The organism is Geodermatophilus sp. CPCC 206100 (genome assembly GCF_048569675.1).
Taxonomy (GTDB): domain Bacteria; phylum Actinomycetota; class Actinomycetes; order Mycobacteriales; family Geodermatophilaceae; genus Geodermatophilus.
The window spans coordinates 1-55,360 of sequence record NZ_JAQISV010000021.1; the positions used below are offsets into that span (position 1 = coordinate 1).

Here is a 55,360-nt window from a genome sequence, read left to right on the forward strand (position 1 = left end):
CGGCCGGGCGGGCGGCGCGGCGCGAACGCGCCGGAGCCGCGGGGCGCGGCGCGCTCACCGGCGCGCCGGCCCCCGGGGGCGGGCGGTCTCGTGGCGGTGGCCATGCTCAGTCCCCGCTGTCGGCCGGGTCCTCGGGGGACCCCGCGGGCGCCGGCTCGCCGCGGAGGGTGACGCTGCCGTCCTCACCGATGACCAGGTAGCCGGCGGCGCCCGCGGGCACCAGGCCGGCCTCCGCGGCGTCCTCGGCCAGTTGCGCCGGGGTGCCGCCGGAGACCACCTGCTGCTCGAGGCGCTGCACCTCCTGGGCGCGGTCGGCGTTGGCCGCGCGCAGCTGGGTGGCCTTGAGCGAGTTCACCGCGATGGCGGTGTTGAGGAAGAGCAGGCCGAGCGTCGTGGCGACCAGCAGGCCCACCACGAGCAGGACGAAGGGGGCGCGCCGGCCGGCCTCCGCGGGCGCGGTGCGGCGCGCTCTCCCCGGCGTCGCGGCGGTGGCCGGGCGCGGCACGGGGCCGGTGGGGGTGGCCCGCGCAGCCGGTCGCGCGCGCAGCCCACCGGTGCGGACGGGCGCGGTGTGCGCGCGGAGCGGCCGGGCCGGGGCCGGCGTCGTCCCGGGAGCGCTCGCCCCCGCCGTGCCGGCGGCCGTCGCCTTGCCGGGCGCCGCCTTGCCCGGTGCTGCCTTGCCCGTGGTGGTCGCCGTGCCGGGTGCGGCCTTGCCCGTGGTGGTCCCCTTGCCGGGTGCTGCCGCCTTCCCGGTGGGCGCGGCCCGGCCGGCCGGCACCGCGCGGGGCGCGGGCCGCGGGCGCGGCGGGACGGAGCGGTCCTCGGGGGCGGGCCCGGGAGCCCGGGCGGTGGCGCTCACGCGGCCTCCTCGCTGTTGCTCGTCGACCACGTCCGCGGCGCCGCCGTGTCCGTGGCCGACCTCGCGCGCTCGGTCACGCTGCCCGCCGGATGCGCTCGGCGGCCCGGACGCGGGCGGAGGCCGCCCGCGGGTTGGCCGCGACCTCGGCGTCCGACGGGGCCTCGCCCCCGCGGGTCAGCAGCCGCAGCGTCGGACCCAGCTCGGGCAGGGGCACGGGGAGCTCCGGCGGGGTGCGGTCGGTGGCCCCGGCGGCGAGGGTCTGCTTCACGATCCGGTCCTCGAGGGAGTGGAAGGTGATGACGGCGAGGCGCCCCCCGACGGCGAGGGCGTCGATCGCGGCGGGCAGCGCCCGCTCGAGGACGCCGAGCTCGTCGTTGACCTCGATGCGCAGGGCCTGGAACGTGCGCTTGGCGGGGTGTCCCCCGGTGCGCCGGGTGGCCGCCGGGATGGCGGAGCGGACCAGCTCGGCCAGCCGCCCGGTCCGGGTGAACGGCTCGCTGGCCCGTTCCCGCTCGATGGCGCGGGCGATGCGGTCGGCGAACCGCTCCTCCCCGTAGCTGCGCAGGACCCGCGCCAGCTGGGCGGCGGGATAGCTGTTGACGACGTCGGCCGCGGTGCGCGGGGCGGCGGGATCCATCCGCATGTCCAGGGGGGCGTCCGCGGCGTAGCTGAAGCCGCGGTCGGGCCGGTCCAGCTGCAGCGAGGAGACGCCGAGGTCGAACAGCACCGCCTGCACCTCCGCGATCCCCAGCCGGTCGAGGACGTCGGGCAGCTCGTCGAAGACGGCGGGGACCAGGGTGGCCCGGTCGGCGCAGCCGGCCGCCGCGATCCGGCGGGCCGCCTCCGCGCGGGCCTCGGGGTCGCGGTCCAGCCCGACCAGCCGGAGGTCCGGGTGGGCGTGCAGCAGCGCGAGGGCGTGCCCGGCGAGGCCGAGGGTGGCGTCGACCAGGACCGCGCCGGCGGGAGCGCAGGCGGGGCCGAGCAGCTCGGTGACGCGCTCGAGCAGGACCGGCACGTGCACCGCGGGCCGCGACGGGCCCGGGGCAGCGGCAGATCCGGTGCTGCTCATCGTCGACTGCTCCTCGGACGGGTCGGTGGCCGCGCGGGGGGTCGCGGGCCGTGGCGCCCGTCCATGGTGGCGCGGGACGGCGGTCGGCGGGTGGAGGGCAGCGGGCGTTTCGCGCGCCGGTGGGGCGCGGTGGGGAGAGTGGGGCGCAGTGGGGGCCGCGGACCCTCTCCGCGCCCCGCGGGGCCCGCCTGGCGCCGGGGAAGTGCGTCAGGTGGTGCCCCGCGGGGGCGGGCAGGCGCGCCGGTCGGCGGCGGGCCTGGAGGGCGTGCGGCGCCTCCGTGCGGTGGACCGAGTCGCGGGGAAGGCGACTCGGGCCGGTCCGGTCGAGCCGCGGGGAAGTCGGCTCGGTCGGGGAGGGCCCGGAGGGGTCGGAGGAGCGGCGGGCGGATCAGGAGAGGGTGGGCATCCCCTCGCTCTCCATGTCGGCGTACGCGGCCTCCTGCTCCGCCACGTAGGCGTCCCAGGTGGCGGCGTCCCAGATCTCGAAGCGGGTGTCGACGCCGACGACGACGACGTCGCGGTCCAGGCCCGCGTACTCGCGCAGGTTGGCGGGGATCGTGATGCGACCGGTCTTGTCCGGCTCCACCTCGACCATCGACCCGAAGCTCATGCGGGCGCGCATGCGGGCGGCGGAGGTGTCGGACGGCGCCATGGCGGCGGCCGCGGCGCTCTGCTCGGCGACGCGGGCCATCGTGAGGCCGTAGATGCAGCGCTCCTGACCCTTCTTGATCACCATGCCGGCGGCCACCTGCTCCCGGAAGCGGACGGGGAGTGCGAGCCGGCCCTTCTCGTCGAGACGCAGGGGGTAGCTGCCGACGAACACCGGATCACCTCCCCCATCGGTCCTCCTCGTACTCCGGGGCGCCCCCGGGACGGGCCGTGCCTCCCCACCGGGCCACACAGTAACCCACTGGGCCCCACCGGACACCACTCGACACCATGTCGTAACCGGGTCTCCCCACCCCCGCACCCGCAGGTCAGCGCGTCGTCCGAGGGGCGGGTGGGCCGGGTGGGGCGGGGTGGGGCGGCGCCCCACCCGACACCCCCCGCAGCCGGTCGTCGCGCACGGTGCCGGGGCCCGCGGGGGGCCGGCGGGGCGGCCGGAAGTTGGGCTGTGCACCCGATGCCGTTCCGCGCGACCCCCCTTCCGTCGTCCCGCGCACGTACCGTGATGTGGTGACCGAGGTGACACGCACCGCCGACGGCACGGGATCCTCGGTCGACGTCGCGGCCGAGGGTGCCCGCATCGCGGCGAACATGGCCCGGGTCGTCCACGGCAAGCCCGACGTCGTCCACCTGGCACTGGTCGTGCTGCTGGCCGAGGGGCACCTGCTCGTGGAGGACGTCCCGGGGGTCGGCAAGACCACGCTGGCCAAGGCGCTGGCCGCCTCGATCGACGCGAACGTGCGCCGGATCCAGTTCACGCCCGACCTGCTCCCCAGCGACGTGACCGGCGTGGCGATCTACGACCAGGAGACCCGGGCGTTCGAGTTCAAGCCCGGCGCGGTCTTCGCCAACATCGTGGTCGCCGACGAGATCAACCGGGCCTCGCCGAAGACCCAGTCGGCGTTGCTGGAGTGCATGGAGGAGCGGCAGGTCACCGTGGACGGCGTCAGCTACGAGCTGGCCCGCCCCTTCCTCGTGATGGCCACCCAGAACCCGATCGAGATGGAGGGCACCTACCCCCTCCCCGAGGCCCAGCGCGACCGCTTCACCGCCCGGGTCTCGATGGGCTACCCCGACCGCGAGGCGGAGCTGGCCATGCTCGACGACATGGTCACCACCGACCCGCTGGCCTCCCTGACGCCGGTGGCCGACGCCGCCGGGGTGCGGGCGCTGGTGGCCGCCGTGGGCCGGCTGCACGTGTCGGAGGCGGTGCGGCGCTACGTCGTCGCGCTCGTCGAGGCCACCCGCCGCTCGCCCGACCTGCGGCTGGGCGCCTCGCCGCGCGCCGGCCTGCAGCTGCTGCGCACCGCCCGGGCCGCCGCCGCGCTCGCCGGTCGCGACCACGTCCTGCCCGACGACGTCCAGACCGTCGCCGTCCCGGTGCTGGCCCACCGGCTGCTGCCCACCGCGGACGCCGCGGCGGCCCGCCGCAGCGGCGAGCAGGTGGTCACCGAGCTGCTGGCCACCGTCCCGGTGCCCCGCGGACGCTGACCGTGCGCGGACCGGTCGCGACGGCCCTGGGCACCCTCACCCTGCGCGGCCGCTGCCTGGTCGCCGCGGGTCTCACCCTCCTGGTCCTGGGCGTCCTCCTGGGCGAGCGCCCGCTGGTGCAGATCGCCGTGTTCGTCCTGGCCCTGCCGCTGCTGTCGGCAGCGGCGGTCGCCCGGCGCCGCTTCCGGGTGGCGTCGCGGCGCACGGTGACCCCGTCCCGCGTGCCGCGGGGGGCGCACGCCGACGTGCGGCTGGAGGTCACCAACGCCGGCCGGGGCACCGGCGGGCTGTGGCTGCTCGCCGAGTCCGTGCCGGCCGAGGTGGGGCCCTCCCCCGAGTTCGTCGTCGAGCGACTGCCGGCCGGGGAGACGGCGGCGTTGACCTACCGCGTGCACGGCACCCGCCGCGGCCGGTACCGGCTGGGCCCCCTCCGGCTGCGGCTGGTGGACCCCTTCGGCCTGGTGCTGCGCAGCATCGCCGGCACCGACAGCGCCCCCCTGGTCGTGGTGCCGCGGGTGGTGCCACTCGGTGCCGGCGGGCCGGCCGGCGGGCACGGCGGCGGGGGCTCCGGCGCGCGGCGGTCGATCGCGGTGCACGGCGAGGACGACGTCAGCACCCGCGCCTACCGGCACGGCGACGACCTGCGGAAGGTGCACTGGCGCGCGACGGCGCGGACCGGGGAGCTCATGGTCCGGCTGGAGGAGCGCCCGTGGCGGGCCCAGGGCACGCTGCTGCTCGACACCCGCGCCCGGGCGCACCTGCTCGCCCGCGGGCACGCCGCCGACGTCCGGGCCGCCGACGCCGGCGAGGACGCCCCGCCGGCCGACAGCCTGGAGTGGCTCATCGAGGCGGCCGCGAGCATCGGCAGCGAGCTGATCGGCCGGGGCGCCACCCTCCGCGTGGTCACCGACGCCCGCGAGCTCTCCCCCTCCGGGCACGCCGACGGCCTCACCCGCGGCGAGCTGCTCGACCGGCTGGCCGGCGTCTCGCCGTCCCGGCTGACCGGCCTGGGGCCGGGCATCGAGCTGCTCACCCGGCTCGCCGGGGACGGGGCGGTCGTCGCGCTGCTCGGCTCGATCGGGCCGGACGAGGCCGCCGAGCTGGTGCGCGCCCGGTCCGGGCCCACCACCGACCTCGCCGTACTCGCCGACGTCGGCAGCTGGGGGGACGCCGGCCGCGGCCGGGGGGCGGGCGGCGCCGCCCGGTCAGAGCTCGCCCCCCAGGAGGGGGCCGCGGCCGTCCTGCTGCGGGCCGGGGGGTGGCAGGTGGTCGTGGCCGGCGCCGACCAGTCGGTGGCGGCGGTGTGGGCCCACCTCGGCCGCGCCGGCGCCGCGCCGGTCCCGCTGCGGGAGGTGCCGGCGTGAACGAGACCTCGGCCCGGGAGCTCGTCCAGGACGCCGGGACGACGCTGGCCGCCGCCGCGGCGACCGCCCTGGGGGCCTGGGCCCTCGTGCCCGTCTTCACCGACCGGTCCTGGGTCCCCCCGGCGCTGGCCGCCGTCGCGGTGGTCGCCGCCGCCGGGCTGGTCCTGCGCGGCGCGGCGTCGGAGCTGTGGTCGGCGCTGGCCGGGGACCGGCCGGTGCCCGGGCTGTGGGTCGCGCTCGGCGTGCCCCTGGTGCCGCTCGGCCAGCTGGCCGCGCTCGGCTGCCTGCTCACCGCGCTGTTCTCTCCGGGCTCGGCGATCGGCGGCTGGATCCCCACCCCGGACAGCGTCGCCGACCTCGGCCAGGTCTTCGCCGACGGCTCCGTGGAGCTGCGCGAGCAGGCGACGCCGGCGCTGCCCCTCACCGGGCTGCTCGCGCTCACCACCCTGCTCGTCGGCCTGGTCGCCGTCGTGGTCGACCTCGTCGCCGTCGGCGGGCGGCAGCCGGCGCTGGCCGGCCTCGGGCTGCTGGTCCTGTTCTGCGTCCCGGTCAGCACGGTGACCGGGACGATCGGCGCGCTGCCGGTGGCCGCGCCCGCCGCGGGGCTGGCGGTGCTGCTGTGGGCCGACCAGCACCGGCGGCTGGGCTGGCGGCCGCAGGAGGGTCGCCGCCCGATCCTGGGCACCGGGACCCTGACCGCCCTCCGCACGGGGGCCGTGGCCGTGGCGCTGGGGCTGGTGGTGGGCACCCTGGTCCCGACCCTGACCGAGGGCTCGTTCGCCGGCGGCATCGGTGGGGACGGCGGCTCGACCGGCACGGCCCTCGACCCCGCTGCGGCGCTGCAGGGCCAGCTCACCCTGGACGAGCCGATCGACCTCCTGCAGGTCAACGCCTCCGTCGACGACCCCGGCTACCTGCGGGTGGTCGCGCTCGAGGTCTACGACGCCGAGGAGGGCTGGTCGATCGGCAACCTCGACGGCGAGACGTCGGTGGGCGAGGACAGCGAGCTCGCACCCCTCCCCGGACGGCGGGACGGCCGGCCGGTGGACGCCCTGATCACCGCCCTCGGGCACGAGGACCGCTACCTCCCCCTCCTGTACTCCCCGCAGGCCGTCTCGGTCGCCGACCCGGGCCAGTGGCGGTTCGACCCGGGGACGGGGACCGTCTTCGGCCGGGACGTCACCACCACGGGCCGGTCCTGGACGGTGTCGGCGGTGGAGCCGCGGCCCAGCGAGGCGGAGCTGGCGCAGGTCCAGCCGCTGCCGCCGGACGAGCCCCTCGTCCAGCGCTACACCGCCCTCCCGCCCCTGGCCCCGAGCGTCGTCGACCTCGTGACCACGCTGACCGCCGGGCAGGAGGCCCCGTACGACCGGGTGCGGGCCGTCTACGAGCACTTCACCAACCCCGACAACGGCTACCGCTACTCCCTCTCCACCGCCCCCGGCACCAGCGGCGACGACCTCGCCGACTTCCTGCGGCTGCGGCAGGGCTACTGCGAGCAGTACGCCGGGGCGATGGCGGCGCTGGTGCGGGCGGCCGGCGTCCCGGCGCGGGTGGTCCTCGGGTACACCCCGGGCACGGTGCAGCCCGACGGCAGCCGGCTGGTCACCAGCAACGACGCGCACGCCTGGGTGGAGGCCTACTTCGACGACGTGGGGTGGGTGCCCTTCGACCCGACCCCCATCGACGTCGACCGCGCCGTCGAGCTGCCGTGGGCGCCGCGGGCCCCCGACCAGGAGGTCGACCCCAGGACCGACACCCCGGCCACCGCGGTGCCCGGACCGGTGGTCCCCGCTCCGCAGCTGGAGCCGGTGCCGTCGGGTACCCCGGTGCCGCAGGCGGCGCCCGAGTCGGCCGGCTGGGTGCGGCCGGTGCTGCTCGGGGCCGCCGGCCTGCTGGCCGTGGCAGCGCTCGGCGCGGTGCCCGCCGGGCTGCGGGCGCTGCAGCGGCGCCGCCGGCTGGCCACCGGGAGCCCGGCCGCGCTGTGGGACGAGCTCTCGGCGACCGCGCTCGACCTCGGGCTGGAGGGCGATCCGGCCCGGACGCCCCGGCAGGTGGCGGCCCGGCTGGCCGAGGCGGCCGGTGGCGGGGCGCACCGGGCGGGGAGCCCGGGGATGACCGACGCCGTCGCGCAGCTGGCCCGGGCCGAGGAGGCGGCGAGCTACGCCCGCCCCGGCAGCGCACCGGCCGCCGGGCCGGAACTGCGTGCGGCCCTGGCGACCGCCCGGCGCGGGCTGCTCGCGGGTGCCTCCCGGTCGGCGCGGGTGCGGGCGCTGCTGTGGCCGCCGTCGCTGTTCGCCGCGGCCCGGGCGGCGGTCACCGGGCGGACGCGGCTGCGGCTGAGCCGGCGGACGCCGCTACGGGGCTGAGCGGGCGCCGCTGCGCGGCTGAGCCGCCGGCGGGTCAGCCGACCTGCCGGCGCAGCACCCGCTCGGTCAGCTCGGGCAGCGGCACGGTGAGCGGGGCGCCGTCCCCGGGGTGCAGCCGCGCGTCGGGGACCCCGGCGGCCATCCACTGCGGGATCGCGTCGAGCAGCGCGTCGAGGTCGAGGAACACCGGGCCCTCGCCGGGGTCGGCACCCTCGGCCGACCCGGCGGCGGCGTCGTCGGCCGAGGTCCACAGCGGAACGACGTCCCGGCCGTCCGGGCCGCTCCACGGGACGATGTCGTCGGCTTCGCCCCAGGCCCACAACCCGCGCTGGGCCGCGAGGGCGGCGTCCACCTGGTCGGGCACGGCGGCCTCCTCGGATCGGGCCCCGGACGCACGGCAGCCGCCGCCCACGGAGGACGGCGGCTGCCGGGAGGAACGGGGCTACTGGTCGTAGCGGCGGCGGAAACGCTCTTCGAGCCGGTTCTTCAGCGGCTGGCGACGGGGCTTGCCGCCGCGGCCGCCGCGCCGGGGAGCGGCACCGGCGGGACCGGCCGAGCCGGCCTCGACCGCGCCGGTGGCGGACCGGTAGTTGAGGACGGCGAGGGCCAGGCCGCCGAAGGCGACGAGGAAGCCGAGGACCCCCAGCGGAACCGACGGGGCCACCGCGCCGCCGACGAGGACGGCCATGCCGACCAGGACCAGGAGAGCGCCGAGCTGCAGCCGGCGGCGCGCCTTGATCCTGCGGTCACCGCTGCGGACCGACGAGGCGAACTTGGGATCGTCATCGACGAGGGCGCGCTCGATCTGCTCCAGCAGTCGCTGTTCGTGCTCGGAGAGCGGCACGTCGACCTCCAATGGGCCAAAGCCAGAACCCGTCGGCGGTGCCCGCCGACGGTGACATCGAGGATACGAGCCCTGGGCGGGGCGCGAAAGGCGAGCCGTCCCCGACCCGCCGTGATCACCCTCGCGGGTGGGTCACAGTCTCCCGGGAGGGACGAACGAGCCGCCTCCGGGGTTCCCTCCGGCCTCCCGGACGGGGTGCGGCCCGCGGTGCAGCAGGGTCGCCGGGCGGACGGCGCCGGCACCGAACCGGCGGGCGGCCCGGTCGGCGGCCAGCTCCGCGTCACGGCGGCCGTGCTCCCGGGCGCCGAGCTCCAGCTGGCGGGGCGCCGAGCCGGCGCGGACCAGCCGCTCGGCACGCACCCCGACGAGCCGGATCCGCGCGCGGTCCAGGCCCAGGGCGTCGAACAGCGCCCGGGCGGTGTCGTAGAGCTCCTGACCGACGTCGGTGGGGGCCTCGAGGGTGCGCGACCGGGTGATCGTGGCGAAGTCGGCGAAGCGCACCTTGATGGTCACCGTGCGGGCCAGCCAGCTCCCCGAGCGCAGCCGGCCCGCCGTCCGCTCGGACAGCCGCAGCAGCTCGCGGTGGATGACCGCCGGGTCGTCGACGTCGGTGCCGAAGGTCTCCTCGTGCCCGGTCGACTTCTCCGGCTCGTCGGGGACCACCCGCCGCGGGTCGCGGCCCCACGCCAGCTCGTGCAGGTGGCTGCCGGCCGCCTGGCCCACCGCCCGCTGCAGGGTGCGGACCGGTACGTGGGCGAGGTCGCCGACGGTGCGCAGCCCGAGCCGCAGCAGCACCTCCTCGGTCTTGGCGCCCACCCCCCACAGCGCGCCGACCGGCAGCGGGTGCAGGAAGTCCATGACCTCGGCGGGGCGGACGACGAGCATCCCGTCGGGCTTGGCGCGGGTGGAGGCGAGCTTGGCCACGAACTTGGTGCCGGCCACGCCCACCGAGCAGGTGATGCCCTGCTCGTCGTAGACGCGGGCGCGCAGGTACTCCCCGATCTCGGCGGCGTTCCCCAGCCGGCGTCCGGCGCCGGAGACGTCGAGGAAGGCCTCGTCCGTGCTCAGCGGCTCGACCAGGGGGGTGATCGAGCGGAACAGCGCCATGATCGCGCGGGAGACCTCGGCGTAGAGCGCCACGTCCCCCGGCAGCACGGTCGCCGTGGGACACAGGCGCAGCGCCCGGGACGTCGGCATCGCCGCGTGCACGCCGTAGCGGCGGGCCTCGTAGGTGGCCGAGGTGACCACCCCCCGGTTGCCGGCCCCGCCGACGATCACCGGCGTGCCGGCCAGCTCCGGGCGGCGGCGCACCTCGACGCTGGCGAAGAACGCGTCCATGTCGACGTGCAGCACGGTGCACCCGGCGGCTCGGGCGGACTGGCTCATGACCCCTTCCCGCGTCGAACAGGTGTTCGACGACGGGTGGACGGTAACGCCCCGGCACCCCTCCGGGCACCTCGGCGCGGTGCCGTGACCGACCTGTTGCAGACCGCTCGTCACCGCTGGTCGGGCGGGGTGTGTGGGGGCAGGATGAGCGAGGTACAGCACCCCCGGAGGGCCGCCACCCGGTGGCCCGCGACCGATCTGATCGGAGATCCATGGCGCTCGACGACGATGACATGACCACGCCCGGCGTGGGCGACGGCGGCGCGGACGGCGGTGCCGACAGCGGCGCGGACGGCGGCGCGGACGGCGGTGCCGATGGCGGTGCCGACGGCGGCGCGGGCCACGGCCCGGCCGACGGAGGGGCCGCCGGCGGCGGTTCCGACGGGGGCGCGGACGGCGGTGCCGACAGCGGCGCGGACGGCGGCGCGGACGGTGGCGCCGATGGCGGTGCCGACGGTGGCGCGGACGGCGGCGCGGACGGTTCGGCCTGACCCCCACCCCGCAGGGCCGGCCGGGCTCCCGGCCGGCCCTGCGTCGGTGCACCGCCCTGGACCCGCAGGTCTTCGCGCAGGAGTACTGGTCGCGGCGGCCGCTGCTCACCCGCGCCGAGGACACCGGGAACTCCTTCGCCGACCTGCTCGACCTCGCCGCGGTCGACGAGCTGCTGTCCCGCCGGGGGCTGCGGACCCCCTTCCTGCGCCTCGCGAAGGACGGCGCCGTCGTCGACGCGAAGCGGTTCACCGGCTCCGGTGGCGCGGGCGCCGAGATCGCCGACCAGGTCTCCTCCGACGCGGTGCTGCGGCTGTTCGCCGAGGGCGGCACGGTCGTGCTCCAGGGGCTGCACCGGCTGTGGCCGCCGCTCATCGAGTTCGCCGACCAGCTGGCCGCCGACCTCGGCCACCCGACGCAGGTCAACGCCTACGTCACCCCGCCGTCCTCCCGCGGGTTCTCCGCGCACTACGACGTCCACGACGTGTTCGTGCTGCAGGTGGCCGGCGAGAAGCACTGGCGGATCCACGAACCGGTGCTCCGCGACCCGCTGCGCACCCAGCCCTGGGACGGCCGGGCCGCCGCGGTGGCCGCGGCCGCCGAGGGCGAGCCGGTGATCGACGCGGTCCTGCGGCCCGGCGACGCCCTCTACCTGCCCCGGGGCTACCTGCACGCCGCCACCGCGCTCGGTGAGATCAGCGCACACCTGACCGTCGGCGTGCACGCGGTGACCCGGTGGGCCGCCGCGGAGTCCGCGCTCGACCTGGTCCGCACGCTCGCCGCCGAGGACCCCGAGCTGCGCCGCTCGCTGCCGCTGGGGGTGGACCTCGCCGACCCGTCCGCCGTGGCCGGCGACGTGACCGCGGTCGTCGCGGCGCTCCAGGGCTGGCTGGACCGGGTCGACCCGGCCGAGGTCGCCGACCGGCTGCGCGCGCGCACCTGGGCCCAGGTGCGGCCGGAGCCGGTGGCGCCGCTGGCCCAGGCCACCGCCGCCGCGGCGCTGTCCCCCGACACCGTGCTGCGGGTCCGCGGGCGGCTGCGCTGCCAGCTGCGCGAGCCGGTCGACGGGCGCGTGACCCTGGTGGCCGGCCGCCGGTCGCTGGAGCTGCCCGAGGGCACCCGCCCGGCGCTGGCCGGGCTGCTGGCCGCCGGGGAGCTGAAGGTGGCCGACCTGCCCGGCCTGGACGCCGCGGACCAGCTCACCCTCGCCCGGCGCCTGGTGACCGAGTCGATCGCGGTGGTGCCCGACGCCGTCGTCCCGGACGCGTCCGCGGGGCACGATGGGGGGCGTGCGCGCCGCCCCGGGACCGGATCGTGAGCCGGCCGGGCCTCCGGGCGTGAGCGACCCGGCGGACTTCTGCCGACCCGCGGAGGCACCCGGCCGGCCGGTCGGCCGCATCGACGAGGACCGCTGCTCGGTGCGCGCCCTCCGCCGCGGGGACTCCGCCGTCGCCACTGCCTCGCCCGCCCAGCGCTGGCTGCTCATCGAACAGCCCGGGCCGTGGGGCGTTGAGGCGCTGACCCAGTCGCGGTTCGACCCCGACGCGGCGACCGCGCTGTCCCACCGGGCCCGGGGGGAGAACGTCCGCGTGCTCCTGGTGCGCCGTCCCGGCGACCGGCTGACCGACGGCCCCCGGCGGTGGGCCTACGCCGACGGCCGGCCCGGGCGCGAGGGCCTGTGGTGGTCGGTGCGCGACCGGGACGCCGACCTGGTCGAGGCGCCCTGGGACGGCTCGGTCGGCGAGCCCGCGCCGGGCCCCACCTACCTGGTCTGTGCGCACGGCGGGCACGACGCCTGCTGCGCGCTGCGCGGCCGCCCCCTGGCCCGGGTCATGCCGTCCGCGCAGGTGTGGGAGTGCAGCCACCTGGGCGGCGACCGGTTCGCCGCGAACGTCCTGGTACTGCCGCACGGCTTCTACTACGGGCAGGTGCCCGCCGACGGCGCCGAGCTGGTAGCCGCGCACGCCGCCGGACGGGTGGCGCTGCCGTGGCTGCGCGGCCGGGCGGGGTGCCCGCCGCCGGTGCAGGCCGCCCAGCACCACGCCCGCGGCGAGCTGTCGCTGCTCGGCGTCGACGACCTGCCGCCGCGCGGGGTGCGGCGGCTGACCCCGGCCGGCGCGGAGGTCGAGCGGTGGGTGGTCACCCTCGCCGGCCCGCACGGCGACGTGGTGACCGAGGTCGAGAGCCGGCCCTCGGACGGAGCGGCCCGGCTGACCTGCCGGGCGACCCACGAGGCGCACACGCGCACCTGGCACGTGCGGCTGGTCACCGCGGTCTAGCGCGCGCCGGCGTCCAGCGCCCGCCCGCGGGCGGTCAGCAGCGGGATCGCCAGCTCGGTCGGGGTCAGCGACCCGTGGTAGCCGACCAGCCGGCTGGGGCCGGGCTCCTGCACGGTGGCGGTGAGCGCCCAGGTGCCGCGGGCCAGGGCGACGACGTCGCCGATGCGGTCGGCCAGCCCGTCGTCCACCGCGCCGAAGACCCCGGTGGCGATCGCGTCGTCGCGGGAGGCCACCCACGCCCGGTCGCCGAGGACCTCCCGCCAGCGGGCGACCAGGTCGCCGGCGGCACCGGGGACGGCGTGTACGTACCGCGCCCGGGGCTCGCCGGCCAGCAGCCGGACGCCGTCGAGGAGGTCGGGCTCGGCGTCGAGGTCGATCCGGGTGCCGGCGGGGACGTCGAGCATGCCGTGGTCGGCGGTGACCAGCAGGGCGGCGTCCTCGGGCAGCCCGTCGACCACCTGCTCGACCAGCCGGTCCACCTGCACCAGCTGGGCCCGCCAGCTGGCGGAGTCGACCCCGCGGACGTGCCCGGTGAGGTCCAGCTCGGCGGTGTAGCCGTAGACCAGCGTCCGGGGTGCGCTGGCCAGCGACTGCAGGAGCACGGCGGCGAGGTCACCGGGCCCGACCGTCCCGGCGTACCGGGCGCCGCGGTAGGCGGCGTCGGTGAGCCCGGAGCCGGCGAAGGCGTAGGGCGCGACGACGCTCACCGCCACCCCCGCCGCGGCGGCCTGGCCGAAGACGCTGGGGCGGGCCTGCCACAGCTGCGGGTCGGGGTCGTCGGACCACTGGATGTGGTTGAGGGTGCGCTCCTCCCCCGGCACGGCGGTGACGAAGCCGAGCACGCCGTGGCTGCCCGGCGGCAGGCCGGTGCCCAGGGTGGTGAGGCTGACCGGGGTCGTGCTGGGGCAGGGGGCGGAGAGGTCGCCGGCGGGGGCAGCCAGCGCGGCGAGGGTGGGCGCGAGGTGGGCGTGCGCGCGGACGAGGTCGGCGCCCAGCCCGTCCACCAGCAGGACGGCGATCCGGCGGGCGCCGCCGAGGGCCGCGGTGAGCCCGAGCGGGTCGGCGGGCAGGTCGCCGCGCTCCACCCGGACACCGAGGGAGGTGGCGGCGCCGGGCAGGACGTCGGCCAGGGTCGAGGCACCGTAGGCGGGGCGCTGCAGGTCCGCCGGGAGGATCACGGGCGGGTGGCGAGCACGTGCAGTCCGGCGGCGACGTCCCGGTAGGGCGAGCTGCCGGCCAGCGCCAGCTCCAGCCGGCGGACGGCGTCGGGATCGGCTCCGGAGGCCACGTCGAGCAGGTCCGCGACGACGGACAACCCGCGCCAGCTGCCCGGCCGCAGGCCCGCCGCCTCGACGAGGGCGAGCAGGTCGCCAGGGGCGAACCGGCGGCGGGCGGGCCGGGCGGCGCCCGGCTGCCTCCCCACCCGCCCCGCGGGGTCGCGGTCCTCGAGCAGCGCCAGGGCCTCGACCGGGTGCCCGCCGACGGCGCGGGCGAGGACCGCTCCGGCCCGGTTGGCGACGGCGATGCTGGCGGTGCCACCCGGCCGCAGGGCCCGGGCGATCTCGCCGAGCGTGGTCGCCGGGTCGTCGACGACCTCGAGCACCGAGTGGCACAGGGCCAGGTCGTAGCTGCCCTCGGCGCCGTCGCCCGCGGGGACCACCTGGTGCAGCTGGTCGCCGTCGCCCTGGACGCCGCGGACCCGCGGCCCCACCCCGGCGGTCTCCGCCCGCCGGCGGAGCGTGGCCAGGGCGTCGGCACTGGGGTCGACGACGGTCACCTCGTGGCCGAGGCGGGCCAGCGGGACGGCGAAGTTGCCGCTGCCGCCGCCGACGTCGAGTACGCGCAGCGGACCGCTCGCGGCGACGACCGGGTCGAGGGCGGCCCAGACGGCGGCCGCGCGGGCGGGCACCGGGTCCGCGGCGGACGGGGCGGGGACAGACGGCGGCACCCGTCGGAGCCTAGTGGCGGTGGCCGGAGCGCACCGGGCACCGGAGCGGTCCGGCCGGTCGGCCCGGCCCCGGCGGGACCCCGCCGGGGCCTCGTCCCCTGCTCCGGCCTGGAGCCGGCGACGGACGGTGGCCCCGTCCCGAGGCTCGCCGCGAGCGGTGAGGAGGACGGTGCCCTCCGTCAGGCGGGGACGCTGTCGGCGGCCCGCCGGATGGTGGCCAGGTCGATCCGGCGCATCTGCATCATGGCGTCGGTGGCGCGCTTCGCCCGGCCGGGGTCGGGGTCGTTCAGGAGCGTCATCAGCTCGATCGGGGTCACCTGCCACGAGACGCCGAAGCGGTCCTTGAGCCAGCCGCACTGGCCCTCCTCGCCGCCGCCCTCGGTCAGCCGGTCCCAGTAGTGGTCGATCTCCTCCTGGTCGGCGCACATGATCTGGAAGGAGATCGCCTCGCTGAAGGTGTACTGGGGACCGCCGTTGAGGGCGAGGTACTGCTGGCCGTCGAGGGTGAAGCTGGCCGTCAGCACGGTGCCCTCGGGCATGAAGGAGTCGGGGCCGTAGCGGACCACCTCGTCGATCGAGGAGTTCGGGAAGATCGAGGTGTAGTGCTGGGCGGCCTGCTCGGCCTGGCCGTCGAACCACAGGCAGGGGATCTGCTTCGGCATCGCCGTCTCCTCCGGTCGGTCGCCGGGCGGACACCGGCGTCGAGGGGTGGACCGCCGCCCGGCCCGGAACTCATCGCTCCCTCAGTGGCCGGAACTGCCGGGGCTGGAGTGCCACAGCTTGCGCGGCGCGGACGCGGCCCGGCGCGCGGCGGTGGCGGCGTCGTCCCCGGCCGGCTTGATGTCGGCGTAGGGCGACATCCGGAACCCGGTCGGGTGCACCAGCACCGGCTTGACCACCACCGGCCGGGAGCCGTGGGACGCCGCGGCCCCGCTGATCGCCGCCTCGGTGTACTCCCCCGGCCGGGCCATCTGCTCGGCGACCGCGGCCACCCCGCCGGTCTCCCACGCCTCGTGCAGCGCCGGCAGCTCCCACGCCCCGGTGGCCCGCAGCGAGACCCCGCGCGGCCCGGTGCGGCGCAGCACCCCGCGGATGACCAGCAGCCACGAGTGGAACACCGTCGCGGCGTAGGGCCCCTGCGCGTCCTCGAAGAAGGTGGAGTCGGTGCACCCGGTGCCGTCGTCGAGGGTCACGAACACCACCCGCCGGCCGGAGCGGATCGGCGGTGTCTGGGTCGCCACCTTGACCCCCGCGACCAGCACCTCGGCCCCGCTGCGGCTGCTCAGCAGCTCACCGGCCGGCACCGCGCCGATGGCGGCGAGGAACGGCCGGTAGAAGTCGACGACGTGCCGGCTGGCGTCCAGGCCGAGCACCTCCAGCTCGGCGCGGACCAGCTCGGCGTCGGTGAACTCGGGCAGGCCACTGCCCTCGGCCCAGCTGGGCCCGGTCTCCTCCGGATCCTCCCCGGGCAGCTCCAGGCCCATGAGGTCGAGGCTGAGCTGGCCGTCGGAGCTCGCCTTCGCCCCGCTGCGCCGCCACCGGTCCAACTCGCCGATCTCCAGCAGGAGGTCACGCCGGGTGACCTGGCGGCGGCTGCGGGTGGGCCGGCCGGCCTCCCGGTCGCGCACCCCGAAGCCGTAGAGGGAGTCGAAGCCCCCGGCGAGCACCAGCCGCTCCACCACCGGCCGGGACACCGACGTCCGGTGCCAGAAGTCGGTCAGCGACCGGTAGGGCTGCCCGGCGACGACCCGGGCCACCTCCTCCTCCGAGATGCCCTTGACGTCGCCCAGCGACAGCCGGATGCCGTAGCGGGACGGGTCGGGCATCGCGACCGGCATCCACTCCGGCCGCCGCCACCCGCTCTCCGCGGTCTCCGCGGACGCCTCGCCGGGGTCGGGCAGCCGCTCGAGGCGGTAGACGCCGGTCGAGGCGTTGACGTCCAGGCCGAGCACCCGGACGCCGAAGTTCCGGGCGTCGTCGAGGATCAGCCGCTTCGGGTACATGCCGGGGTCGTGGGTGAGCACGCCGGCGAGGAAGGCCGCGGGGTGGTGCGTCTTGAGCCACGCCGACTGGTAGGTGGGCAGCGCGAACGCCGCGGCGTGGGCCTTGCAGAAGCCGAACGAGCCGAAGGCGACCAGCACCTCCCACACCTGCTCGGCCACCTCCGGTGGATAGCCTCCGGCCAGCGCCCGCGGCACGAACCAGGCGCGGACCTCCGGGTGGGCGTCCTTCTCCCCCAGCGCCCGGCGCACCTCGTCGGCCTCGGCCAGGGTGCAGCCGGTCATCCGGGACACGATCTGCAGCACCTGCTCGTGGAAGACCACCACCCCGGCGGTCTCCTCCAGGCAGAACTCCAGGTCGGGGTGCGGGTAGACGGTCTCCCGCCAGCCGTTCCGGGCCATGAGGAACGGGGTGACCATGTCGCTCTTCACCGGCCCCGGCCGGAACAGCGAGATGTCGATGACGATGTCCTCGAAGGTCTGCGGCCCGAACTTGCCGACCAGCTCCCGCTGCCCCGGCGACTCGATCTGGAACATCCCCAGGGTGCGGGTGCTGCGGATCAGCTCGAACGTCGTCGGGTCGTCGCGCGGAACGGCGTCGATGTCGACGACCTCCCCGTCGACCCGGGCCACCTCGTCGAGGGCGTGCGCGATCGCCGACTGCATCCGGATGCCGAGCAGGTCGAGCTTGAGCAGCCCGAGCTCCTCGACGTCGTCCTTGTCGAACTGGCTCATCGGGTAGCCGAGGTAGCTGTTCTCCACCGGGGTGCGGTCGAGCAGCGTGGCGTCGGAGAGCAGCACCCCGCACGGGTGCAGGGCGATGTGCCGGGGCAGGCCGTCGAGCCGGGCGACGAGGTCGAACAGCAGGTCCAGGTCACCACTACCGCCGGTCCGTCTCGACCCCAGCCGGCTGGCCCGCAGCTCCGGGAGGTCCTTGAGCGCGGCGTGCACCTGGTTGGCCCGGATGTGCGGGAACGCCTTGGCGACCGCGTCGATCTCCGCCGGGGGCAGCCCGAGCGCGGCGCCGACGTCGCGGATGGCGTGCCGCACCCGGTAGGTGTCCATCATCGAGATGCAGCTGACCCGGTGGGCGCCGAAGCGGTCGAGGACGGCGTCGTAGACCTCCATCCGGCGGGCGGACTCCACGTCGATGTCGATGTCGGGCAGCTGGTGGCGCAGCGGGGAGAGGAACCGCTCCATCAGCAGCCCGTAGCGGATCGGGTCGACGTCGGAGATGCCGAGCAGGTAGGTGACCAGGCTGCCCGCGCCCGAGCCCCGCGCCGCGGCACGGACCCGCGAGCTCTTGATGAGGTCGACCACGTCGGCGACGGTGAGGAAGTAGGAGGGGTAGCCGAGGGCCTCGATGACCCCCAGCTCCTCCTCCAGCCGCACCCGGACCCGCTCGGTCAGCTGCATCCCGCGCCGGCCCAGCCCGGCCTCGCAGCGGGCACGGAGCACCTGCGCGGGGCTCATCCCCTGCTCGGCCGGGGTGGTGACCACGTCGAGCTCCGGATGGCGCACGGTGCCGATGCCGAGGTCGCCCCGGACGTCGACGGCGCACTGCTCGGCCAGCCGGGCGGTGCGCTCCAGCAGCCGCAGCACCGCGTCGCGGTCGGGACCCAGGAGGTCCTCGGCCACCTCGGCCATCTCCTTGCCGGACTTCAGGTAGCCCTCGGCGGTGCGCCGGTCGACGTGCCGGGCGTCGAGGGGCACCAGCCGCCGCGCGGCGTCGAGGACGTCGGCGGTGGGCGCGTCCAGGGCGTCGACGTAGCGGACCGCGTTGGTCAGCACGACCGGGACCCCCTCGGCTGCGGCGAAGCGCAGCAGCGCCTGCGCCCGGGAGCGGTCCCCCCGGCCGCGGTGGTGCACCACCTCGAGCACCAGCGAGCCGGGGCCGAAGACCGCTCGCCAGGCGGCCAGCCGGGCCGAGGCCACGTCGGCCCGCCCGGCGGCCAGCGCGCGGCCCACCGGGGAGCCCGGGCCCAGCAGGGCGACCAGGCCGGGCGCGTGCTCGGCGGCCAGCGCCAGCGAGCCCACCGGCTCCCCGCGCGTACCGCGCAGGTGGGTGGCGCTGGTGAGCCGGCACAGCGACCGCCAGCCGGCCCCGTCCCGGGCGAGGAAGGTGACCCGGGGCAGCCGGGGGTCGACGCTGGCCCCGCCGCGGGCCGGCGCCCGGCGGCCGGACCCGATCCGGCCCGGGTGGCCGGCCGGCGCGTCCGGCCGGCGGGTCCGGCTCAGCTCCGCGTCGTGCCCGCCCCCGAGCACCGGGGCCAGGGCCGGGGGGATCGTGCTGTCCACCGTCGGCAGCACCGCCAGGTCCACCCCGAACAGCGGCCGCACGTCGGCCGCCCGGCAGGCGAGGGCGAACTTCACCGCGCCGTAGAGCCCGTCGCGGTCGGTGAGCGCCAGCGCCCGCATGCCGAGCTCGGCCGCCCGGGTGACCAGGTCGGCCGGGTGGTTGGCCCCGTACTGCATGGAGTAGCCCGAGGCGACGTGGAGGTGGACGAAGGGGTCGGCCATCACCGCCGGTGCTCGGAGCCGCCGACCACCCGCGGGCGCGCCCGCGGTGACTCGGGCACCGGGGTGCTGCCCAGCGTGCTCTCGACCACGGCGAGGAAGGCCCGGACGTCGCGGACGAGGTCGTCGGCCTCCCGCTCGGTGACCGCCCGGGAGAGCCCGGCCTCGGCGGCGGCGCGCTTGGCGGCGCCGGCGGCGAAGAAGGTGGCCCACTCCCCCAGCTCCGGCGCGACCTGCCCGAGCAGCACCCAGGCGCTGCGCGGGCGCCGGCGGCCGGACTCCGGCCGGGTGCGGGCGGCCAGCACCGCCGCGGCGGCCCGCAGCGCGCCCAGGTGGGCGGTGGCGTACCGCTGCCGCGCGTCGGTGCTCGCCGCCGCCTCGGCCAGCGCCCGGGTGGCCTGGTCGAGCAGCTGGGTGGCCGCCGGGGGCAGCGGCGGGGGCAGGGGCAACTGGTCGGCCATGACGTGGACGGCGCCCATCAGTCGTGCACCCGCACGAGCGACCACCGGTTGGCGGTCGACTCCCAGCTGAGGTCGAAGACACCGGCGAAGCTCATCCGCGACCGCCCGGCGCGCACCGCCTCCACCCGCCACACCTCCCGGGTGGAGACCAGGTCGGCCGAGGCGCCCCCGGCGACCTCGGGACCGCGCTGCCACCACAGCGCGGTCTCCACCCAGGAGTCGAGGAGCTCGCCGACGACGTACCGCGACTGCCCTCGCCAGAACTGTGCCGGCCCGAGCGGCCCCCGCTCGACCTGCACCTCCTCGCCGACCCGACCGCCGACCCCACCCAGCACCCGGCTCATGACAGACTCCCCACCGCTCCGCGCCACCCGGCCGGCCCCGGCCCACCGCACCGGGTGGGGAAGGACCCGGGTGCGGCGGGAGACCGGCACGTCGTTCGAACGCGTGTTCGAACGGCGTCAGTAGACCCGACCCCACCGACATCGTCAAGCGGGCCGCGCGGACGAGGGCACGGAGCGGGCCGCGGACCCCAGCGCCCGACCCGGCCCGATGGGAGGATCCAGGCATGAGCCGCCCCGAGCACCCGCGGGTTGCCGCCGTCGCAGACCTGCTCGACGAGGCCGGCGCGGCCGGAGAGGTGCTCGAGCTGCCCGCCGGCGCCCGCACCGCCGCGGCGGCCGCGGCGCAGCTCGGCGTCCCCGTGGGCGCGATCGCCAACAGCCTGGTGTTCGACGCCGGCGGGGCGCCCCTGCTGGTGCTCGCCAGCGGCGCCCACCGGGTCGACGTCGACCGGGTCGGCGCGCTGCTCGGCGTCCCCCCGCCGGTGCCCGGCACCCCCGACTTCGTCCGGCGGCACACCGGCCAGCCCATCGGCGGGGTGGCCCCGATCGGCCACCCCGAGCCGATCGGCACCCTCGTCGACGTCGAGCTGGCCCGCTACGAGCGGGTCTGGGCCGCGGCCGGCCACCCGCACGCGGTCTTCCCGACCACCTACGACGAGCTGCTGCGCCTCACCGACGGCACCCCCGCCGAGGTGGGCACCGGCCCGAGCGCCATGAGCGAGGTCGCCCCGTGACCGGTACGACACCCGCCGCGCGCGTCACCGAGCTCCCCACCCCGTGGCTGCGCGACCACATGCACGAGGCGCTGGCCATCTACGGCGCGGCCATGGGTTACTCGCCGTCGGTCGTCGCCGGCCGGTACGGCTACGCCGTCCAGCACACCGAGCGCGCCGGGTTCCGGGCGGTGGGCGCGTTCGTCCAGACCCCGGAGGGCGACGCCCTGGTCGGCTTCGGCTACGGCTACCTCGTCGCCGCCGGCCAGTGGTGGCACGACCAGGTGCGCGCCGCGCTGGACCGGCGGACGGCCAAGCGCTGGCTCCCCGGCGCGTTCGAGGTCTGCGAGCTGCACGTGCACCCCGACCACCAGAGCCGCGGGGTCGGCCGGCAGCTGCTGCACGCGCTGGTCGAGGGCCTGCCGTACCCGGCGGCGCTGCTGTCGACCCCGGACAACGACACCAAGGCCTTCCGCCTGTACCACGCCGACGGCTTCGTCGACCTGGCCCGCAACCACCACTTCCCCGGTGACTCGCGGCCCTTCGCGATCCTCGGCGCCCGCCTGCCGCTGCGGCCGCCGGCACCGCGGTCCGAGGACGCGTGAGGGAGGGCGACACCTCCGTCGACGCCGTCGTCGTCGGGGCCGGGCACAACGGGCTGGTCGCAGCCTGCTACCTGGCCCGCGCCGGGCTGCGCGTGGAGGTCGTCGAGCGCGACGAGGTGCTGGGCGGGGCGGTCTCCACGGTCGAGCGGTGGCCCGGCGTCCGCGTCGACCGCGGCTCCAGCGCGCACGTCGTCGTCCGGCACAGCGGCGTCGTGGAGGAGCTGGCGCTGGCCGACCACGGCCTGCGCTACGTCGACTGCGACCCGTGGGGGTTCGCGCCCGCGCCGTCCCCCGGCGACCCCGGCCCCGACGGGCGGCCGCTGGTCTTCTCCGTCGACCTCGACGCCACCTGCGCCTCGATCGAGGCCGCCTGCGGCCCGGCCGACGCCGCGGCCTACCGGAGCTTCGTCGAGGTGTGGGGGCCCCGCAGCCGGGCCGTGGTCGCCGCGTTCGGCCGGCGCCCGACCGCCGCCGGGCTGCTCCGGTCGTTCTGGCCGCTCGGCGCCCCCGCGGAGGGCCGCCCCCGCACCCCCGGTGGCGACCTCGCCGTCGACTTCCTCGGCTCCGGCGACGCGCTGCTGGACCGCTGGTTCACCAGCGAGCGGCTCAAGGCCGCCCTGGCCTGGTTCGGGGCGCAGTCCGGCCCGCCGGTGTCCGAGCCCGGCACGGCGGCGATGGTCGCGTGGGCGGCGCTGCTGCACGACGTCCCGCCCGGGCACCCGGTGGGCGGCTCCGGCGGGCTGACCGCGGCGCTGCGCCGCCGGCTGGAGGCCGACGGCGGGCGGGTGGTCCTGGGGGACGCCGCGGCGCGGCTGCTGGTGGACGACGGCCGCGTCACCGGCGTCGAGACGGCGTCCGGACGGCGGGTGACGGCGCCGGTCGTGGTCGCCGCCTGCCACGTGCTGGCCACCCGGGACCTGGCCGGCGAGCACGCCCCGCCCGCGCTGGCCGGAGCCGCTCCGCCGGTGGGCAACGGCTTCGGCCTCGTGGTCCGGGCGCTCACCGACGCCCCGCCCGCCTACCCGGGCGTCCCCGCGGAGCTGGCACTGGGCGGCCTGCAGCTGCTGTGCACCGACCGGGCGCAGCTGGCCGCCGCGCACGGCGACTGGCGGGCCGGCCGGCTGCCGCGCGACCCGGTGCCGCTGGCGATGTGCTTCTCGGCCAGCGACGACACCCTCGCCCCGCCCGGGCAGCACGTGGTCACGCTGTGGGGCCAGTGGTACCCGTACGCGACCGCCGACGGCGCCGACTGGGACGCCCTCGCCGACGCCGAGGCCGCGCGGCTGGTCGCCGCCGTCGACCGGTACGCGCCCGGGTTCGCCCGATCGGTACAGCGGCTGTACGTCCAGACGCCCCTGTCGCTGGAACGGGAACTGTCCCTGCCGCGTGGCAACGTCATGCACGTGGAGATGGGCCTGGCCAGCATGTTCGCGCTGCGGCCCACCCCCGCGCTGTCCGGCTACCGGGTCCCGGAGCTGCCCGGCCTCTACCTCGCCGGCGCCTCCACCCACCCCGGCGGCGGGGTGTCGGGCAACTCCGGTCGGACGGCGGCGCGCGTCGTCCTGTCCGACCGCGGGGCGCCCGCGCGCCTGCGGGCCGCCGCGGGCCGGGCCGCCGGACGGCTGCGGGGACGCCGGTGACCGGCCCGGCCGGGGTGCGGGCGACCGCCCCCGCCGTGCTGCTCCCGTGGGCGCTGGCCGCACTGCTCGTCCTGACCGCGATCAGCTATCCGCTCACCACCGGCTCCGCCCGCACCATGGTGAGCTGGGCCATCGTGCTGATCGGCGCCGCGCTCTCGGTCGGGCACGCGGCGGTCAGCCGGGGCGCGGCCACGGGCGCCGTCGTCCTGCTGGTCACGGCCGCCACCTCGGTCGTCTTCGAGGCGGTCGGGCTGGCCACCGGCTTCCCCTACGGCTCCTACACCTACAGCGACGACCTGGGCCCCACGCTGCTGGGCGTGCCGTTCCTCGTGCCGCTGGCCTGGCTGATGATGGCCTGGCCGAGCTGGCTGCTGGCCCGCCGCCTGACCCGGGACGTGCGCACCGCCCGCCGGCCGGCCCGCGTCGCCGTCGCCGCGGCCGTCTTCGCCGCGTGGGACGTCGTGCTGGACCCGCAGATGGTGCAGGCCGGGTACTGGACCTGGGCGCACCCCCGGCCCTCGCTGCCCGGCATCGACACCGTGCCGCTGACCAACCTGGCCGGCTGGCTGCTGGCCGGGCTGGTGCTGATGAGCCTGCTCGACGTCCTGGTCGACCGCACCGCCGCGCGGCCGCCGCGCGCCGGCGACGGCGCCCCGCTGCTGGCGCTGGGCTGGATGACCCTCGGCGGCGCCCTGGCCCACGCCGGCTGGCTGGACCTGCCCGGGTCCGCGGTGTGGGGGGTCGTGCTCGCCGTCCCGGTGCTGGTGGCGCTGGCGGTGCAGGCCCGCCGGGCACCCGCACGGTGAGCGGCCGGGCGGTCGGCGCCCTCGCCGCGGTGGCGGTCGCGGGGGCGGTGCACGCGGCGCTGAACGTCGCCCTGCTGCGGCGCCCGCCGGAGCGCCCGCCGCCGGTGCGCCGTCCGGTCACCGTGGTGCTGCCGGTCCGCGACGAGGAGGCGCAGGTCGGCGGGTGCCTGACCGCGGTCCTGGCCCAGGAGGGCGTGCCCGACCTGCGGGTGGTCGTGGTCGACGACGGCTCGACCGACGGCACGGCGGCCGTGGTCCGGGCGGTCCGCGACCCGCGTGTGCGGCTGGTGACCGCGGACCGGCCGCCGGCGGGCTGGCTGGGCAAGCCGCACGCCTGCGCGGCGGGTGTCGCGGCCGCCGGCGGGGACGACGGCGTGCTGGTCTTCGTGGACGCCGACGTCCGGCTGTTCCCCGACGCCGTCGCGGGTGCGGTGGCCGTCCTCGAGTCCGCCGGCCTCGACCTGGTGTCCCCGTGGCCGCGGCCGCTGACCGGCACCCTGGCCGAACGGGTGGTGCAGCCGCTGGGCCCGTGGCTGTGGGTGACCACGCTGCCGGTGCGCCTGGCCGAGCGTTCGCCGCGGCCGTCGCTGACCGCCGCCAACGGCCAGTTCCTCGTGGTCACCCGCGCCGCCTACGACGCCGCCGGCGGGCACGCCGCGGTGCGCGGGGAGGTCATCGAGGACGTGGCGCTGGCCCGGGCGGTGAAGCGGGCCGGCGGCCGGGCGGTGCCGGTCGACGGTTCGCGGCTGGCCGCCTGCCGGATGTACGACGGGTGGCCGGCGCTGCGGGCGGGCTACGCGAAGTCGCTCTGGGCGTCGGTCGGGGGCTCGCCGGCCGCGGGGGTCGCGGTCGCGGCCGGGCTGACCGCGGTCTGGGTGTTCCCGGCCCTCGCGGCGCTGGGTGGCTCGCGCGCCGGGCTGGCCGGGTACGCGGCGGGCGTCGCGAGCCGGGCGATCTCCGCCGCGGCCACGGGCAGCCGGGTCTGGCCGGACTCCCTGGCGCACCCGCTGTCGGTGCTGCTGTTCGACGTCCTGCTCGGGACCTCCCTCGCCGGCCGGCGGCGCGGCACGCTCACCTGGCGCGGCCGTCCGGTCGGCGGGGTGGCCGCACCCCGGGAGACGATGGCCGGGTGACCGACCCGAGCCCGCGCGTGCAGTTCGACCCGGCGGCCATGGACGGCGCGGCGTTCTACCGGGTGCTCAACTCGGTGGTCGTGCCCCGCCCCATCGCCTGGGTGTGCAGCCGCTCGGCCGAGGGCGTGGTCAACCTGGCGCCGCACTCCTTCTACACGGTGGCCTGCGTCGAGCCGCCCGTCGTCCAGTTCACCTCGGTCGGCCGCAAGGACTCGCTGCGCAACGTGGAGGCGACCGGCGAGTTCACCGTCAGCCTCACGCCCGAGTGGCTGTTCGAGCAGGTCAACGCCACCGGAACCGACTTCCCGCCCGGGGTGAGCGAGGCCGAGGAGTGCGGCGTGACGCTCGAGCCCAGCGAGCGGGTCGGCGTCCCCCGGGTCGCCGGCTCCCCCGTGGCCGTCGAGTGCACGCTGCACGCCACCCTGCGGCTGGGCGACAGCACGGTCGTCCTCGGCCGGGTCCAGCTGGTCAGCGTGTGGGAGAGCGCGGTGCGCGACGGCCGGCCGCGGATCGAGCAGCTGCAGCCGCTGGCCCGGCTCGGCGGCAACGAGTGGTCGACCCTCGGGGAGGTCAGGGAGATCAAGCGGATCTCCTACCGCCGCTGGGCCGGGGACCCGGCGATCGGCGAGGGGGTCCGCGGCGACTGACCCGGCCGGATCAGGGCAGGTGCGGGGCGACCTCGTCGGCCGCGTCCGCGCCGAACGCGGCGGCGAACCGCTCGAGGAACGGCTGCCGGTGCAGCTCGTACTCCTGGGTGCCGATGACCTCGACCGCCTCGGTGGCCACCGCCGACCCCAACTGGGTGGCCCGCTCGAGGCCCAGCCCCCACGTGCGCCCGGCGATGAAGCCGGCCCGCAGCGCGTCCCCGCCGCCGGTCGGCTCCACCGGCTTGGTCTCCGGAACGGCGATCACCGAGATCGGCTCGGCGTCGGCCTGCCGGACCAGCACGCCGTCCGCCGCCCGCGTGGTGACCCACACGCCGACGCGGTGGAGCACCTGCTCGGCGGTCCACCCGGTCTTCTGCAGCAGCAGCGCACCCTCGTACTCGTTGGTGAACAGCACGTCGGCGCCGTCGACCAGGTCGCGGATCATCTCGCCGTCGGCCCAGGCCAGCTGCTGGCTCGGGTCGGCGGCGAACCGGTAGCCGCGGTCCCGGCACTCCTGGGTGTGGCGCACCATCGCCTTCGGGTCGTTGGGGCCGACCACGACCAGGTCGGGGTCGCCGACCCGCCGGGCGACGGGCGCGAGCTCGATGGAGGCGGCCTCGCTCATGGCCCCCGAGTAGAACGACGCGATCTGGTTGTTGGCCGCGTCGGTGGTGCAGACGAACCGGGCGGTGTGCTTGAGCTCGGACCAGTGCACGCTGCCGGTGTCGACCCCGTGCCGGCCGAGCCACGCCTCGTAGTCGGCGAAGTCGCTGCCGACGGCCCCGACGAGCACCGGGCCCAGCCCGAGCAGGCCCAGGCCGTAGGCCATGTTGGCGCCCGCGCCGCCGCGGTGCTGGACCAGGTCGTCGACGAGGAAGGACAGCGAGACGTTCTCCATCTGCCCCTCGACGAACTGCTCGGTGAACTTCCCCGGGAAGGTCATGAGGTGGTCGGTGGCGATGGATCCGGTGACGACGACGGGCACGGAGCGCTCCCTCGGTACGGCGGTGGGCGGGACGTCCGGCGCGGGGCGCGCCCGGTGAACGGCGGGTGGCGGGCACCGCACACCTTAGGAGCAGCCGGGCGGCCACGCCGCACGGACGTCAGCCGGCCAGCGCCCGGCGCAGCGCCGTCCCGAGCTGCGCGACCCCGACGACGCCGAGCAGGCAGCCCACCGCGGTGCCGCAGGTCACGACCGCGGCGACGACGTCCAGGCCCGAGAGGACGCCGGCCCCGCCGAGGGTGAACCCGGTCATCGCCACCCGCGTCGGCCGCTCCCAGACCGACACCGCGCCGGTCTCGGTGACGCCGGCCTGCCCGGCGCGGGCGCGCAGGTAGTCGGGCAGCCAGCACAGCGCGCCGAAGGCCGCGGCCAGCCAGCCCGGTGCACCGGCGACCCACAGCGCGGCGGCGAAGGCGGCCTCGCTGAGCCGGTCCACCGCCGAGTCGAGCACGAACCCGCGGCGCGAGGCCCGGCCGGTGGCGATGGCCAACGCCCCGTCCAGGGAGTCCAGGACCGCCGAGACCCCGACGAGGACGCCGGCGGCCACCAGCCACGGGCCGCCGAGCCAGGCCGGCCAGACGGCGAGCACGGCGACGGCCAGCCCGAGCGCGGTGGCCGCGAGCGGCGGCACGCCGGCCAGCGGCCGGGCGAGGGCGTAGGCGCCGGACAGCCAGCCGCGAACCAGCCGGCTGCCGGTGGCGTCGGCTCCGCCGTGCCACGCCGACCACGCGGCCAGGTACTCCTCGCGGCTCAACACCCCCGCAGTCCACCAGGCGCGGCGGCGGGCGGCACCGACAGGGACAGTGGAGGGGTGCTCGCCGGCCTCTCCCCCGCCCGCCGCCGCCTGGTGATCGGCCTGCTGGTCGTCACCGTCGCCGCCGTCCTGGTGCTCGGCGCGGTGCTGCTGGCCGGCCGGCCGACCGGAGCCGCCGGGGAGTCCGTGGACCGGCCGGAGCCCGGCCCGGTCCTGCTGGTACCGGGCTACGGCGGGTCGGTCGCGTCGCTGCGCCCCCTGGCCGACCGGCTGACCGCCGAGGGGCGGGACGCCACGGTCGTCGAGCTGCCCGGGAACGGCACCGGCGACCTCGAGGCCTCCGCCGACGTCCTGGCCAAGGCCGCCGCGGCGGCGCGGGAGCGGACCGGCGCCGGCAGCGTCGACGTCGTCGGCTACTCGGCCGGCGGGGTGGTCGCCCGGCTGTGGGTCGCCGACGGCGGTGCCGACGTCGCCCGCCGGGTGGTGACCCTCGGCTCGCCGCACCACGGGACCTCGCTGGCCGACCTGGCCGGCACCGTGGCCCCCGACCAGTGCCCGGAGGCCTGCCGGCAGATGACCACGGGCAGCCCGCTGCTCGCCGCCCTCAATGCGGGCGACGAGACCCCCGAAGGCCCCGACTGGGTGTCGATCTGGACGACGCAGGACCAGACGGTGACCCCGCCGGAGTCCGCCCGCCTCGACGGTGCGCTCGACCTGCCGGTCCAGTCGGTCTGCGCGGGCGCCCGCGTGGGGCACGGCGACCTCCCGCGCGACCCGCTGGTCCAGGCGATGGTCGTCGCCGAGCTCGCCGCCGGGGACCCGGTCCCGCTCGGCCCGGCCGACTGCGCGCGCCTGGGCGGCTGAGAGAGGACCCCCTGCCCCCCACCCCTCTCGGGCTCGCGGCGGGACCCTGTAGGGGGTCCTTCACGAGGTGACGTCCTTGGTGGTGAAGTTCGCCCAGGCCGCGGCGAGCAGCACGCCGACGTACACGCCCTGCAGGGCCAGCCCGCGGGTGAGGTCGCGCCACAGGACCGGGTCGCGGAACAGGTCGACGAACGCCAGCCAGTACCGGGTCGGCAGGTACGGCGCGATCGGCGAGGCGGCGTCCAGGGTGAACAGCAGCGAGGACGCGACGAGCACGGCGAGCGCGCCCAGGGCGGCGGCCAGCGGCGAGTCCGTGAAGGTCGAGAAGAACAGCCCGAACGCCGCGACGCCGAGCATGGAGACCGTCACGTAGCCGATCGCCAGGAGCGTCCGGACGACGAGCTCCTCCTGGGTGAGGGAGGTGCCCGAGACCGAGGTCCCCGCGACCGGCTGCGCGTCGAACAGCGTCGTCCCGACCAGGTAGCCGACCGCGGCGACCACCAGGACGGTCACCAGCACGAAGGCGACCACCGCGACCAGCTTGGCCACGAGCAGGCGGGTCCGGCCGGCCGGGCGGGCCAGGAGGTAGCGCAGCGTCCCGGCCTGCGCCTCCCCGGCCACCGAGTCGCCGGCCACCACCGCGACGGCGATCGGGAGGAACAGCGGCAGCACGATCGCCAGCGCCGCCAGCGGGAACAGCGACCCGTTGGTGAGGACGGCGGACAGGAACGGCGGGCCCTCCCCCGGCCGCGGCGCGAGGTCGGTGAGCTGCAGCAGCACCGCGACCAGCACCGGCAGCGCGTTGAGCACGGCGATGGTCACCCAGGTCCGCGGCCGGCGGAACAGCTTGCGCAGCTCGACCCCGATCACCGCGGGGCCTCCACCCGGTCGGGGCTGGTGCCGGCCGCGGCCAGCACCACCTCCTCCAGCGTGGGCCGCTGCAGCGCCAGCCCGATGACCGGCACCCCCGCGGCGACCAGCAGCGCGTTGACCTCGGCCGGGTCCGCCCCGCGCACGACGACCCGCGTGCCGTCGACGGAGAGCACCCGGCCGTCCAGCACCGCCTGCGCCTGCTCGGCGGCGGGCGTGGCGACGACCGTCGCGCCCGTGGGCGCGGTCAGCCTCGCCAGGTCGTCCTGCAGGACGAGGCGCCCGCGGTCGAGCACGCCGACCCGGCTGCACAGCTGCTCGACCTCGGCCAGCAGGTGGCTGGAGAGGAACACCGTCGTCCCGCCCCGGTGCAGCTCGAGGAGCAGCTCGCGGATCTCGGTGATGCCCTGGGGGTCCAGCCCGTTGGTCGGCTCGTCGAGGACCAGGAGCTCCGGGCGCCGCAGCAGCGCCGCGGCCAGGCCCAGCCGCTGGCGCATGCCGAGGGAGTAGGCCCGCACCGGACGGCGGCCGACCCCGGCCAGGCCGACCTGCTCGAGCACCTCGTCGATCCGCCGCCCGCGGGTGCGCCGCGGTCCGCCGGGCCCGGCGGCGTCGATGAGCGCGAGGTTCGCCCGGCCCGACAGGTGGCCGTGGTGGGCCGGCCCCTCGACGAGCGCACCCACGCGCGGCAGCACCCGCCGGGCGGCGCGCGGCATCCGCTCGCCCAGGAGCTCCACCTCGCCGCTGGTGGGCAGCACCAGCCCCAGCAGCATCCGCACCGTCGTCGTCTTCCCCGACCCGTTGGCGCCGAGGAAGCCGTAGACGTCCCCGGCGCGGACGTCGAGGTCGATGCCGTCCACGGCCCGCAGCCGCCCGTACCGCTTGACCAGTTCCCGGGTCCGGATCACGGCGCGGCCCCCGGCAGGGCGGCGGCGGCCGCCGCCAGTGCGTCGAGGGTCACCGTGCCGGTCAGGACGTAGGCCCCGCCGCGGGGCACGTCGACGACCATCAGGCCCAGCGGCCCGGCCGAGAGCCGGACCCCGAGGTCGTCGGTGACGGCCTCCGGGCTGCTCCGCATGGCGGCCCGCAGGCCGCCGGCCAGCCGCGGCGGCACGGAGGCGACCGCGAGCAGCGTGACCCCGCGGCCGTACGCCCAGACCGCCGCCGGCACACCCTCGAGCGGGCGCCGGCCCAGCCCGGCCAGCTCGAGGGGCAGCGGCAGCCGCCCGGCCCGGCGCCCGGCCTCGGCCACCAGGTCGGCGGTGTCCGGTGCCGCACCCACGAACGCCTCCGGCGGCGGGGTGAAGGCCACCACCGACGCCGCGGGGACGGCGAGGTCCAGGTCGAGGAAGCGGGTGTCCAGCGCGGGCGTGCGGGCGCCCTCGGCGACGACCTGCACCTGCAGCGGCAGCCCGGTGGCCCGGTCCACCCAGACGTCGACGCGGTCCACCGACGCCGCCTCCTCGGCCGGCTCCAGCCGGAGGCCGAGCGCGTCGCGGCCGGCCACCCGGCGCGCCCCGATCCGGGTCAGCTCCTCGTCGGCGGCCTCGGAGAGCAGCCGCCGCCCGAGGGGCGCGGGCAGCAGGTCGGGCGGCGCCGGCAGGGCGAGGGACGCCGGCTCGCCGCGGGCGGCGGTCAACGTCTCGAAGTCCCACGTCCAGGTGCCGCCCGGATCGCGGTGCACCCCGGTCTCCCCGGCCGCGGTCACCACGTCGACCCGGTGCTCGTCGGGCCCCCGCCACCACACCCGCATCGTCGTCCGGTCGCTGAGCAGGTCGGCGACGCGGGTGAGCCGGTCGGTGACCGGGAGGCTGAGCCCGCCGGCCGAGACCGCGTACCCGGAGTGGCCGACGCTCCCGCTGGCGAGGGCCGCGTCGCGCAGCCGGGCGGCGGGCACGTCGGCGTCCTCGGCCGGCAGCGCGGCCACGACCGCGGGCAGCCCGACCAGCACACCGACCAGCGCCCCGACGACCGCCCAGCGCCGGACCGCCCCGTGCGCCCACGCGGTCATGCCGCCCAAGTTACGTCCCGCTGGGGTCCCCTTGCGCCCGGAGGACCGGCGCGGCCCGGGCCTCCCGGCCCCGCCCCCTGGGACGATGGCGTCGACGGGTGCGGAACGGCCGGGGGGACCCGGTCGCGGCGGGAGGACCGAGGACATGCCGGACGCCGGGGCGCTGTGGCCGACGCGCTACCTGACCGGCGGCCAGCTCGTGGTGCTCCGGACCCCGCGGACCCCGCAGCCGCCCGGGGTCCCGGCGCCGGGCTGGGTGCAGCTCCGGGACGCCGCGGTGCGCCAGGACTGGCTGGACCGGATCGGCCAGGAGTGGCTGCGGCTGCCGCCGATCCAGCAGCTCGTCCTCGCCGCCCTCCTCTTCTTCCTCACCTTCGGGATCGGGCTGCTGGTGCCGCTGGCCGGGGTCGCCGTCCACCGCGCGCGCCGGGAGCGCAGGCCGATGGTGGCGCCGGCCGCGCCGCTGTCGCTCTCGCCCGAGGCGTCACTGGGCGCGTGGGACACCACCGAGGCGCGGGTCGCGGCCGCGGCCGGCCGGGCGTGGGCGGAGACGGTGCGCGAGCCGGCGTGGCACTCGCCGTTCCTCGCGCGCAGCCGGGCGGCCTTCGACGGGCAGGCCGAGGTCGACCAGATCGTCGACCTGGCGCTGCGGATCCGGCAGGCCCGGGTGTCCCTCGGCGTCCGCCCGGCCGGCGCGGCGGCGGAGTACTGGGACCGCCAGCTGGCCGCCCTCGAGACCGCCGCCCGCCAGCTCGGCCGCCGCGCCGACGCCCTCATCCGCTACCGCGACCAGGCGGCGCTGCTGTCGGCCGAGCTGCGCACGCTCGGCGACCTGGAGCGCCTGGAGCGCACCGCGGCCGAGATCGACGGGCTGACCATCGAGACCTCCGCCGCGCTCCCCCGCGGGGACGGTGGGATCGGGACGGTCGCCGACGAGATCGCCGGCGTCCGGATGGCGATGACCGAGCTGGTCGACCTGATGACCCGCACGCGGGCGCCGCTGGCCGAGCCGCCGGACTCCGTCCGGTACGGGTCCTGACCGACGCTCGTGCTCTGCCCCCACTGGTGGGCAGAGCACGAGCATCCGGGTACGAACACCCGGAGAGACCCGCCGCACGCATGGGCCCGCCCCCTCTGCGGGTAGGCCCCGGCCATGGCCCCTCCCATGAGCGACGCGGTCGTCGTCGACGTCCTCCGTCGGGTCGACCGGCTCACCGCTCCGCTGATCCGGCGCCTGGGCCGGCCACCGGCGCTGCCGCAGGCCGAGCGCGACCAGTGGTGGGCCCACCGGGCCTCCCGGTTCGCCGCCGGGGTGAGCGCCGCCCCGCGGTTCGCCGGCAAGCTCGCCGACCTGCTGCCGCTGCAGAACACCGTCGGCGCGGCGGTGCAGGCCCTCGTCGTCGGCGGCGTCGCCAGCGAGCACGGGGTCGAGGCACCCGCCGAGCGCGTCGCCCTGCTGGCCCGGGTGCTGCTGGGCCGGGAGCTGTCCGCGGACCGGGTCGAGCCGCTGCTGCAGCGCGCCCGGGGCACCTACGCCGACGAGGCGTTCGGCGCCCGTGAGCAGCGCGCCGGGTTCCGCGGCAACGCGCGCATCCTCTGGCGCGTGGCCCGGCTGCTCAGCCGCATCGACGAGACCCTCGACGCCCGCCCGAAGGGCAAGCTGCGGCACCGGTTCCTGTCCAACATCCCGGTGGTGGGTGTCCTCGGGGGGTACGCCGCGGAGCGGGAGGCGCTGCGCCGGGCGGCGGCCGCGACCGCCGCCGCGCTCGGCCCGGTCGCGATCGGCCGGCCGACATCGACGTCCCCGGGCCTGCATCCACCGGTCGCGGTCCGGGCGAAGGAGGAGCGGCGAGTGCTCCGTTCCGACGCTGGAGGCTGGTGGCGTTGACCCTGACCGCGGAACCCCGGCTTGCGGGGGCCCCCCACACCGACCCGGGCGATACTTGGGCGATGACCGCCGGGGCGCAGCAGCGCCAGACCTCCGTGCTTCCCCCGGCGCCACCGCTCTCCGTCGCCGAGCTGGACCGGGTCCGGGCCGCGGTCGCGGCGGCGCTGGCCGGCTTCCTCGACGTCCAGCGCGACACCCTGGGCGCCATGGACGACGCCCTGCTGCCGGTCGTCGACGAGGTGCGCGCGCTGGCCGACGGCGGCAAGCGGCTGCGCCCGCTGTTCGCCTACTGGGGGTGGCGCGGGGTGTGCCCCGAGGGCCCGCGCGAGGACGACGCGGCGGTGCTGCGCGCCGTGGCCGCGCTGGAGTTCGTGCACGCCAGCGCGCTGGTCCACGACGACGTCATGGACGGCGCCCTCACCCGCCGCGGCCGCCCGGCCACGCACGTCGGGTTCGCCACCCGGCACGGGGACGGCCGGCTGGCCGGGGACGGCGAGACGTTCGGCGTGGGCGCGGCGATCCTCGTCGGCGACCTCGCGCTGGTGTGGTCCGACGAGCTGCTGCGCCGCTCGGGCCTGTCGCCCGCCGCGCTCAACCGGGCCCGCGGCGTCTGGGACACCATGCGCACCGAGGTGACCGCCGGCCAGTACCTGGACCTGCTGCGCGCCGCCGGCGGCCTGCCGGGGCCGCAGGGCGCGCTGACCGTGGCCCGGTACAAGAGCGCCGGGTACACGGTGCAGCGGCCGCTGCAGCTCGGGGCGGCCATCGCCGGGGCGGGCCCGGAGGCCATCGACGCCTACACCGCCGTGGGCCTCCCCCTCGGAGAGGCGTTCCAGCTGCGCGACGACGTGCTCGGGGTGTTCGGGGACCCGGCGGTGACCGGCAAGTCCGCCGACGACGACCTGCGCGAGGGCAAGCAGACGCTGCTCATCGCCCTCACCGAGGAGGCCACGGACGCCGCCGGCCGCCGCCTGCTCGCCGAGCACCTGGGCAACCCGGACGCCGCCGCCGACGACCTGGACGCCCTGCGCGCGCTCATCGAGGGGACCGGCGCGCGGTCCCGCGTCGAGGAGCGGATCGCCGAGCGCACGCACCTGGCGCGCACCGCCATCGCGCAGGCACCGATCGCCGACGACGCGCGGGCCGCCCTCGACGCGCTGGCCGTCGCCGCCACCTCCCGCACCGCCTGATGGTGCGCACCGTCCCCGGGCGCACCGACCGCGTGGTCGTCGTCGGCGCGGGCCTGGCCGGGCTGTCGGCCGCCCTGCGGCTGCGCGGCGCCGGCCGCGAGGTCACCGTCGTCGAGCGCGGCCCCGGCCCCGGTGGGCGCGCCGGCCGGATCGAGGAGCGCGGCTACGCCCTCGACACCGGGCCCTCGGTGTTCACCGCCCCGGAGCTGGTCGCCGACACCCTCGCCGCGGTCGGCGAGAAGCTGGAGGACCGGCTGCCCCTGGTGCGGCTGGACACCACCTACCGGGCGCAGTTCGCCGACGGCTCGCACCTCGACGTGCACGCCGACCCGGACGCGTTCGCCGCCGAGGTCGCGGCCCTGTGCGGTCCGGCCGAGGCGCTCGCCCTGCGCCGCTACCTGGCCGACCTGGCCGAGCTGTACCGGCTACAGCTGGACACCTTCATCGACCGCAACCTCGACACCCCGCTGGACCTGCTCGGCCCCGAGCTCCTCACGCTGGTGCGCCGCGGCGGGTTCGGGCGGCTGTCCCGGCACGTCGGGCGGGCCTTCACCGACGACCGGCTGCGCCGGCTGTTCAGCTTCCAGGCCCTGTACGCCGGGGTCAGCCCGCAGCGGGCGATCGCCGCCTACGCCGTCATCGCCCAGCTCGACATCGGCGCCGGGGTCTGGCACCCGGTGGGCGGGATCGCCGCCGTGCCGCGGGCCCTGGCCGCCGCGGCCGCCGACGCGGGGGTGGCGTTCCGGTACGGCACCGGTGTCACGGGGCTGGAGACGTCCGGTCGCCGCACCACCGGCGTGCTCTTGGACGACGGCGAGCGGCTGCCCACCGACGCGGTCGTGGTCACCGTCGACGCCCCCGAGCGGCTGGTGCCCGGGCTGACCCGCCGGCGCCGCCCGGTGTACTCGCCCTCCTGCGTCGCCCTGCACGTGGGCGTGCGCGCCGAGCTGCCCGGCCAGGCGCACCACACGATCAGCTTCGGCGCCTCCTGGGCGGAGGTGTTCCGCGAGCTCACCCGCGACGGGCGGCCGATGACCGACCCGAGCCTGCTGGTCAGCATGCCCTCGCGCACCGACCGCAGCCTGGCCCCCGACGGCGGGCAGGTGCTCAGCATCGTGGCGCCCACGCCCAACCTGGACCGGCGCAGCGGCGGCAACCCCGACCTCGACTGGGCGGAGCTGGGTCCCCGCTACCGCGACGAGGTGCTGGCGGTGCTCGAGGCCCGCGGCTGGACCGGGCTGTCCGGCGCGATCGAGGTGGAGCACGTGGACACCCCGCTGACCTGGGCGGCGCAGGGCATGGCGGCCGGCACGCCGTTCGCGCTGGCCCACACCTTCGGCCAGACGGGGCCCTTCCGGATGCCCACCCTGCCGCGCCGCGGCCCGGAGAACGTCGTCCTGGCCGGGTCGTCGGTGCAGCCGGGCGTGGGGGTGCCGATGGTCGTCATCAGCGGCCGGCTCGCCGCCGAGCGGATCACCGGGCCGGTGCCGCGGTGACGGCGCTGGACCGTCCGCTCACCCTGGCCGAGCGGCAGGCCCGGCTGGACGCCGCCTACCGGCACTGCGCGGCGATCGCGGCCGAGCACGGCAAGAGCTACCACCTGGCCACCCGGCTGCTCACCCCCGACCGGCGCCCCGCCGTCCACGCCCTCTACGCGGCCGCGCGCACCGCCGACGACCTGGTCGACCACCCCGGCGCGGACCCGGCCGGCGACCTCGCCGACTGGTCCCGCGCGGTGCTGGCGGAGCTGGAGGGCGGCTGGTCCGACGATCCGGTGCGCCTGGCGCTGGTGCACACCTACCGCCGGTACCGGATCCCGGTCGAGCACCTGGTCGACTTCCTCGCCGCGATGACCAGCGACCTGGAGGTCACCGGCTACGCCGACATGACCGCCCTCGACCGCTACATGTGGGGCTCCGCGTCGGTGATCGGGCTGCAGGTGCTGCCGGTCCTGGGCACGGCGCCCGGCGTGACCCGCGAGGAGGCCGCGCCGCACGCGATCGCCCTGGGTGAGGCGTTCCAGCTGACCAACTTCCTGCGCGACGTCGCCGAGGACGTCGACCGCGGCCGGGTCTACCTGCCCGCCGACCTGATGGCCGCGCACGGGGTGACCCGCGAGCAGCTGGCCGAGCGGCGGCACGACGCCCGGTTCGCCGCGCTCATGCGGGAGATGGTCGCGATCGTCCGGCGCCGCTACGACGACGCCGCCCCGGGGACGCCGATGCTGGCGCCGGAGTCCCGCGACTGCGTGCGGGCGGCCACCGACCTCTACGGCGGCATCCTCACCGAGATCGAGCGGGCCGACTACCGGGTGCTCGACCGCCGGGTGCGGGTGTCCAGGCCGCGCCGCCTGGCGGTGTTCGCCCGCCGGTTGACCGCCGCCCAGCTGGCCAGGGTCAGGGTGACCATCGCGAAGCCGAACAGCAGGTCCTCCACCGGGGCGTAGGCGATCCGCGGGCCCCAGATGGCCTCCGGGTCGTAGGTCACCACCCCCAGGCCGGTGAGCACGCCGTTCATCAGCAGCTGGAAGGTGATCACGATCGCGTAGGCGACCCAGAAGACCCGCCGGGTCACCATCCGGGTCCGGTAGACGGCCAGGTCGACGACGAGGACGGCGACCACCGCGACGACGGCCAGGGTCGAGTAGCTCACCGCTCGGCCTCCTGGGCGGGGTACCCCGCGTCCCACCCCGTCACGCGCCGCACCGCCTCCAGGGCGAGCACCGAGCACAGCGGGACGACGAGGAAGAACAGCACCTCCTCGACCGGGATGCCGCCGGGCAGCCGGACGCCGAGGGTGAGCTCGCCGGAGTAGTCCCAGTGGCCCTGCGCGATCGCGTAGAGCACCCACGCGACGAACACCACGAACTCCGGCACCACCGCCACCAACAGCCGCCGCCAGCGGGCGTAGACCCGCACCCGCAGCACCAGCTCCAGGGGCGCGGTGACGACCAGGCACCCGGCCAGGAGTGCCAGGTACGTCAGGTGCCCCACGCGCGCGCCGTCAGAACGCCAGGGCCTGGGCCCGGCGGGTGACCTCCGTGTGCCGGTCGTCGCGCAGCGCCTGCACCGGGGTGCCGGGCAGCGACTCGTCGGCGCGGAACAGCCACTCGAAGACCTCCTCGTCGCTGAACCCGCCGTCCCTGAGGACGGTGATCAGGCCGGGCAGGTGCTTGAGGACCGCGCCGTCCTGGAAGAAGTCGGCCGGGATCCGGCTGTTGCCGCTCCCGGGCACGGCCATGAGCCGGCGCTCGCGCAGCAGCTGACGGACCCGGTTCGGCGAGACCCCCAGGACGGCCGCGACCTCGGCGGGGGTGAACGTCTCCATGACGACCGAGCCTATGGCGCTCCCCCGGCCCGGCGCCCGGGACGCCGTCCGCTGCGCCCGCGCGGCCCTCGGTAGCATCGGGTGGGGCCGTGACTGGCGCATCGAGGTGGGAGCGACCACCGGGGAGCGGCCCGCACGACCCCGCCGGGCGCCTGGGCACCCCCTGAGTCGACACCCGCGCTGGAGTCCGCATGACCGACGTCACAGCCCCGTACGACGCCGCCACCGCAGCGGCGGCCTACCGCAGCGCGCTGGAGGTCATCGGCGCGATCGAACCGCGCGTGGCCGCGGCCATCGGTGCCGAGCTCGCCGACCAGCGGGCCTCGCTCAAGCTGATCGCCAGCGAGAACTACGCCAGCCCCGCGGTGCTGCTCACCATGGGCAACTGGCTGAGCGACAAGTACGCGGAGGGCACCGTCGGGCACCGGTTCTACGCCGGCTGCCAGAACGTCGACACCGTCGAGGCGCTGGCCGCCGAGCACGCCCGCGAGCTGTTCGGGGCGCCCTACGCCTACGTGCAGCCGCACTCGGGCATCGACGCCAACCTCGTCGCCTTCTGGGCCGTGCTCGCCTCGCGGGTGGAGTCCCCCGCGCTGGAGAGGGCCGGCGTGCGGCACGTCAACGAGCTCACCGACGAGGACTGGAGGACGCTGCGCCGCGCCCTCGGCGACCAGCGGATGCTGGGCATGTCCCTGGACGCCGGCGGCCACCTCACCCACGGCTTCCGCCCGAACATCAGCGGCAAGATGTTCGAGCAGTCCTCCTACGGCACCGACCCGGCGACCGGGCTGCTGGACTACGACGCCGTCCGGGCGCGGGCGCGGGAGTTCCGGCCGCTGATCCTCATGGCCGGCTACTCCGCCTACCCGCGCCGGGTCGACTTCGCCCGGATGCGCGAGATCGCCGACGAGGTGGGCGCCACCCTCGTCGTCGACATGGCCCACTTCGCCGGGCTGGTGGCCGGCAAGGTGCTCACCGGCGACTTCGACCCGGTGCCGCACGCGCACGTGGTCACCAGTACCACCCACAAGTCGCTGCGCGGCCCGCGCGGCGGCATGGTGCTGGCCCAGCCCGAGTACGCCGACGCGGTCGACCGCGGCTGCCCGATGGTGCTCGGCGGCCCGCTGCCGCACGTGATGGCCGCGAAGGCCGTGGCGCTGGCCGAGGCGCGCCGTCCGGAGTTCGCCGACTACGCGCAGGCGGTCGCCGACAACGCGCAGAGCCTCGCCGAGGGGCTGACCCGGCGCGGCGCGAAGCTCGTCACCGGCGGCACCGACAACCACCTGGTGCTCATCGACGTCTCCGGTTTCGGGCTCACCGGCCGGCAGGCCGAGTCGGCGCTGCTCGACGCGGGCATCGTGAGCAACCGCAACGCCGTCCCGGCCGACCCGAACGGCGCCTGGTACACCTCCGGCGTCCGGCTGGGCACGCCGGCGCTGACCTCCCGCGGCTTCGGTGCGGCGGAGTTCGACCGCACCGCCGAGCTGATCGTCGACGTGCTGTCGGGCACCACGCCGGCCGCCACGCGCGACGGCTCCGCCTCCAAGGCCGGGTACGCGACCGCCGAGGGCCTGGCCGGCCGGACCCGCGCCGCGGCCGCCGAGATGCTGGACAAGCACCCGCTGTACCCCGGCCTCGACCTGTAGGAGCACTCCTGCCCCACCGTGGGGCCGGGCGGCAGGGCCAGGGCTGACGGGTAACGGGGGGCCGGTGTGACGGGTGAACCGCCACAGCGGCCCTCCCCGCGTGTGCGGCCTGCGGAGACAGGCTCCGCTCCTACACTCGACCGAGTGGACACCGCCGTGACCGACCCCGTGGTCGGCCTCGTTCTCGAGGGGCGATACCGCCTCGAGGAGCGCCTGGCGCGCGGCGGCATGTCGACCGTCTACGCGGCCACCGACCTGCGGCTGCACCGCACGGTCGCGGTCAAGGTCATGGCCGAGCACCTCATGCACGACCCGACCTTCGTCGACCGCTTCACCCGCGAGGCGCGGGCCGCGGCGATGCTCAGCCACCCCAACGTGGTGTCCGTCAGCGACCAGGGCAGCGACCAGGGCCTGGTCTTCCTCGTCATGGAGCTGGTGCGCGGCCGCACCCTCCGCGACCTGCTGCAGGCCCGCGGCCGGCTCACCGTCGGCGAGGCGTTCGCCGTCCTCGAGCCCGTGCTGGCCGGCCTCACGGCCGCGCACCGGGCCGGCATCGTGCACCGCGACATCAAGCCGGAGAACGTCCTCATCGGTCAGGACGGCGTGGTGAAGGTGGCCGACTTCGGCCTGGCCCGCGCGCTCACCGGCACCGGCCAGACCAGCCACACCGGCGGGGTCCTCATCGGGACGGTCGCCTACCTCTCCCCCGAGCAGCTCGAGCGCGGCAAGGCCGACGGGCGCAGCGACGTCTACGCCGCCGGGGTCGTGCTGTTCGAGATGCTCACCGGCCACCCGCCCTACGGCGGGGACACCCCGTTGGCGGTGGCCTACCAGCACGTGCACCACGACATGCCCACGCCGTCGGACGAGGTGCCGGGCATCCCGTGGGAGGTCGACGACCTGGTCGCCCGCACCACCCGCCGCGACCCCACCGTCCGGCCGCTGGACGCCGCCGCCTTCCTCGCCGACCTCGAGGACGTGCGCCGCGACCTCGGGATCGAGCGGGTCCCGGTGCCCACCGGCCGCAGCACCGCCGGCCCCGGCACGCTGCGCCCCACCAACCGGCCCAGCCGCCCGCGCCACCCCAGCGACCCCGGCCCCGCCGACGGCACCACGGTGCTCACCGGCGGCGGCACGCGGCCCGGCGGTCGCGGCTCGCGCACCTCGATGCTGCCCGGGATGGGCCCCGGCCCGACCACCGACGTCGCCGGCCGCCGACCGGCGCCCGAGCGGGCCCGGCCCGGCGTGCCGCAGCACATCCGCCGCCGCCGCGCCCGGTTCGCCGTCGCCCTCGTCCTGCTGCTGGCGATCACCATCGGCGCCGTCGGCTGGTGGCTGGGCTCCGGCCGGTGGACGACGGTGCCGCAGCTGGCCGGCAAGGACCAGGCGGCCGCGATCGACCTGCTGCAGGGCGCCGGGCTGGACCCGGACTGCTGCGAGGAGCAGTTCAGCGAGGACATCCCCGCCGGGACCGTCATCTCCGCCTCCCCCGACGGCGGCGACGCGATCCGCGGCACCGACGTGCGGCTGGTCGTCTCCAAGGGCGCCGAGCGCTTCCAGGTGGACCCGGCGATGGTCGGCCGGCCGCTGGAGGAGGTCCAGGCGGAGATCGGGAAGACGATCCCGGTGGTGTCCTCCGTCGTCCAGGACTACGACAACGACATCCCCGTCGGTCACGTCACCGGGTTCGAGCCCGAGGCCGGGACGCAGATGGTCCGCGACCAGCCGCTGACCATCTTCGTCAGCCGCGGGCGCGCGCCGGTCACCATCCCCGACGTCGTCGGGCTGACGCCCGAGGCGGCGACCACGAACCTCACCAACCTGGGCTTCACCGTCCAGCGGACCGAAGGCCGCAGCGCCGACGTCGACCGGGGCGAGGTCATGGCCGTCCAGCCTGGGCCCAACACCCAGGCGCCGTACCAGAGCAGCGTGACCATCCAGGTGTCGGTCGGGGTGCCGCAGGTGCCGGTGCCCGACGTGGTCGGCAAGACCCAGGAGGAGGCCACGGCCGCGCTCCAGGCCGCGGGGCTGCAGGTCGAGGTCAGCCAGTTCTTCGGCGACCGCGTGCTGCGGCAGACCCCGCGGGCCGGCGAGGTGGTCGACACCGGCACCCGGGTGACGATCCTCGTGACCTTCGGATAGGACTGAGCACCCTGCACACCGCACCCTCCCTGCCGCCGATCGGCGCGCACATCCAGATCAAGGGCGGCCTGGCCAAGGGCGGCCTCGCCTACACCGACGCCGTCGGCGCGCGCGCCGTCCAGGTCTTCGTCGGCAACCCGCGCGGCTGGAAGCTGACCGCGGGCGACCCGCGGCAGGACGCGCTGTTCACCGCCGGCTGCGCCGAGCGCGGGGTGCCCTCGTTCATCCACACGCCGTTCCTGGTCAACGTCGGCTCCCCCACCGAGGCGACCGTCGAGCAGTCGATCGCCTCCATCGCGCACAACCTGGCCCGCGGCGCGCAGCTGGGCTGCCAGGGCGTCGTCGTCCACGCCGGGTCGGCCGTCGGCGAGGACCGCTACGAGGACGCGCTGCGCCAGCTGCACGAGCGGCTGCTCCCGGTGCTGGACACCGTGCCGGACGACGGCCCGCGGCTGCTGGTCGAGCCCACGGCCGGGGGCGGCCGGTCGCTGGCGGCCACCGTCGAGGACCTCGGCCCCTACCTCGACGCGCTGGAGCACCACCCGCTGGTCGGCGTCTGCTTCGACACCTGCCACGCCTGGGCGGCCGGCCACGACGTCTCGGTGCCCGGGGGCATGACTGCCACCCTGGACGCCCTCGAGGCGACCGTCGGCCCCGGCCGGCTGGGCCTGGTGCACGCCAACGACAGCCTCGACGCCTGCGGTTCCAAGCGGGACCGGCACACGACCATCGGCGCCGGGACCATGGGCGGCGGCGACTACGGCACCGGCCCGTTCGCCGAGCTGCTGGCGCACCCGGCGATGGCCGGCGTCCCGGTGGTCGTCGAGACGCCGAGCGAGCGCGACGGCACCCCGTGGGCGGGGCACGCCGCCGACATCGCGCTGCTCGTCGCCCTGCGCGACGCCGGCGTCCGGGCGGCGGAGGCCGCCTGACCCGCACTCCGGGTGATCACCTCCCGCGCACGGCTGCCGGAACGGGTTCCCCTCCCACCACGGACGCGTGCTGATCACCCCTCTCGGGATCCCGGACGGATCCGTCCGCCACCCCTTGGCACATCGGTGAGGCTGGGCTAAGTTAGGCGGGCCTTCCTTCCCCTGCCCCGGGAGCGCGTGTGTACGTCTGCATCTGCTTCGCCGTCAGCGAGACCCAGCTGGCCGACGTGATCGCCGATGGAGCGCGCACCGAGGAGGAGGTCGGGGACGTCAGCGGCGCCGGCACCGGCTGCGGCAACTGCCTCGACCGCATCTGCGACCGGCTGCGCGCCGCGAACCCGCTGCACGGCCTGGAGATCGTCGAGCCCGCCGCCTGAGGTCAGGCTGCCCATGCTGAGGTCGACCTGAGTGGCGCCGTCCTCACCGGGCCCCGCTAGCCTCGGCCGCAACCGAGCCGAGGAGGAGCGCATGCAGGGCGACGCACGGGTCATCGAGTACCTGAACGAGCAGCTGACCAGCGAGTTGACCGCCATCAACCAGTACTTCCTGCACGCGAAGATGCAGGAGAACTGGGGCTACAACCGGCTCGCCGCCTACACCCGCAAGGAGTCCATCGAGGAGATGACCCACGCGGAGCGGCTGACCGACCGGATCCTCTTCCTGGAGGGCCTGCCGAACTACCAGCGGCTGCTGCCGCTGCGCATCGGGCAGACGGTCCGGGAGCAGTTCGAGTCGGACATGGCCGTCGAGGTCGAGGTCCTCACCCGGCTGCGGGAGGCGATCCCCTACTGCGAGTCGGTCGGCGACCGCGTCTCGAAGAACCTGTTCGAGGAGATCCTCACCGACGAGGAGCACCACATCGACTACCTGGAGACCCAGCTGCACCTGCTGGACACCCTCGGCGAGCAGCTGTACCTGGCGAGCCAGGTCGAGCAGCAGGCCACCGGCACCGAGTAGTCCTCCGCACGCGGCGACGGGCCCGCACCCCCGACCGGGGTGCGGGCCCGTCCCGCGTCAGCGGTCCAGCAGCCCCGCGAGGACGTCCGCGGCCCGCTCCACGCCGGCTCGGTCGACGTCGAGGTGGGTGACGAGGCGGACCCGCCGCGGGCTCACCTGGGAGACCAGCACGCCCTGGGCCTTGGCGGCCTCGGCCACCACCGGCGCGGGGACGTCGTCCAGCACCACCATGTTGGTCTCGACCGTCGCCGGGTCGACGCCGAGCCGCTTGGCCAGCAGCCGGGCGTGCTCGTGGTCCTCGGCCAGGCGGCCCAAGTGGGAGTCGAGGGCATACGTGCAGGCCGCCGCCAGCACGCCGACCTGGCGCATCCCGCCCCCGAGCCGCTTGCGCCAGAGCCGCGCTGCCGCGATCCGCTCCGCCGAGGCCACGAGCACCGACCCGACCGGCGTCCCCAGGCCCTTGGAGAAGCAGACGGACGCGGTGTCGGCCAGCCGGCCGTAGGTGGCGAGGTCCACGCCCGAGGCGACGTGCGCGTTCCAGATCCGGGCGCCGTCGAGGTGGACGGCCACGCCGGCCTCCCGCGACCAGGCCCAGAGCCGCTCCAGCTGATCCAGCGGCTGCACCAGCCCGCCGCCGCGGTTGTGGGTGTTCTCCACGGCGACCGCGGCGGTGGCGGTCAGGTGCCAGTCACCCCGCGGGCGGACCTGGGCGATCAGCTGCTCGGCGTCCAGCCGGCCGGTCCCTGTCCCGCCCCGCCACCCCCGGCCGTCGGAGACCACCGTGCGCGTGGAGATGCCGAACACGGCCGCCGCCGCGCCCATCTCGTAGGTGACCACGTGGGCGTCGGCGTCGCAGAGCACCTCCTGGCCGGGCTCGCACACCAGGCGCATGCCGATCTGGTTGCCCATGGTCCCCGACGGCACGAAGAGCGCGGCCTCGTGGCCGAACAGCTCCGCCGTCCGCTCCTCGAGCGCACGGACCGAGGGGTCCTCCGCGTAGACGTCGTCCCCGACCTCGGCCTCGGCCATCGCCCGGCGCATCCCGGCGGTCGGCCGGGTGACGGTGTCCGACCGCAGGTCGATCAGGTCAGCCACGCAGCATCTCCGCGACCAGGAACGCCAGCTCCAGCGACTGGCCGGTGTTCAGCCGGGGGTCGCAGGCCGTCTCGTAGCGGCTGTTGAGGTCCTCGTCGGAGATCTCCATCGCCCCGCCGAGGCACTCGGTGACGTCCTCACCGGTCAGCTCGACGTGGATGCCGCCCGGCCAGGTGCCCAGCGCCCGGTGCACGTCGAAGAAGCCGAGCACCTCGTCGACGACGCGGTCGAAGTGCCGGGTCTTGTACCCGGTGGAGGACTCGTGGGTGTTGCCGTGCATCGGGTCGCACTGCCACACGACCTGGTGGCCGCTGGCGGTGACCTTCTCGACGATCGCCGGCAGGACGTCGCGGATCTTGCCGTTGCCCATCCGGCTGATGAGGGTCAGCCGGCCGGGGACGCCGTCGGGGTCGAGCCGCTGGACCAGCTCCACCGCCTGCTCGGGCGTCGTCGTCGGGCCGATCTTCACGCCGATCGGGTTGGCGATCCGCGACATGAACTCCACGTGCGCGCCGTCGAGCTGGCGGGTGCGCTCGCCGATCCAGACGAAGTGCGCCGAGCTGGCGTAGGGGCGGCTCTCGTGCAGCCGCAGCAGCGCGCGCTCGTAGTCCAGGATCAGCGCCTCGTGGCTGTTGTAGAGCTCCACGCCGCGCAGTGCCGTGTCGTCGACCCCGCAGGCCTTCATGAACGCCAGCGCCCGGTCGATCTCGCGGGCGATGACCTCGTACCGGACCCCCGCCGGGGAGTTGGCGACGAAGTCCTTGTTCCAGTCGTGCACCGCGTGCAGGTCGGCCAGGCCGCCGCGGGCGTAGGCGCGGATCATGTTCATCGCGGCCGCGGAGTTGGCGTAGGCGCGCACCAGCCGGAACGGGTCCGGGATGCGCTGCTCCAGCACCGGCTCCAGCGCGTTGACCATGTCGCCCCGGTAGGAGGGCAGGCCCAGCGCGTCGGTGTTCGACGACCGCGGCTTGGCGTACTGCCCGGCCACGCGCCCGACCTTCACCACGGGCACGCTCGCGCCGTAGGTGAGGACGACGGCCATCTGCAGCAGCGTGCGGGTGGTGCTCTGCAGGTGCGCGTCGGTGTTCAGGTCGAACGTCTCGGCGCAGTCACCGCCCTGCAGCAGGAACGCCCGGCCCTGGGCGACCTCGGCCAGCCGGCCGCGCAGCTCGTCCACCTCGGTCGGGGCGACGATCGGCGGGACCGACGAGAGGGTGGACAGGACGGAGTCCAGCGCGGCACGGTCCGGCCACTCCGGCTGCTGGGCGGCGGGCAGATCCCGCCACCGGTCCAGGCCGGGGACCAGATCCGCGGGGTCGGTGAGGGTCACGCCTCCACAGGGTACGGGTGCCCGCCGGTCAGCCGAAGAAGACCTCCACCTCCGCGTAGCGCTCGACCGGGACGAGCTTGAGCTGGGCCGTCGCCGCCGTCAGCGGCACCCGCACGATGTCGGTCCCGCGCAGCGCGACCATGACCCCGGACTCCCCGTCGTGGACCGCGTCGACCGCCGCCAGCCCGAACCGGGTGGCCAGCACCCGGTCGAAGGGGGACGGCGTGCCGCCGCGCTGGACGTGCCCGAGGACCACCGCGCGCGCCTCCCGGCCGGTGCGCTGCTCGATGAGCGAGGCCAGCGCGGTCCCGATGCCACCGAGCCGGACGTGGCCGAAGGCGTCCTTCTCCCCCGTGGCGAGCACCATGCCGCCGTCCTTGGCCACCGCGCCCTCGGAGACGACGACGATCGGCGAGTAGCCCGAGTCGAAGCGGTGCTGGCAGTGCGCGACCACCGCGTCGACGTCGAAGGGCTGCTCGGGGATGAGCACGACCGTCGCGCCCCCGGCCATGCCCGCGTGCAGCGCGATCCAGCCCGCGTGCCGGCCCATGACCTCCACGACCAGCGTGCGGTGGTGGCTGTCGCCGGTGGTGTGCAGGCGGTCGATCGCCTCGGTCGCGACGCCGAGCGCGGTGTCGAAGCCGAACGTGTAGTCGGTGGCGTCCAGGTCGTTGTCGATGGTCTTCGGGACGCCGACCACGGTGACCCCGGCGTCGGCCAGCTTGGTGGCCACGCCGAGGGTGTCCTCCCCGCCGATCGGGATGAGGGCGTCGATGCCGAGCCGGTCCAGGGTGGACATGACCCGGTCCGCGCCGCCCTCCAGCGCGTAGGGGTTGGTGCGCGAGGTCCCGAGCACCGTGCCGCCGCGGGGCAGGATGCCGCGGACGGCGGCGAGGTCCATCGGCACCGTGTCGGCCTCCAGGACGCCCCGCCAGCCGTCGCGGAAGCCGACGACCTCGTCGCCGTGCTGCGTGACGCTCTTGCGGACGACCGCGCGGATGACCGCGTTGAGGCCGGGGCAGTCCCCACCGCCGGTCAGGATGCCGATGCGCATGTACGTCCTCCGCGGGAAGGGTTGTCGCTGCTCAGCCGTTGGTCGCGGCCATGATGCCGTACCTCCCCCGGATGCACCCGTGAGCCCCACCGTCGCCGTCACGGGGGCCAGCGGGACCCTCGGCGGGCGGGTCGCCCGGCGCCTGGCGGGGCGGTCCGACGTCCGGCTGCGGCTGGTCGTCCGCGACCCCGTGCGCGCACCGCGGCTGCCCGGCGCGGAGGTGGCCGCCGCCCCCGGGGGCTACGCCGACGGCCCCGGGCTGACGACCGCGCTCGCCGGTGTGCACACCCTCTACCTGGTGTCGGCGGCCGAGGCCGAGGACCGCGTGCAGCAGCACCTCACCGCCGTCCGGGCCGCGGCGGACGCCGGCGTGCAGCGCGTCGTCTACACCTCGTTCCTCGGGGCCGCCCCCGACGCCGTGTTCACCCTCGCCCGGCAGCACGCGGTCACCGAGGACGCGATCACCGCGACCGGCGTCCGCGCCACCGTCCTCCGGCACGCCGTGTACGCCGACTTCGTGCCGTTCTTCGCCACCCTCGAGGACGGGCGGGCGGTCATCGCCGCCCCCGCCGGCGACGGCCGCGCGGCGTTCGTCTCCCGCGACGACCTCGCCGACGTGGGCGCCGCCGTCCTGCTCGACGACTCCGGCGCGCTCGACGGCCGCACCCTCGACGTGACCGGCCCGGAGGCGCTCTCGCTCGACGAGGCGGCCGCCGCCCTCGCCGAGGTGACCGGCCGGCCCGCCGAGTACCGCCGGCAGACGGTCGAGGAGGCATGGGCGACCCGCCGTCCCACGGGGCACCCCGACTGGGAGATCGAGGGCTGGGTGAGCAGCTACCTGGCCATCGCCGCCGGGGAGATGGCGGCGGTGTCCGACGTCGTCCCCGCGCTGACCGGGCACCCCGCGCGCACGGTGGCCGAGCACCTGCGGGCCTCCCCCGGCGACTGGGCGCACTTGCGCGGCTGACCGACGCGCCACGGAGCACTTGGGCCCTGCTGGGCAGCACCGGAGGGGCCTAGCGTCGGCGCCGCTGGCACGACAGCCGGAGGTGTCCCATGGACAGTCCCTACCAGGCCGCGGCCGACGTCCACGTGCTCCCCGCGAACCTCGCGCTCCCGGGAGTCGGCGTCCTGCCGATCAACGCCTACGTGATCACCGCCGAGGAACCGGTGCTGGTCGACACCGGGCTCGGCGTCGACGCCGACGACTTCGTCGACGCGCTGAGCGCGATCGTCGACCCCGGCCGGTTGCGCTGGATCTGGCTGACCCACGACGACGCCGACCACACCGGCAACATCGAGCGGGTCATGGAGCTGGCGCCGCGCGCGCGGCTGGTCACCCACGGCTACGCGGCGTTGCGGATGTCGACCTGGTGGCCGCTCCCGATGGACCGGGTGCACGCCATCCGGTTCGGCGACGACCTCGACGTGGGCGACCGCACCCTCACCGCCGTCGCCCCGCCGCTGTTCGACAACCCGATGTCCACCGGCCTGCTCGACCGCTCCACGGGCGACCTGTTCAGCGTCGACGCCTTCGGGGCGATCATCCCGGAGCCGACCCAGTCGGCCTCGGACGTGCCGCCGGAGGCCCTGGCCGGGGGCATGCTCGGCTGGGCGACGTCGGACTCGCCGTGGGTGCACCTCACCGAGCCGGCCGCGTTCGGGCAGGTCCTCGACCGGGTGCGCCAGATCCAGCCCCGCCGGATCTTCTCCTCCCACCTGCCCGCCGCGGACGGGACGGCGCTCGAGGACTTCCTGGCGGTCCTGCAGCAGGTCCCCTCGGCCGAGCACTTCGTGCCGCCCAACTCCGACGAGTTCGCCCAGATGGTCACGGCGCTCACCGAGATGCAGCGCGCCGGGGTGCCGGTGCCGAGGACCGAGGCCGCACCGCAGCCCGCGTCGCCGGCGGAGGCGGCACCGCGCGGCTGAGGGGTCCGGGCGGTCCGGGCGGGTCAGGTCCGGGCGGCCGCCATCGCCTGCCAGCGGTCGAGGTTGTACCGAGCGTCGATCAGGGCGTCGTGCACGCCGGCCGGCTTCGGCGGGAGCGGCGGCTGCCCGACGTCGTCCCAGCGCTGCCGCAGCTCCCGGGTGAACCGCGGGATCGGCCGGGGCAGCGCCGGCATCGCCCCCCAGAGCTGGCACAGCGCCACGTGGTCGTAGGCGCCGAACCAGGCCCACAGCTCGATCTCCTCGCCGGGGCCGGTGAGGAACGCCAGCAGGTCGTCGCGGATCCGCTGCCGGCTGCGCCAGGCCCGGTCGGCGGGGGGCGGCAGCTGGTCGAGCACGTTGCGGCGCACCCAGGGGATCGCCTTGCGCTCGTCGAACTCGGTGCTGACGGCGTAGAACTCCCGCCCGGTCTCGTCGACGACGCCGATGCTCACCAGGTCGATCGTGGTGCCGTCCTCGATGAACTCGGTGTCGTAGAAGAACCGCCGCACGCCCCCACCGTAGGGGCGCGTTAGGTTGCCGCTCATGCCGGTGCTGGCGATCGACGCGGGGACGACCGGCGTGACCGCGCTCGTCGTGGGCGAGGACGGCGGCGTCCTGGCGCGCGGCTACCGCGAGTTCGCGCAGCTGTTCCCCCGCCCGGGTTGGGTCGAGCACGAGCCCGAGGACATCTGGACGGCGACCCTCGCCGCCTGCCGCCAGGCGCTGGCCGGCACGCCCGAGCCGCCGACCTGCGTGGGCCTCACCGACCAGCGCGAGACCGCCGTCGTCTGGGACCGCCGCACCGGCCGGGCGCCGCGTCCGGCGATCGTCTGGCAGGACCGGCGGACCAGCGCCGTCTGCGACCGGCTGCGCGAGGCCGGGCACGAGCCGCGGGTCGCGGAGCTGACCGGCCTGCGGCTGGACCCCTACTTCACCGGCACCAAGTACGCCTGGCTGGCCGCCGAGGAGCCGGGCCTGTGGGAGGGGGTCGCCGGCGGGGTACTGGCGCTGGGCACCGTGGACTCCTTCGTCGTCAGCCGGCTCACCGGCGGCGCCGCGCACGTGACCGACCCGAGCAACGCCTGCCGCACGCTGCTCTACGACCTGACCGCCGGCGGCTGGTCCGACGAGCTGTGCGCGCTGTTCGGCGTCCCCCGCTCGGCGCTGCCCGAGGTGGTGCCCAGCTCCGGTGTCGTCGGCACCACCGATCCCGACGCGTTCCTCGGCCTGCAGCTGCCCGTGGCCGGCATCGCCGGCGACCAGCAGGCGGCACTGTTCGGCCAGGCCTGCTTCGAGCCCGGGACGAGCAAGTGCACCTACGGCACCGGCTCGTTCGTGCTCACCAACACCGGCACCTCCCCCGTCCGGTCGGACGCCGGGCTGCTCACCACAGTCGCGTGGGACCTCGGCGACGGCCTGGTCTACGCCCTCGAGGGCTCGATCTTCGTGACCGGCGCCGCGGTGCAGTGGCTGCGCGACGGCCTCGGCCTCATCGACTCCGCCGCCGAGATCGAGGGGCTGGCGCGCACCGTCCCCGACGCCGGCGACGTCGTCTTCGTGCCCGCCCTCACCGGCATGGGCGCGCCGCACTGGGACCCGCACGCCCGCGGCGCGATCCTCGGCATCACCCGCGGGACGACCCGCGCGCACCTGGCCCGCGCCACGCTGGAGGCGATCGCCTTCGAGGTGCGCGACGTCGTCGACATCATGGTGTCCGAGGCCGGGCTGGAGGTGCCGGAGCTGTCGGCCGACGGCGGTGCCAGCGCCAACGACCTGCTCCTGCAGCTGCAGGCCGACCAGCTCGGTGTCCCGGTCCGCCGTCCGGTGGTCACCGAGACCACGGCGCTCGGCGCGGCGTTCCTCGCGGGCCTGGGCACCGGCGTGTGGGCCACCACCGCGGAGCTGGCCGAGACCTGGACGCTCGACCGGAGGTTCGAGCCCGTGCCCGGACGCCGGGACGACGGGCGGCACGACCGCTGGCGCGAGGCCGTCGGCCGCGCCGGCCGCTGGACCTCCTGACCCCGACCCCCGAGACGGACACCCCCCGCATGCGACACCCAGAACTCGTCGACTTCCTGCTCGCCCGCTTCGACGAGGACGAGGAGGCCGCCCGGTTCGTGCAGCTGAGCCCGGCGCCGACCAACCGCGCGCTCGTCGAGCACGTCCTCCGCGACGTCGAGACCAAGCGGCAGCTGGTCGAGTACTTCCGCGACCTGGAGGGCCGGGGGTTCACCGGCGGCACGATGGACCACGCCCTGCGGCTGATCGCGCAGACCTACGACGCGCACCCCCACTACCGCGACGAGTGGCGCCCCTGAGGGAGGTGCCTTCAGCGCCGCGACCCGGCTCGTGGCCCCCTCCAGGGCACCGCCCCGAGCACGCGAGGGGTGGGGAGGAGAAGAAGGACCCCGTCCTCCCACCCCTCGCAGGCTCAGGGTGGGACCCGGGACGGGGCCGTCAGCCGGCCAGGGACTCCGGAGCCCGGTCGGTGGCCTCGTCGACGGGCGGCTGCAGCCGCCGCAGGACCTCCGAGGCGCTGGCGCCGGTGGCGTCCATCGACTTCTTGACCGTGGCCCCGTAGACGTCCACGTACTCCTGGGACGACAGGGTCATGATCTCGTACATGATCTCGTCGGTGACCGACCGCTCGACGAAGCGGTCACCGGCCAGCCCCTCGTAGCGGCCGAAGTCCAGCGGGGCGCCGAAGCGGACGCACACCCTGGGCAGCCGCGCCCCGACCAGCGGCAGCCGGCGCGGGCGGTACACCATCGCCACCGGCACGACCGGGACGCCGGTCTCCAGCGCCATCCGGGCCACCCCGGTCTTGCCGCGGAACAGCCGGCCGTCGGGCGAGCGGGTGCCCTCGGGGTAGATGCCGAGCACCCTGCCGTCGCGCAGGATCCGCAGCCCGGTGCGGATCGCGTTCTCGGCGGCCGAGGCGCTGCTGCGGTCGATGGGCACCTGCCCGGCCCCGGAGAAGAAGGCGCGCTGCAGGAAGCCCTTCACGCCCCGGCCGGTGAAGTACTCGGCCTTGGCCAGGAAGGTGACCCGCCGGCGCAGCGACAGCGGCATGAACACCCAGTCCGCCGCGGACAGGTGGTTGCTCGCCAGGATGGCGGCGCCGGTGCGCGGGACGTTCTCGACGCCCTCCACGCGGGGACGGAGCACGAGCTTCACGACCGGGCCGATCGCCACGAACTTGAGGAACCAGTAGAACAACACGCCTCCCTCGGGGGCTGCCAGACTAGGGAGCCCGGCGGCGGATGGACAACGCGAGGTCCGTCGCACCTGGCCCACGCCCTGCCGGTCGGCTCCGCCCGCCCGACGCCGAGGAGGACCTCCGTGCCCACTGACGAGGCACCCGTGGCCGGTCTGCTGCCCGGCGCCGAGCCGTTCGCGTTCCCCGGCGGCCCGGCCGGGGCCGGCACCGGCGTGCTCCTGCTGCACGGCTTCACCGGGTCCCCGTTCAGCGTGCGGCCCTGGGGCGAGCACCTGGCCGCCGAGGGCTTCGCCGTCCGCGCGCCGCTGCTGCCTGGCCACGGCACCCGCTGGCAGGACTGCAACCTGACCACCGAGCAGGACTGGGTGGACGCCGCCTCCGGGGCGCTGGACCGGCTGAGCGCCGACTGCGACCGGGTCGTCGTCGCCGGGCTGTCGATGGGCGGCACCCTGGCGATCCGGCTGGCCCAGCTGCGGCCGTACGACGTCGCCGGCCTGGTGCTGGTCAACCCCTCGCTGCTCACCCAGCGGCTGGACGCCAAGCTGCTGCCGCTGCTGGCCCGCGTGACCCCCAGCTGGGCGCCGATCGCGAACGACATCAAGAAGCCCGGTGTCACCGAGCTGGCCTACCCGAAGCTGCCCACCCGCGCGGTGCTGGGCCTGCGCCGGCTCTGGACGGCGACCCGCGCCGACCTGGGCCGGGTGACCGCGCCCCTGCTGGTCTTCCGGAGCGTCACCGACCACGTCGTCGAGCCGGCCTCGGCGCAGGTGCTCCTCGCCGGGGTCGCCAGCACCGACACCACCGAGGTGCTCCTGGAGGACAGCTACCACGTGGCCACGCTGGACAACGACGCCCCGCGCATCTCCGCCGGCTCGGTGGACTGGATCCGCGCCCGCGTGCCCGCGCTGGAGGAGGGCGCGTGAGCACCCCGCGCCGCGGCCGGGGCCGCCGGGACAACGGGCTGGACGCCGCCCTGTGGTCCCCGCTGCGCGACGTCGACCCCCGCGTCGGCGAGCACCTGCTCGACGTGCTGCGCGACGCGGGCATCGCCGCCTACCTGGAGCCGTCGGCCGACGTGGAGCCCTACACCCGGACGGTGTCGCTGCCGAGCCCGCCGACCGACCGGCTGTTCGTCGACCGGGGCCGCTCGGGCGAGGCCCGGGGCCTAGTCGAGCAGCAGGTCGACGAGCACGCGCCCGAGCGCACCCGGGCTCCGCGGGTGCTCCGCCGGGACGTCGACGAGGACGCCGAGTGGACGCGGATCGTGGCCGCCTTCGAGGCCGAGCACGGCCGCACCGTGGTGGACGAGGACCCCGCCGCGAGCCCCGCCCCGGCGCCCGCGGAGCCGGAGGTCCTCGACCGGCCGGAGGAGCACTACGAGCCGCCGCCGCCCCCGCCGGTCCCGGCGCCCTCCCCCGCGTCGCTGTACGCGGTGCTGCTCATCGCCGCCGGCGTCGTCCTCGTCGTCGCGCCCCGCGTGCTCGGCCTGACCTCCGACGTGGGGCTGGTGCTGGGGGTGGCCGCGGTCGTCGGCGGGGTCGGGCTGCTGGTGTCGCGGATGCGCGAGCGGTCGACCGACGACGGTGACGACGGGGCGGTGGTGTAGCGCCCCGTCCCGGGGTCCTCCCGCTAGCGTCCCGCGGGTGGACGCCGCACCCTCCACCACCGTCACCCTCACCGGCCACCTCATGGACACCGGCGTCCTCGCCCGGGTCCTCGACGACGTCCTCGAGTACGGCGGCGACTACCGCATCGAGGCCCTCGACCTCGGCCGGGAGCACGAGGACGAGTCGCGCGCGACGGTGCGGGTCACCGCCGGCGACGCCGAACTGCTCGACCGCATCGTGCAGCGCCTGCAGACCCACGGCGCCAACGCCGTCGACCCGGGGACGGCGACCACCCGCCCGGCCCCGGCCGACGGCGTCTTCCCCGACGACTTCTACTCGACCACCAACCTGGAGACGCTGGTCCGCCTCGACCGCGAGTGGCTGCGGGTCGACCGCGCGGAGATGGACTGCGGGCTCGTCGTCACCGAGGACGGCGACGATGCCGGTACGCGCGTCGTCGTCCGGACCGTGCCGGTCAGCGACGTGCGGGCCGGCGAGCGGGTGGTGTGCGGCGCCTCCGGCGTGCGGGTGGAGATGCCGCCGGCCGTCGCGCGCGGTGAGGAGGAGGCGTTCGGCTTCATGTCCTCGGCGGCCTCCAGCGAGAAGCCGCAGGTGGTGCTGGTGCGCCAGATCGCCGACCGGATGCGCGAGGTCCGGGCCGCCGGGCAGCGGGTGCTGTGGGTCGGCGGCCCGGCCGTCGTCCACACCGGCGCGGCGCCGGCCATGGTGCGGCTGGTGGACGCCGGCTACGTCGACGTCCTCTTCGCGGGCAACGCGCTGGCCACCCACGACATCGAGTCGGCGCTGTACGGGACCTCGCTCGGGGTCGACCTGGCCAAGGGCGCCGGGGTGCCGCACGGGCACGAGCACCACATCCGGGCGATCAACGCCATCCGGCGGGCCGGGTCGATCGCGGCGGCGGTGGAGTCCGGCGTCCTGACCGGCGGGATCATGCACGCGCTGGTCCGGGCCGGGAAGCCGTTCGTGCTGGTGGGGTCGGTGCGCGACGACGGCCCGCTGCCCGACGTGTACACCGACGTGCTCGAGGGTCAGCGGGCGATGCGCGCCCAGCTGCCCGGCGTCGGCTTCTGCATCATGGTGGCGACGATGCTGCACGCGATCGCGACCGGGAACATCCTGCCGGCGGCCGTGCCGCTGGTCTGCGTGGACATCAACCCGGCGACGGTCACCAAGCTGGCCGACCGCGGCAGCGCCCAGGCGGTCGGCATCGTCACCGACATCGGCCTGTTCCTCGAGCAGCTCGCCCGGGAGCTCACCGGAGGGTGAGGGGCGAGGGATCCCCGCCCCTCACACTCCGCTGAACGTCGCCGTCGACGACGGCCCGGCGGACCAGGTCGGCCGCGCCCACCAGCCCCGCCTGCGCGCCCAGCCGGGCGGCCACCACCCGCGGCCCGGGGCGGAACCCGCGGCCGGGCAGCGCCCGCTCCAGCCGGGCGCGCGCCGGGCCGAGCACCATCTCGCCGAGCACGCTCACCCCGCCGCCGATGACCACCACCTCGGGGTCGAGGACGGCGGCGAGGTCGGCGATGCCCTGCCCCAGCCACGAGCCCACCTCGGCCAGCAGCTCGAGGGCCAGCGGATCGCCGTCGGCGGCGGCGCGGGCGACGTCCTCACCGGTGAGCCGGTCGGCGTCGCCGTCCACCCGGTCCAGCAGCAGCGCCGCGGCGGCCGGGGAGCTGCGCGCGACCTCCCGCGCGGTCTGGCCGAGGGCGGTGCCGCTGGCGTACTGCTCCCAGCAGCCGCGGTTGCCGCAGGCGCACAGCCGCCCGTCGGGGACCACGCGCATGTGCCCCCACTCCCCCGCCACGCCGTGGGACCCGCGCTGCAACCGGCCGTCCATGACGATGCCGCCGCCGATGCCGGTCCCCAGCGTGATCATCAGCGAGAGGT

Annotated in this window: 55 protein-coding genes, 1 pseudogene and 1 riboswitch (1 of these 57 cut by a window edge); of the genes and pseudogenes, 30 read left to right on the top strand and 26 right to left on the bottom strand. The window is 76.6% G+C overall.

The features are described 5' to 3' along the window. Positions 1–106: 106 nt before the first annotated feature. The 3 genes from PGN05_RS11730 to mraZ form a co-directional block, all read right to left on the bottom strand. Entirely contained in the window at positions 107–859 is a 753-nt protein-coding gene (locus PGN05_RS11730) for a hypothetical protein (protein ID WP_419752721.1), read from the bottom strand. Positions 860–932: 73 nt separating this feature from the next. Continuing rightward, positions 933–1,928 carry a 16S rRNA (cytosine(1402)-N(4))-methyltransferase RsmH gene (gene rsmH, locus PGN05_RS11735; protein ID WP_419752722.1) on the bottom strand — a complete coding sequence of 332 codons (996 nt, stop codon included), beginning with the start codon at positions 1,926–1,928 and terminating at the stop codon, positions 933–935. Between the two features lie 388 nt (positions 1,929–2,316). Further along, entirely contained in the window at positions 2,317–2,751 is a 435-nt protein-coding gene (gene mraZ / locus PGN05_RS11740; RefSeq protein ID WP_419752723.1) for a division/cell wall cluster transcriptional repressor MraZ, read from the bottom strand. A gap of 353 nt (positions 2,752–3,104) precedes the next feature. Here mraZ and PGN05_RS11745 point away from each other — a divergent pair, with 353 nt between their 5' ends. From PGN05_RS11745 to PGN05_RS11755, 3 genes are read left to right on the top strand one after another with little or no spacing between them, the layout of a single operon-like run. Further along, a complete protein-coding gene (locus PGN05_RS11745) occupies positions 3,105–4,085 on the top strand; it encodes an AAA family ATPase (RefSeq protein ID WP_419752724.1) in 981 nt (326 codons plus the stop codon). 2 nt (positions 4,086–4,087) lie between these two features. Beyond that, the gene (locus tag PGN05_RS11750) at positions 4,088–5,449 is read left to right on the top strand and encodes a DUF58 domain-containing protein (RefSeq protein ID WP_419752725.1); all 1,362 of its coding nucleotides are present in this window, start codon (positions 4,088–4,090) and stop codon (positions 5,447–5,449) included. Then, the gene (locus PGN05_RS11755; protein ID WP_419752726.1) at positions 5,446–7,818 is read left to right on the top strand and encodes a transglutaminaseTgpA domain-containing protein; all 2,373 of its coding nucleotides are present in this window, start codon (positions 5,446–5,448) and stop codon (positions 7,816–7,818) included. Before PGN05_RS11750 ends, PGN05_RS11755 begins: the two co-directional genes overlap by 4 nt. Before the next feature lie 34 nt (positions 7,819–7,852). Here PGN05_RS11755 and PGN05_RS11760 read toward each other — a convergent pair whose 3' ends face one another. The 3 genes from PGN05_RS11760 to dinB form a co-directional block, all read right to left on the bottom strand. Further along, the gene (locus tag PGN05_RS11760; RefSeq protein ID WP_419752727.1) at positions 7,853–8,182 is read right to left on the bottom strand and encodes a hypothetical protein; all 330 of its coding nucleotides are present in this window, start codon (positions 8,180–8,182) and stop codon (positions 7,853–7,855) included. A gap of 78 nt (positions 8,183–8,260) precedes the next feature. Beyond that, positions 8,261–8,662 carry a DUF3040 domain-containing protein gene (locus PGN05_RS11765; protein ID WP_419752728.1) on the bottom strand — a complete coding sequence of 134 codons (402 nt, stop codon included), beginning with the start codon at positions 8,660–8,662 and terminating at the stop codon, positions 8,261–8,263. Between the two features lie 132 nt (positions 8,663–8,794). Beyond that, a complete protein-coding gene (gene dinB, locus PGN05_RS11770) occupies positions 8,795–10,048 on the bottom strand; it encodes a DNA polymerase IV (RefSeq protein ID WP_419752729.1) in 1,254 nt (417 codons plus the stop codon). Positions 10,049–10,260: 212 nt separating this feature from the next. Here dinB and PGN05_RS11775 point away from each other — a divergent pair, with 212 nt between their 5' ends. The 3 genes from PGN05_RS11775 (at position 10,261) to PGN05_RS11785 (ending at position 12,816) form a co-directional block, all read left to right on the top strand. Continuing rightward, positions 10,261–10,539, top strand: a complete 279-nt coding sequence (locus PGN05_RS11775) for a BatC protein (RefSeq protein ID WP_419752730.1) — start codon at positions 10,261–10,263, stop codon at positions 10,537–10,539. 302 nt (positions 10,540–10,841) lie between these two features. Further along, the gene (locus tag PGN05_RS11780) at positions 10,842–11,855 is read left to right on the top strand and encodes a cupin domain-containing protein (protein WP_419752731.1); all 1,014 of its coding nucleotides are present in this window, start codon (positions 10,842–10,844) and stop codon (positions 11,853–11,855) included. A 19-nt stretch (positions 11,856–11,874) separates the two neighbouring features. Continuing rightward, complete coding sequence (locus PGN05_RS11785; RefSeq protein WP_419752732.1) at positions 11,875–12,816, top strand: sucrase ferredoxin; 942 nt, start codon at positions 11,875–11,877, stop codon at positions 12,814–12,816. Here the strand turns inward: PGN05_RS11785 and PGN05_RS11790 are convergent. The 6 genes from PGN05_RS11790 to PGN05_RS11815 form a co-directional block, all read right to left on the bottom strand. Further along, positions 12,813–13,994, bottom strand: a complete 1,182-nt coding sequence (locus PGN05_RS11790) for an alkaline phosphatase family protein (protein ID WP_419752733.1) — start codon at positions 13,992–13,994, stop codon at positions 12,813–12,815. The two genes, PGN05_RS11785 and PGN05_RS11790, sit on opposite strands and share 4 nt — an antisense overlap. Continuing rightward, on the bottom strand, positions 13,991–14,764 hold the full coding sequence (locus PGN05_RS11795) for a class I SAM-dependent methyltransferase (protein ID WP_419752734.1): 774 nt from the start codon (positions 14,762–14,764) through the stop codon (positions 13,991–13,993). The genes PGN05_RS11790 and PGN05_RS11795 overlap by 4 nt, the downstream gene beginning before the upstream one ends. Before the next feature lie 179 nt (positions 14,765–14,943). Beyond that, a complete protein-coding gene (locus PGN05_RS11800) occupies positions 14,944–15,426 on the bottom strand; it encodes a VOC family protein (RefSeq protein ID WP_419752735.1) in 483 nt (160 codons plus the stop codon). A gap of 81 nt (positions 15,427–15,507) precedes the next feature. Further along, the gene (locus PGN05_RS11805) at positions 15,508–19,284 is read right to left on the bottom strand and encodes a DNA polymerase III subunit alpha (RefSeq protein WP_419752736.1); all 3,777 of its coding nucleotides are present in this window, start codon (positions 19,282–19,284) and stop codon (positions 15,508–15,510) included. Next, the gene (locus PGN05_RS11810) at positions 19,284–19,760 is read right to left on the bottom strand and encodes an SAV_6107 family HEPN domain-containing protein (RefSeq protein WP_419752737.1); all 477 of its coding nucleotides are present in this window, start codon (positions 19,758–19,760) and stop codon (positions 19,284–19,286) included. The genes PGN05_RS11805 and PGN05_RS11810 overlap by 1 nt, the downstream gene beginning before the upstream one ends. Beyond that, positions 19,760–20,086: a DUF6504 family protein gene (locus tag PGN05_RS11815; protein ID WP_419752738.1), complete on the bottom strand. Its 327-nt coding sequence runs from the start codon at positions 20,084–20,086 to the stop codon at positions 19,760–19,762. Before PGN05_RS11815 ends, PGN05_RS11810 begins: the two co-directional genes overlap by 1 nt. 224 nt (positions 20,087–20,310) lie before the next feature. Here PGN05_RS11815 and PGN05_RS11820 point away from each other — a divergent pair, with 224 nt between their 5' ends. Genes PGN05_RS11820 through PGN05_RS11845 form a run of 6 tightly spaced genes read left to right on the top strand, consistent with a single transcriptional unit; the run spans position 20,311 to position 25,630 of the window. Further along, positions 20,311–20,820: a YbaK/EbsC family protein gene (locus PGN05_RS11820; RefSeq protein ID WP_419752739.1), complete on the top strand. Its 510-nt coding sequence runs from the start codon at positions 20,311–20,313 to the stop codon at positions 20,818–20,820. After that, positions 20,817–21,404, top strand: a complete 588-nt coding sequence (locus tag PGN05_RS11825) for a GNAT family N-acetyltransferase (protein ID WP_419752740.1) — start codon at positions 20,817–20,819, stop codon at positions 21,402–21,404. The genes PGN05_RS11820 and PGN05_RS11825 overlap by 4 nt, the downstream gene beginning before the upstream one ends. After that, positions 21,401–23,044 carry a phytoene desaturase family protein gene (locus tag PGN05_RS11830; RefSeq protein ID WP_419752741.1) on the top strand — a complete coding sequence of 548 codons (1,644 nt, stop codon included), beginning with the start codon at positions 21,401–21,403 and terminating at the stop codon, positions 23,042–23,044. Before PGN05_RS11825 ends, PGN05_RS11830 begins: the two co-directional genes overlap by 4 nt. Then, positions 23,041–23,850 carry a carotenoid biosynthesis protein gene (locus tag PGN05_RS11835; RefSeq protein WP_419752742.1) on the top strand — a complete coding sequence of 270 codons (810 nt, stop codon included), beginning with the start codon at positions 23,041–23,043 and terminating at the stop codon, positions 23,848–23,850. Before PGN05_RS11830 ends, PGN05_RS11835 begins: the two co-directional genes overlap by 4 nt. Beyond that, entirely contained in the window at positions 23,847–24,983 is a 1,137-nt protein-coding gene (locus PGN05_RS11840; RefSeq protein WP_419752743.1) for a glycosyltransferase, read from the top strand. The genes PGN05_RS11835 and PGN05_RS11840 overlap by 4 nt, the downstream gene beginning before the upstream one ends. Continuing rightward, complete coding sequence (locus tag PGN05_RS11845; protein WP_419752744.1) at positions 24,980–25,630, top strand: flavin reductase family protein; 651 nt, start codon at positions 24,980–24,982, stop codon at positions 25,628–25,630. Before PGN05_RS11840 ends, PGN05_RS11845 begins: the two co-directional genes overlap by 4 nt. Before the next feature lie 10 nt (positions 25,631–25,640). On the opposite strand, the gene PGN05_RS11850 is transcribed toward PGN05_RS11845, so the two are convergent. Next, positions 25,641–26,615, bottom strand: coding sequence for a carbohydrate kinase family protein (locus PGN05_RS11850; protein WP_419752745.1), 975 nt, complete (start codon positions 26,613–26,615; stop codon positions 25,641–25,643). A 118-nt stretch (positions 26,616–26,733) separates the two neighbouring features. Further along, a complete protein-coding gene (locus PGN05_RS11855) occupies positions 26,734–27,390 on the bottom strand; it encodes a CDP-alcohol phosphatidyltransferase family protein (protein ID WP_419752746.1) in 657 nt (218 codons plus the stop codon). Between the two features lie 54 nt (positions 27,391–27,444). Between PGN05_RS11855 and PGN05_RS11860 the strand changes: the two genes are divergently transcribed. Further along, positions 27,445–28,251 (top strand): lipase family alpha/beta hydrolase, encoded by an 807-nt coding sequence (locus PGN05_RS11860; protein WP_419752747.1) that lies wholly within the window; start codon positions 27,445–27,447, stop codon positions 28,249–28,251. A gap of 60 nt (positions 28,252–28,311) precedes the next feature. Here the strand turns inward: PGN05_RS11860 and PGN05_RS11865 are convergent, their stop codons facing one another. Genes PGN05_RS11865 through PGN05_RS11875 form a run of 3 tightly spaced genes read right to left on the bottom strand, consistent with a single transcriptional unit; the run spans position 28,312 to position 31,132 of the window. After that, positions 28,312–29,121, bottom strand: coding sequence for an ABC transporter permease (locus tag PGN05_RS11865; RefSeq protein WP_419752748.1), 810 nt, complete (start codon positions 29,119–29,121; stop codon positions 28,312–28,314). Further along, positions 29,118–30,029, bottom strand: a complete 912-nt coding sequence (locus PGN05_RS11870) for an ABC transporter ATP-binding protein (RefSeq protein WP_419752749.1) — start codon at positions 30,027–30,029, stop codon at positions 29,118–29,120. Before PGN05_RS11870 ends, PGN05_RS11865 begins: the two co-directional genes overlap by 4 nt. Further along, positions 30,026–31,132, bottom strand: coding sequence for a sigma-E factor regulatory protein RseB domain-containing protein (locus PGN05_RS11875; protein ID WP_419752750.1), 1,107 nt, complete (start codon positions 31,130–31,132; stop codon positions 30,026–30,028). Before PGN05_RS11875 ends, PGN05_RS11870 begins: the two co-directional genes overlap by 4 nt. A gap of 145 nt (positions 31,133–31,277) precedes the next feature. On the opposite strand from PGN05_RS11875, the gene PGN05_RS11880 reads away from it, so the two are divergent. The 5 genes from PGN05_RS11880 (at position 31,278) to PGN05_RS11900 (ending at position 36,656) form a co-directional block, all read left to right on the top strand. After that, positions 31,278–32,171, top strand: a complete 894-nt coding sequence (locus PGN05_RS11880; RefSeq protein WP_419752751.1) for a hypothetical protein — start codon at positions 31,278–31,280, stop codon at positions 32,169–32,171. 114 nt (positions 32,172–32,285) lie between these two features. Further along, entirely contained in the window at positions 32,286–33,020 is a 735-nt protein-coding gene (locus PGN05_RS11885) for a hypothetical protein (RefSeq protein WP_419752752.1), read from the top strand. Between the two features lie 62 nt (positions 33,021–33,082). After that, the gene (locus PGN05_RS11890; protein WP_419752753.1) at positions 33,083–34,210 is read left to right on the top strand and encodes a polyprenyl synthetase family protein; all 1,128 of its coding nucleotides are present in this window, start codon (positions 33,083–33,085) and stop codon (positions 34,208–34,210) included. Beyond that, complete coding sequence (crtI, locus tag PGN05_RS11895) at positions 34,210–35,706, top strand: phytoene desaturase family protein (RefSeq protein WP_419752754.1); 1,497 nt, start codon at positions 34,210–34,212, stop codon at positions 35,704–35,706. Before PGN05_RS11890 ends, crtI begins: the two co-directional genes overlap by 1 nt. After that, a complete protein-coding gene (locus PGN05_RS11900; RefSeq protein ID WP_419752755.1) occupies positions 35,703–36,656 on the top strand; it encodes a phytoene/squalene synthase family protein in 954 nt (317 codons plus the stop codon). Before crtI ends, PGN05_RS11900 begins: the two co-directional genes overlap by 4 nt. On the opposite strand, the pseudogene PGN05_RS11905 reads toward PGN05_RS11900, so the two are convergent. The 3 genes and pseudogenes from PGN05_RS11905 to PGN05_RS11915 all read right to left on the bottom strand — a co-directional run. Beyond that, a pseudogene (locus PGN05_RS11905) lies at positions 36,653–36,940 on the bottom strand (hypothetical protein); the annotation flags it as partial. The gene PGN05_RS11900 and the pseudogene PGN05_RS11905 overlap by 4 nt on opposite strands. Further along, positions 36,859–37,203, bottom strand: coding sequence for a lycopene cyclase domain-containing protein (locus tag PGN05_RS11910; RefSeq protein WP_419752756.1), 345 nt, complete (start codon positions 37,201–37,203; stop codon positions 36,859–36,861). The pseudogene PGN05_RS11905 and the gene PGN05_RS11910, both read right to left, overlap by 82 nt. 10 nt (positions 37,204–37,213) lie before the next feature. Next, entirely contained in the window at positions 37,214–37,537 is a 324-nt protein-coding gene (locus PGN05_RS11915; RefSeq protein ID WP_419752757.1) for an Rv2175c family DNA-binding protein, read from the bottom strand. Positions 37,538–37,616: 79 nt separating this feature from the next. Further along, positions 37,617–37,702: riboswitch (ZMP/ZTP riboswitch) on the top strand. A gap of 26 nt (positions 37,703–37,728) precedes the next feature. On the opposite strand from PGN05_RS11915, the gene PGN05_RS11920 reads away from it, so the two are divergent. The 5 genes from PGN05_RS11920 (at position 37,729) to bfr (ending at position 43,214) form a co-directional block, all read left to right on the top strand. After that, on the top strand, positions 37,729–39,183 hold the full coding sequence (locus PGN05_RS11920) for a glycine hydroxymethyltransferase (RefSeq protein WP_419752758.1): 1,455 nt from the start codon (positions 37,729–37,731) through the stop codon (positions 39,181–39,183). A gap of 144 nt (positions 39,184–39,327) precedes the next feature. After that, positions 39,328–41,325 carry a Stk1 family PASTA domain-containing Ser/Thr kinase gene (gene pknB, locus PGN05_RS11925; protein WP_419752759.1) on the top strand — a complete coding sequence of 666 codons (1,998 nt, stop codon included), beginning with the start codon at positions 39,328–39,330 and terminating at the stop codon, positions 41,323–41,325. A gap of 50 nt (positions 41,326–41,375) precedes the next feature. Next, on the top strand, positions 41,376–42,257 hold the full coding sequence (locus PGN05_RS11930) for a deoxyribonuclease IV (RefSeq protein WP_419752836.1): 882 nt from the start codon (positions 41,376–41,378) through the stop codon (positions 42,255–42,257). Between the two features lie 179 nt (positions 42,258–42,436). Further along, entirely contained in the window at positions 42,437–42,634 is a 198-nt protein-coding gene (locus tag PGN05_RS11935) for a (2Fe-2S)-binding protein (RefSeq protein ID WP_419752760.1), read from the top strand. 91 nt (positions 42,635–42,725) lie between these two features. Beyond that, positions 42,726–43,214: a bacterioferritin gene (gene bfr, locus PGN05_RS11940; protein WP_419752761.1), complete on the top strand. Its 489-nt coding sequence runs from the start codon at positions 42,726–42,728 to the stop codon at positions 43,212–43,214. Positions 43,215–43,271: 57 nt separating this feature from the next. On the opposite strand, the gene PGN05_RS11945 is transcribed toward bfr, so the two are convergent. From PGN05_RS11945 to PGN05_RS11955, 3 genes are read right to left on the bottom strand one after another with little or no spacing between them, the layout of a single operon-like run. Further along, entirely contained in the window at positions 43,272–44,309 is a 1,038-nt protein-coding gene (locus tag PGN05_RS11945) for a threonine aldolase family protein (protein ID WP_419752762.1), read from the bottom strand. Beyond that, positions 44,302–45,639: a class II 3-deoxy-7-phosphoheptulonate synthase gene (locus PGN05_RS11950; protein WP_419752763.1), complete on the bottom strand. Its 1,338-nt coding sequence runs from the start codon at positions 45,637–45,639 to the stop codon at positions 44,302–44,304. Before PGN05_RS11950 ends, PGN05_RS11945 begins: the two co-directional genes overlap by 8 nt. A 28-nt stretch (positions 45,640–45,667) precedes the next feature. Beyond that, complete coding sequence (locus tag PGN05_RS11955) at positions 45,668–46,693, bottom strand: 6-phosphofructokinase (protein WP_419752764.1); 1,026 nt, start codon at positions 46,691–46,693, stop codon at positions 45,668–45,670. Positions 46,694–46,772: 79 nt separating this feature from the next. Between PGN05_RS11955 and PGN05_RS11960 the strand changes: the two genes are divergently transcribed. Then, on the top strand, positions 46,773–47,660 hold the full coding sequence (locus tag PGN05_RS11960; RefSeq protein ID WP_419752765.1) for an NmrA family NAD(P)-binding protein: 888 nt from the start codon (positions 46,773–46,775) through the stop codon (positions 47,658–47,660). 89 nt (positions 47,661–47,749) lie between these two features. Further along, a complete protein-coding gene (locus PGN05_RS11965) occupies positions 47,750–48,622 on the top strand; it encodes an MBL fold metallo-hydrolase (RefSeq protein WP_419752766.1) in 873 nt (290 codons plus the stop codon). A 23-nt stretch (positions 48,623–48,645) separates the two neighbouring features. On the opposite strand, the gene PGN05_RS11970 is transcribed toward PGN05_RS11965, so the two are convergent. Further along, positions 48,646–49,131 (bottom strand): polyadenylate-specific 3'-exoribonuclease AS, encoded by a 486-nt coding sequence (locus PGN05_RS11970; RefSeq protein ID WP_419752767.1) that lies wholly within the window; start codon positions 49,129–49,131, stop codon positions 48,646–48,648. Between the two features lie 34 nt (positions 49,132–49,165). On the opposite strand from PGN05_RS11970, the gene glpK reads away from it, so the two are divergent. Both glpK and PGN05_RS11980 read left to right on the top strand, forming a co-directional pair. Further along, positions 49,166–50,641 (top strand): glycerol kinase GlpK, encoded by a 1,476-nt coding sequence (glpK, locus tag PGN05_RS11975; protein WP_419752768.1) that lies wholly within the window; start codon positions 49,166–49,168, stop codon positions 50,639–50,641. A 29-nt stretch (positions 50,642–50,670) separates the two neighbouring features. Continuing rightward, complete coding sequence (locus tag PGN05_RS11980) at positions 50,671–50,940, top strand: DUF6221 family protein (RefSeq protein WP_419752769.1); 270 nt, start codon at positions 50,671–50,673, stop codon at positions 50,938–50,940. 139 nt (positions 50,941–51,079) lie between these two features. Here the strand turns inward: PGN05_RS11980 and PGN05_RS11985 are convergent, their stop codons facing one another. Continuing rightward, a complete protein-coding gene (locus tag PGN05_RS11985; RefSeq protein WP_419752770.1) occupies positions 51,080–51,844 on the bottom strand; it encodes a lysophospholipid acyltransferase family protein in 765 nt (254 codons plus the stop codon). A 120-nt stretch (positions 51,845–51,964) separates the two neighbouring features. On the opposite strand from PGN05_RS11985, the gene PGN05_RS11990 reads away from it, so the two are divergent. The 3 genes from PGN05_RS11990 to PGN05_RS12000 are packed head-to-tail and all read left to right on the top strand — an operon-like array spanning position 51,965 to position 54,736. Continuing rightward, the gene (locus PGN05_RS11990; protein ID WP_419752771.1) at positions 51,965–52,765 is read left to right on the top strand and encodes an alpha/beta hydrolase; all 801 of its coding nucleotides are present in this window, start codon (positions 51,965–51,967) and stop codon (positions 52,763–52,765) included. Further along, on the top strand, positions 52,762–53,448 hold the full coding sequence (locus PGN05_RS11995; protein WP_419752772.1) for a hypothetical protein: 687 nt from the start codon (positions 52,762–52,764) through the stop codon (positions 53,446–53,448). The genes PGN05_RS11990 and PGN05_RS11995 overlap by 4 nt, the downstream gene beginning before the upstream one ends. A 37-nt stretch (positions 53,449–53,485) precedes the next feature. Beyond that, positions 53,486–54,736 (top strand): TIGR00300 family protein, encoded by a 1,251-nt coding sequence (locus tag PGN05_RS12000; RefSeq protein ID WP_419752773.1) that lies wholly within the window; start codon positions 53,486–53,488, stop codon positions 54,734–54,736. Here PGN05_RS12000 and PGN05_RS12005 read toward each other — a convergent pair. Continuing rightward, on the bottom strand, positions 54,723–55,360 hold the 3' portion of the coding sequence (locus PGN05_RS12005; protein ID WP_419752774.1) for an ROK family glucokinase. Its footprint extends 400 nt past the window's final position; the window shows 638 of its 1,038 coding nt (coding positions 401–1,038); its start codon lies beyond the right edge, outside the window — the gene reads right to left on this strand; the stop codon is at positions 54,723–54,725. The two genes, PGN05_RS12000 and PGN05_RS12005, sit on opposite strands and share 14 nt — an antisense overlap.

What these genes read in the sequence shown, in the direction of transcription:
- rsmH (WP_419752722.1), bottom strand. Translation starts at nt 1,928, where the DNA reads ATGAGCAGCACCGGATCTGCCGCTGCCCCGGGCCCGTCGCGGCCCGCG.
- dinB (WP_419752729.1), bottom strand. Translation starts at nt 10,048, where the DNA reads ATGAGCCAGTCCGCCCGAGCCGCCGGGTGCACCGTGCTGCACGTCGAC.
- PGN05_RS11775 (WP_419752730.1), top strand. Translation starts at nt 10,261, where the DNA reads ATGGCGCTCGACGACGATGACATGACCACGCCCGGCGTGGGCGACGGC.
- PGN05_RS11800 (WP_419752735.1), bottom strand. Translation starts at nt 15,426, where the DNA reads ATGCCGAAGCAGATCCCCTGCCTGTGGTTCGACGGCCAGGCCGAGCAG.
- PGN05_RS11805 (WP_419752736.1), bottom strand. Translation starts at nt 19,284, where the DNA reads ATGGCCGACCCCTTCGTCCACCTCCACGTCGCCTCGGGCTACTCCATG.
- PGN05_RS11810 (WP_419752737.1), bottom strand. Translation starts at nt 19,760, where the DNA reads ATGGGCGCCGTCCACGTCATGGCCGACCAGTTGCCCCTGCCCCCGCCG.
- PGN05_RS11815 (WP_419752738.1), bottom strand. Translation starts at nt 20,086, where the DNA reads ATGAGCCGGGTGCTGGGTGGGGTCGGCGGTCGGGTCGGCGAGGAGGTG.
- PGN05_RS11820 (WP_419752739.1), top strand. Translation starts at nt 20,311, where the DNA reads ATGAGCCGCCCCGAGCACCCGCGGGTTGCCGCCGTCGCAGACCTGCTC.
- PGN05_RS11875 (WP_419752750.1), bottom strand. Translation starts at nt 31,132, where the DNA reads ATGACCGCGTGGGCGCACGGGGCGGTCCGGCGCTGGGCGGTCGTCGGG.
- PGN05_RS11880 (WP_419752751.1), top strand. Translation starts at nt 31,278, where the DNA reads ATGCCGGACGCCGGGGCGCTGTGGCCGACGCGCTACCTGACCGGCGGC.
- PGN05_RS11885 (WP_419752752.1), top strand. Translation starts at nt 32,286, where the DNA reads ATGGCCCCTCCCATGAGCGACGCGGTCGTCGTCGACGTCCTCCGTCGG.
- PGN05_RS11890 (WP_419752753.1), top strand. Translation starts at nt 33,083, where the DNA reads ATGACCGCCGGGGCGCAGCAGCGCCAGACCTCCGTGCTTCCCCCGGCG.
- crtI (WP_419752754.1), top strand. Translation starts at nt 34,210, where the DNA reads ATGGTGCGCACCGTCCCCGGGCGCACCGACCGCGTGGTCGTCGTCGGC.
- PGN05_RS11915 (WP_419752757.1), bottom strand. Translation starts at nt 37,537, where the DNA reads ATGGAGACGTTCACCCCCGCCGAGGTCGCGGCCGTCCTGGGGGTCTCG.
- PGN05_RS11920 (WP_419752758.1), top strand. Translation starts at nt 37,729, where the DNA reads ATGACCGACGTCACAGCCCCGTACGACGCCGCCACCGCAGCGGCGGCC.
- bfr (WP_419752761.1), top strand. Translation starts at nt 42,726, where the DNA reads ATGCAGGGCGACGCACGGGTCATCGAGTACCTGAACGAGCAGCTGACC.
- PGN05_RS11955 (WP_419752764.1), bottom strand. Translation starts at nt 46,693, where the DNA reads ATGCGCATCGGCATCCTGACCGGCGGTGGGGACTGCCCCGGCCTCAAC.
- PGN05_RS11965 (WP_419752766.1), top strand. Translation starts at nt 47,750, where the DNA reads ATGGACAGTCCCTACCAGGCCGCGGCCGACGTCCACGTGCTCCCCGCG.
- glpK (WP_419752768.1), top strand. Translation starts at nt 49,166, where the DNA reads ATGCCGGTGCTGGCGATCGACGCGGGGACGACCGGCGTGACCGCGCTC.
- PGN05_RS11980 (WP_419752769.1), top strand. Translation starts at nt 50,671, where the DNA reads ATGCGACACCCAGAACTCGTCGACTTCCTGCTCGCCCGCTTCGACGAG.